Below are 56,160 nucleotides of genomic sequence, written 5' to 3'. Positions count from 1 at the left end.
CCCACGGCCGTGCTGCCCGTCGTCGGGCCGGCGACGGACCGCACCGACGCCGTCGGGCCGGCGACGGACCGCACCGACGCCGTCGGGCCGGCGACGGACCGCACCGACGCCGTCGGGCCGGCGACAGACCGCACTGCGGCCGACGTCGAGACCGAGGTCCTCCCCAGCCTGTCGGACGACGCCGCCCGCGAGCCCGCCGTCGCGGGGGACGCGACCGCCCGCTCGGCGACGCCGTCAGAGGTACCGGACACCCCCCCGCCTGCCGGACCCCCGCCTGCCGGACCCCCGCCTGCCGGACCCCCGCCTGCCGGACCCCCGCCCGCCGGACCCCCGCCCGCCGGGCCCACACCCGAGGAGCCGGCGCCGACCGGACCCGGGGGCGACAGCGGTCCGCCCTGGCGCCGCATCGCCCTCGTCGCCGGTGGAGTGTTCGCCGTGCTCGCGGCCCTCTATGTCGGTGACCTCGTCGTCTCCTCGGGGAACGTTCCGCGCGGCGTCACCGTTGCCGGCATCGAGATCGGCGGACGGTCGGTTCCGGAAGCCGAGCAGATCCTGCGGGCCGAACTCGGCCCGCGCACAGACGAGCCCGTCACCGTCACCGCGGGCGACGTGACCGCGCAGATCGTGCCGGCGCAGGCCGGTCTGGACGTCGACTGGGAGCACACCCTCGACCGCATCGGATCGCAGCCGCTCGATCCGATAACCCGCGTGACGTCGTTCTTCGGTGGCGGTGACGAGATCGGTGTCGTGTCCACCCGCGACGACGCCGCGCTGTCGGCCGCGATCGGCGGCGTGCGTGCGGTCGCCGACCGTGCACCCCGCGAGGGCAACCTCGTGTTCGACGGCGCAACGCCGGTGCCGGTGGCGCCGCTGCCCGGGCAGACCCTCGATGCGGAGGCCTCCGCAGACCTGTTCGCCGAGCGGTGGGCGTTCGGCGACGTCGAGTTCCCGGTCGAGACGGTCGACGTGACGGTCACGCCCGAGGGACTCGAGCGCGCACTGCGGGAGGTCGCGGACCCGGCCGTCGCCGGCGACGTGACGGTGCGCGGACGGGACGGGGCCGTCGCGACCCTGCCCAGCGACCGGATCGGCGCTGTGCTGACCTTCGTGCCGGACGGCAACGGGGGCCTGTCCCCGCAGTACGGGATCGAGGCCGCGACCGAGATCCTCCGGCCGCAACTGGCGGCGACCGAGGTCGAGCCGAAGGACGCCCGGATCGTGCTCGAAGGCGGCGGCCCGACGGTGATCCCGTCGGTCGCCGGCGAGCTCGTCGACTGGCCGGTGAGTCTCGAGTCGCTGCCGCAGCTGCTGGCCGCGCCGGGCGAGCGGGTGACCGACGCCGTGTACAAGCCGGCCGAGCCGGCGCTGACCACGGAGGCCGCCGAGAAGCTGGGCATCCGCGAGGTGATCGGTGAGTTCACCACCGGGGGCTTCGAGTACGCGTCGGGTGTGAACATCCGCCTGGCGGCGTCGGAGATCAACGGTGCGCTGGTGAAGCCGGGGGAGACGTTCTCGCTCAACGGCTACACGGGCCCGCGCGGCGCGGCGCAGGGGTATGTCGAGTCCGGGATCATCAACAACGGGCGCCCGTCCAAGGCCGTGGGCGGCGGCATCAGCCAGCTCGCGACCACCCTGTACAACGCGACGTACTTCGCCGGTATGGAGGACGTCGAACACACCGAGCACAGCTATTACATCTCGCGGTACCCGGCGGCCCGGGAGGCGACGGTCTACGAGGGCGCGATCGACCTGAAGTTCCGCAATCCCTTCGACACCGGAGTGCTGATCCAGGCGATCGGCACGTCGTCGGACATCACGGTGCGGATCTGGGGCACCAAGACCGTCGACGTCGAGTCCGTGACCGGTTCCCGCACCAACTTCACGGCACCGAACACGATCACCCTGCCGGCCGGGCCGGGATGCATCCCGTCGAGCGGTGCGCAGGGGTTCACGGTGAGCGACACCCGCATCATCACCGACGCGGCCACCGGCCGGCAGATCTCGAGCACCACCCGCACGGTCCGCTACGACCCGGTGCCCGTGGTGCGCTGCGTCAGCGCCGAGCCGGAGCCCGAGCGGGAGTCGGCGCCGGCCGCACCGTCGCAGCCGGCACCCGGTGAGGCGGAGACGCCCGGCGGTGGCGCGGAGGAACCTGCCGGCGCGCGCCCGGCCGTGACGACGACCCCGCAGCCTGCGCCGAGCGGCGCGGACGAGGCGGAGGAAGTTCCTGCCGCGGCGCCCGCGGCGGCATCGCCGACTGCGGCCGATACGGAGTAGCCGCGGCAGTCCCTGCACACAGCACTGTGCCCTCCCGTCGTGCGACGGGAGGGCACAGTGCTTTCTGTCTGCGTACTCGGTTCCGCCCGAGAGCCGGCTCAGAAGGCCGCTTCGTCGAGCTCCATGATGTCGAGGTCGACGTTGGCGACGATGCTGCGCACGGCGGTCAGCTCGGGCAGGACGTTCTTGGCGAAGAAGCCGGCGACGGCGACCTTGCCTTCGTAGAACGCCTTGTCCTTGGAATCCGGGCCGGCGTCGAGGGCCGCGAGGGCGATCTCGGCCTGCTCGAGCAGCCGCCAGCCGATGAGCAGGTCACCGACGGCCAGCAGGAACCGCACCGAGCCCAGGCCCACCTTGTACAGCTCGGTGGGCTGTTCCTGAGCACCCATGAGGAAGCCGGTCAGGGTGGCGGTCATGGCCTGGACGTCCTCGAGCGCGGTGGCCAGCAGGGCCCGCTCCGACTTGAGGCGCTCGTCGGCGCTGTCGGAGGCGAGGAACTTCTGGATCTGGCCGGTCACGTGTGCCAGGGCGACGCCGCGGTCACGGGCGATCTTGCGGAAGAAGAAGTCCTGCGCCTGGATCGCGGTGGTGCCCTCGTAGAGGGAGTCGATCTTCGCGTCGCGGATGTACTGCTCGATCGGGTAGTCCTGCAGGAAGCCCGAGCCGCCGAACGTCTGCAGCGAGTCCGTGAGGTACTGGTAGGCGCGCTCGGAGCCCACACCCTTGACGATCGGCAGCAGCAGATCGTTGACGCGGTGCGCCAGCTCGTGGTCGGCACCGGAGATCTGCTCGGCGACGACGTCGTCCTGATGCGCGGCGGTGTAGAGGTAGACCGCGCGCAGACCCTCGGCGTAGGCCTTCTGCATGGCCAGCGAGCGTCGCACGTCCGGGTGGTGGGTGATGGTGACCCGGGGGGCGGTCTTGTCGGTCATCTGGGTCAGGTCGGCGCCCTGCACGCGCTCCTTGGCGTAGGCCAGGGCGTTGAGGTAACCGGTCGACAGCGTCGCGATGGCCTTGGTGCCCACCATCATGCGGGCGTGCTCGATGACGTCGAACATCTGGGCGATGCCGTTGTGGACCTCGCCGACGAGCCAGCCCTTGGCCGGGACGCCGTGGCCGCCGAAGGTGAGCTCGCAGGTGGCGGACGCCTTCAGGCCCATCTTGTGCTCGACGTTGGTGACGAACACGCCGTTGCGCTCACCCATCTCGTTCTTCTCGAAGTCGAAGTGGAACTTCGGGACGAAGAAGAGCGACAGGCCCTTGGTGCCGGGGCCGGCGCCTTCCGGGCGGGCGAGGACGAGGTGGAAGATGTTCTCGAACAGGTCGTCGGAGTCGGCCGAGGTGATGAACCGCTTGACGCCCTCGATGTGCCAGGTGCCGTCGTCCTGCTTGATCGCCTTGGTGCGGCCGGCGCCGACATCGGAGCCGGCGTCGGGCTCGGTCAGCACCATGGTGGCGCCCCAGCCGCGTTCGACGATGGTCGCGGCCCACTGCTTCTGCTCGTCGGTGCCGTTGGCGTGGAGCACACCGGCGAAGGAGGGGCCGGCGGCATACATGAAGGCGGCCGGCTGGGCGCCGAGCATCATCTCGTTGACGGCCCAGCTCAGGGCGCGCGGTGCGGGCGTTCCGCCGATCTCCTCCTCGAGGCCCATGGACCAGTAGCCGGCCTCGTACCAGGAGTTGAACGCCTTCTTGAAGCCCTCGGGCAGCGAGACCGAGTGGGTCTCGGGGTCGAAGACCGGGGGGGTGCGGTCGGTCTCGGCGAAGGACTCCGCCGCCGGGCCCTCGGTGAGGGTCTTCACCTCGGCCAGGATGCCACGAGAGGTCTCCTCGTCGAGGTCGCCGAACTTCCCGGCCTCGAGGAGCGTCTGAATCCTCAGCACCTCGAAGAGGTTGAACTCCAGATCCCGGAGGTTGCTCTTGTAATGGCCCATGTCTGCGCTACTCCCAGTGAGATGGTGCGGTCAAGCTGTGTTCGAGTACCGCCCAAGTTATTACTCGTCGGTAACATCCGCCTATGTTACCCGTCGGGCAACTAACTGCCAAGAGTTGGTTTGCGGGCCACCACCAACGCATCGATCGCCATTCCGGCGTCCGTTTCCCGCATTCTTCGTTCGGCGGTCCGGATTTGCAGTCGGCCATCGATTTCCGCGACGACATCTGCTGGGGTGTAGAGGATTTCGGGATCCCGGGGACCGCCGGCACCCTCGGTGGGATTGAGCGAATCGTGGCCCAGAAATATGAGGATTCCATCAGGTTTCAGGGCCGCGATCGCATTGTCGATCAATGCCTGTCGCTGTGGTGGAGGGAAATGGAGATAGGCCGAGAGGACGAGATCATATCGAGCCTCGAAAGTGGCCCCGGTCACGTCGGCGCACTCGTACGTCAGGCGTTCGCGCACCCGCCGTGGCGCCTGCGCCGCGATCGCCCGGGCCTTGTCCACCGCCACGCGGGAGAAGTCGAGTCCGGTCACCTCCCAGCCGCGCGTGGCCAGCCAGAGCGAGTGCCGGCCCTCGCCGCAGCCCAGATCCAGAGCCCGGCCGTGCGGCAGCGACGTCGCGAACTCGACGAGCACCGGGTTCGGCGGCACCCCCCACACCGTCTCGCTCTTCGCGTACCGCGCATCCCACTCCTGTGCGTCCATGGACGCACGGTAGCCCGGACGCCGCGCGGGTCAGGGGTGGAGCGTGGTGCGCAGCAGGAGCACGTTGTAGTTCTGGTGCACGGTCGTGAGGAAGTACAGGTCCGGGCCCGACGACCACGGGTGGATGTACGCGCCGTACGCCGTCGGCAGTTCGCGGGTGTCGAGGACGACCTCCGGCGCGCTCCACGGCCCTGTCGGCGACGGTGCCCGGCGCAGCACGACGGAGTTGTGCGCGTCGGTGGTCAGCAGGACGAACTGCCCGAGGTGGTCGTTCCACTGCACCGACAGTTCCGCCGCACCACCCGTCATCACCGGGCGCGCCGCGTTCACGTCGCGGACCCACGCGCCGCCGTCCCAGTACTCGTACGCCGCGAGGTCGAGGATCTGCTGTTCCGGTACCCGTGCCAGGTGCACCGGCCCGCCACGACCGGGCGGGGTTCCGTACTGATAGACGAACCCGCCGTGCCGGACGAAGGCGCCCATCTGGAAGTTCCGGTTCCCGTCGGCGTTCGGCCGCTCGGTCTGCGGCGCCACCGTCCAGTTCTCCCCGTTGTCGTGGGAGAAGGCCAGGCCGGAGAAGTTGGTCTCCCACGAACCGGCCGGCCCCCAGTTCTTCACCGACATCAGGCTCAGGAACTGGGTGTCGCCGACGGCGATCCCCGCGGTGGGGATCCGGCTGATCTCCACGAACGGGATCTTCGGGCTCGGGACGAGTTCCTTGGCCTGGCCGAAGAAGTCGCGGGCCGCGCTGTCGAACGTCATCCCGTCGGCGAGGTGGCGGTCCGAGCTGCGGAACAGGGAACTGCTGCGCCAGGCCCAGATGCTGCCCGACAGCAGATTGGGCACGCCGAGGCCCGCGGTGTCACCGAACGCGGTCAGCACCTGGCCGCGCCCGTTGTCCCACATCACGCCCAGGTCGGTGCCCAGGACGTTCAGATCCTGGGTGCGGTTGGTGCTGAGCATCCCGGTCTGCTGTGCCACCACCTGGGTGCGGCCGCGCAACTCCGGCAGGCCGTTGACCCCGTTGAGGCCCGGGATGGGATTGATCGCGTTCGGGTTCGCCGCGGAGGTGCCCGCGAACGGGACCAGGGCGACGACCGCACAGGTCAGTGCGGTGACCCCGACTCGGAACGAGGCACGTCGGTAACCCCCATTACGTGTGTGCACGGCCACAGACGGTAACAGCGAGTGACAACCGTCACACGTCCTTCGGTGTCCGTCGGCGTGTCCTGGCGGTACTCGCACGAGGCCCGGGCCGACGGGTGGGCTCCGCTACGATTCGCGCGCGCGTTACCGTGTCAGGGACGCGATGCACTGACGAGCAGTGCACGAAGCAGAGGAGATTCGCCTGATGGGTGCACAGATCGCCGGTCCCGCCCCGCTGCGGAACACCGCACTGCTCGGGCTGGGCGTGCACCGCCCCGAGCGGGTCGTGACCAACGACGAGATCTGCCAGCAGATCGACTCGAGCGACGAGTGGATCCAGTCGCGGTCCGGCATCAAGGAACGGCGCTTCGCGAAGCCGCACCCCGAGGAGTCGGTGGTGGACATGGCGATCGCGTCGGCCCGCAAGGCGCTCGAGGCCGCCGACATCACCGGTGATCGTGTCGGTGCCGTCATCGTGGCCACCTCGACCTACCCGAATCAGACGCCGCAGTCCGCGGCGCTGGTCGCGCACGCCCTGGGCACCGGGGGCGCGGCCGCTCTCGACATCTCGGCCGGGTGCGCCGGGTTCTGCTACGCGCTCGGCGTGGCGTCCGACATGGTGCGCACCGGGACCGAGGACTACGTGGTCGTCGTCGGCGTCGAGCGCATGAGCGACACCACCGAACCCACCGACCGCTCGGTGCGGTTCATCTTCGGCGACGGCGCCGGTGCCGTGGTCGTCGGCCCGTCCGACGAGGTGGGTATCGGTCCCACCGTGTGGGGGTCGGACGGCTCCCAGGCCGACGCCATCCGCCAGGAACCGGACTGGGTGAGCTTCGCGGACAACCCCGATCAGAAGCGGCCCTGGATCATCATGGAGGGCACCGCGGTGTTCCGCTGGGCTGCCTTCGAGATGGGGAAGATCGCCCGCCAGGTCGCCGACAAGGCCGGTGTCGAACTCGCCGCCCTCGACGCGTTCGTGCCGCACCAGGCCAACCTGCGCATCAACGACGTCATCGTCCGGCAGCTCGACCTGCCGGAGACGGTGGCCGTCGCCGACGACATCATCGAAACGGGCAACACCTCCGCCGCGTCCATCCCCCTCGCGATGGAGAAGATGCTGCGCACCGGCCAGGTCCGGCCCGGCGGGCTCGCCCTGCTGCTCGCCTTCGGCGCCGGACTGTCCTACGCGGGGCAGGTCGTGAAGATGCCGCAGCTCGCGCAGTAGTGGCCGCGGCGAACTCGACCGGTCGTCGTCGCTGGTTGTGGTTGCTCGCCTACGTGCTCGCCTTCGTCGCCTTCGTCGTCCTCCAGCAGACGTACGGCGGCGACGAGGCGGGTCCCGGCGGGTCCACGTCGGCGCCCGTCCCGGCCCCGTCGTCGGCCGCCGCCGCCGAGGCGGTCGAACTGCTGAAGAGCCTCGCCGTGCGGGAACCGGACCCCTCCGGCGGGTACGACCGTGCGCTGTTCGGGCCGGCGTGGACCGACGACGTGACCGTCGCGGGCGGGCGCAACGGCTGCGACACCCGCAACGACGTCCTGAAGCGGGATCTGGTGAACATCAAGCTGGCACCGGTGACGAAGGAGTGCACCGTCGAGGCGGGAACCCTGTACGACCCGTACACGGGCCGGGAGATCTACTTCCGGCGCGGGGTGGACACGTCGTCGGCGGTGCAGATCGATCACGTCGTCGCCCTGTCGGACGCGTGGGAGAAGGGTGCGCGCCTGCTCGACGCACAGGCCCGCAAGAATCTCGCGAACGATCCCCGGAACCTCCTTGCCGTCGACGGACCGACGAACCAGGGCAAGGGCGACAAGGACGCGGCGCAGTGGCTGCCCCCCAACCCCGAGTACCGCTGCACCTACGTCTCCCGGCAGATCGAGGTGAAGGCCGAGTACGGACTGTGGATCACGCCGGACGAGAAGGATGCGATGGCCGGCGTCCTGGCCACCTGCTGACCGGTCTCAGGCGCGGCGGTGCGCGACGTGCTTGCGGACCGCCGTCACCACCCCGACCGCCGAGGCGACGATCACCACGATGCACACGATGCCGACGGCGAGGTTCAGCTGAGCCGTCAGGTCCGAGCCCGCGCGCTCGCGCAGGTCGGACAGGAACTGCGGGGAGAAGTACGGCCGGTGCACGAGCACGGCCGTGGCCACCGCGACAGCGAGCAGGTCGGAGACCACCGACAGTGCGGTGACGACCGTCGTCCAGCTGCGCACGGCCAGCGCGACGCTCGCCGAGACCACCCACAGCACCGCGACGGCCACCATCGCGGGCACCAGCCGGTCGGTGAAACTGGGGTCGAGCGCCTCGTACCCGGCACCGAAGAACGACGGCGCCAGCGACGGGGACAGACCGGCCACCCCGATCAGCACGACCACCGCGAACACCAGTTCCGCGACCGCCTCCCCGACCGGGATCTCCCGGCCGTGCGGCACCGCGGGCAGATCGTCCGGATCCCACCGCCCGAGATCCGTGCCGGCGGGCGCGGTGCGTTCGATCACCGCGAACACGACGGTCACCCAGAAGGCGGCGTACACACCGCCGGTCAGGGCCGCATCGATCGCGTCCCACACGACGTCGGCGCCGTCGAGGGGCGCGGCCGCGGGGTCGGTGGCCTCGGTCAGGGCGGCGAGCAGGGTCAGACCGCCGAGCACCGCCGCCACCACGCCGACGACGGGCCACAGCACCCGCAGATAGGTGTCGTAGAACCTCGGGCCGATCAGGTGCCGCGGCGCGCCCCGGTAGGTGCGGGCGAGATCCTCCGGGGACCCCAGGTCGGCGAGCACCGCACGCGTCTCGTGCTCGGCACCGGCGTCCTCGAGGCGACGGCGCAGGTCGGCGGCCACCTCGGCGCGCCGGGACCGGGGCAGGTGGACGAGGACGGCGTGCAGGTACCGCTCGACGAGTTCCCCGTCGGTGAGGCGGGTGGACATCCCGGTGTTCCTTTCGTTCGGTGCCGGCCCGCGAGCGGCCGGCGCGACGACCCGCGCCGCCCGGGGCCGGGCGGTACTGTGCCGGTACACAGTATTGGGCAGGACCTGCGAGGGTGTGGGGCAGCGCGATGACGGCCGAGCCGCTCGACGAGTACTTCACCGCCACCGTCCGCGGCTGGAGCGCCGGGGCCGGGCAGGCGTCGAACGAACCGGTGCTGCGGTACTTCGACGCGCAACTGCAGTCCCGTCACCTCGACTTCGCGGCCCGCGAGATGCAGCGACGCGGTGCCGGGTTCTACACCATCGGTTCGTCCGGCCACGAGGCGAACGCCGCGCTGGGACTGCTGTCGCGGGTCACCGATCCGGCGCTGCTGCATTACCGGTCGGGTGCCTTCTACGCCGCGCGGGCGGCCCAGGTGCCGGGCACGACGCCGGTGCGGGACGTGCTCGCCGGGTGCGCCGCCTCGACGCTCGATCCGATCTCCGGCGGCCGGCACAAGGTGTTCGGCAACGCCGAGTTGAACATCCTCCCGCAGACCTCGACGATCGCGTCCCATCTGCCGCGCGCGGTGGGGGCGGCGTTCGCCCTCGCCCGCGCGTCCCGGTTGGGCCTGCAGTGCCCGTGGCCCGCGGATTCGGTGGTGCTGTGCAGCTTCGGGGACGCCTCCGCCAACCATTCCACCGCGGTCGGTGCGCTCAATGCGGCTGCCTACTGCGCGTACCGGGGCCTGCCGCTGCCGCTGCTGTTCGTGTGCGAGGACAACGGGCTCGGCATCAGTGTCCGCACGCCGGAGGGCTGGACGGAACGGGCCCTCTCGTCGTACCCGGGGGTGAGCTACCGCGCGGCCGACGGCGCGGACCCGGTCGGGGTGCTCGCGGCCGTCGCGGACCTGCTCGTCGCCGTCCGGACCGCACGCGCACCGGCCGTGCTGCATCTGAGGGCGGTACGGTTCCTCGGCCACGCCGGCTCCGACGCCGAGACCGCGTACCGCAGCCGCGAGGAGATCGCCGCCGACTACGCCCAGGATCCGTTGCTGGCCACCGCACGTGTCCTCGTCGACCACGGAACGCTCACCCCCGCACAGGTGCTCGAACGATACGAGGCGGTGCGCGCCGTCGTCGCCGCGGAGGTGGACGCCGTCGCGGATGCCCCCCGGCTGGGGTCGGCCGCCGAGGTGATGCGGCCGCTGCACATGCACGGCCGGCGCCGGGTTCCGGACGGGCCGGAGCCCGCGACGACGGAGCCCTGCACGCTCGCCCAGGCCGTGAACGGCGCGCTCGCCGGAATTCTCGACGAGATCCCGGAATCGTTCGTGTTCGGGGAGGACGTGGCCGAGAAGGGCGGGGTGTACGGCCTCACGCGTGGCCTGCTCCGCCGATTCGGGCCGCGGCGCGTCTTCGATACCGTCCTCGACGAGCAGACGATCCTCGGCACGGCACTGGGATTCGCGGTGACGGGCCTGCTGCCGATTCCGGAGATCCAGTACCTGGCCTACCTGCACAACGCCGAGGACCAGTTGCGCGGCGAGGCGGCGAGCCTGATGTTCTTCTCCGACGGCCGCTTCCGCAACCCGATGGTGGTGCGCATCGCCGGCCTCGCCTACCAACGGGGGTTCGGTGGGCACTTCCACAACGACAACTCCGTCGCGGTGCTGCGCGACATCCCCGGTCTGGTGCTCGCGGTGCCGAGCCGCCCGTCGGTCGCCGGGGCACTGCTGCGCAGTTGCGTGCACCTCGCGCGCAGCGAGGGCCGGGTGTGCGTGTTTCTCGAGCCGATCGCGCTGTACCACGAACGCGACCTGTACGACGAGGGCGACGGGCTGTGGCGTGAGCCGCCCGATTCCGTTGCGGTACAGCCCGGTTCGGTGCGGGTGTACGGCACGGGCGAGGACGTGCTGCTCGTGACGTTCGGCAACGGCGTCCGGATGAGCCTGCGTGCGGCTCGTCGGCTGTCGGCGCGCGGTGTGCAGGCCGCGGTGCTGGACCTGCAGTGGCTGGCCCCGCTGCCGCTGGCGGAACTCCTCGCGTGCGCACAGTCCTTCCCGCGCGTGCTGGTGGTGGACGAGACGCGGCGCAGCGGCGGGGTGTCGGAGGCGGTGGTCACCGCGCTGGTGGACGCGGGCTACCGGGGCCGGATCTCGCGGGTCACCAGCCGGGACAGTTTCGTGCCGCTCGGCCCGGCGGCGGCCGAGGTGCTGCTGTCCGAGGACGACGTCGTCAGCGCGGCCGCCGAGTAGCGGCGCCCAATCGGTGGGCCCCGGTCGGTGGGCCCCGGTCGGTGGACCCCGGTCGGTGGGCCCCGGTCGGTGGGCCGTGGTCCGCCCGGCCGGGACGAAGGTCCCGGAAAGCAGGGACCTTCGCCGGGCGGAAATACCCGCCGGGGTACTTGAAGAGCCGACGCCGCGCGCCTACAGTCGTCGTTGAATACCCCACCGGGTATCTAGGGGCGTGGAGGCCCAGCCCGCGTCCGCGCCTGCGTCACGGACGGAAAGGACTGTTCACATGTCGCTCCATTCAGGCAACGGTGCCGCGCGACATCGAGTACTCGTCGTCGGAGGTGGCACGGCCGGAATCGCGACCGCTGCGCGCCTGCGCCGGGCCGGCGTCACCGACATCGCGGTGATCGAGCCCTCCGACGAGCACTGGTACCAGCCGCTGTGGACACTCGTCGGCGGAGGCCAGGCGTCGCTGGACGAGACCCGCCGCGCCGAGGAGAAGCTGATCCCCAAGGGCGTCCGGTGGATCCGGGCCGCCGCGACCGCCGTCGACCCCGACGCGCAGACCGTCACGACCGACCGCGGGACCGTCGTCGGCTACGACTACCTGGTGCTCGCCACCGGACTGCACCTCGACTGGGACGGTGTGCCGGGCCTCGCCGACGCCGTCGGGCACGGTGCCGTCTCGAGCAACTACTCCCCGCGGTACGCCCCCTACACGTGGGAGCTGATCCGCAACATGCGCTCCGGCACGGCGATCTTCACGCAGCCGGCGGGACCGATCAAGTGCGCCGGCGCGCCGCAGAAGATCGCCTACATCGCCTCCGACTACTGGCGGCGGCAGGGCCTGCTGGACGGGATCCGCGTCATCCTCGTCCTGCCCGGTGACTCGATGTTCGGCATCCCGTCCTGGCGGCGGACCCTCGAGGGGGTCGCCGCGCGGTACGGCATCGAGGTGCGCCTGAGCTCGGAGATGACCGCGCTCGACGGGGCGTCGCGCAAGGCGACGATCGTGAACAACGCCACCGGAGACGAGGAGATCGTCGGGTTCGACATGCTCCACGCCGTGCCTCCGCAGCGCGCGCCCGGCTGGGTCGCGGCGAGCCCGCTCGCCAACCCGGCGAGCCCCTTCGGGTACGTCGAGGTCGACAAGCACACGCTTCAGCACCGCCGGTACCCCAACGTGTTCGCGCTCGGCGACGTCGCGGACCTGCCGACGTCGAAGACCGGCGCCGCCGTCCGCAAGCAGGCGCCCGTCCTCGTCGCCAACCTGGTCGCCGAGATGCGCGGGGTCGGCAAGCGCAAGAGCTACGACGGGTACTCGTCCTGCCCGTTCGTCACCGCCCGGGACAAGATGATGCTCGCGGAGTTCGACTACGAGCTCGAGCCGTCCCCGAGCATTCCGGTCATCGACACCACCAAGGATCGCCGCGACATGTGGCTGCTCAAGCGCTACGGCCTGCCGGCGATGTACTGGCACGGAATGGTCAAGGGCCGCGTCTGACCCCCGCAGTCTGCGTCACCGCAGGCGGCGCAGCGTGATCGGCTGCCCGTCGGACGGGTACGGCAGCGACGTGAAGTTCAGTGGGGCAACGTAATCGGACGGCACATGCCAGCTGTACCCGAGCAGCAGGTGGTGCAGCACCGTCTTGATCTCGGCGCCGGAGAAGTACATGCCCAGGCAACGGTGCTCTCCGGCGCCGAACGGCGTCCACGCGAACTTGTGCACTCGGTCCTCGCGGCGTTCCGGGGAGAAGCGGCCGGGATCGAACTTCTCCGGCTCCGGCCACAACTCGGCCATGTGGTGGCTGTAGTGCAGCCCGACGTTGATCAGGGTGCCGCGCGGCACGAAGTGGCCGAGGATGTCGGTGTCGGCGGTGGTGTACCGGACGATGCCGGGCACCGGCGTCACGAGCCGCTGGCATTCCTTGATCACCAGGTCCAGGCTGGTGAGCGATTCGAGGTCCGTCAGGGTCGGGGTCGTCGTGCCGAGCGCCTGCGACTCCTCCCGGCACAGTTGCTGCCACTGGGGGAACTGACCGAGGTATTGCAGCACGGTGGACAGCGTGATCGTCGAGGTGTCGTGCGCGGCCATCATCAGGAAGATCATGTGGTTGACGACGTCCTCGTCCGAGAACCGTTCGCCGTCCTCCGATTCCACGTGACACAGTGCGGTGAACAGGTCGTCGCCGTCGCCGGCGCGACGCGCCGGCAGGTAGCGCCGGAAGAACTCCTCGAGCCGGCGACGGCCCACCACGCCACGGCGCCAGCGGGTTCCGGGCAGGGGGTAGCGCACGATCGCGGTGGCCGCCTGCACGCACCCGATGAAGGCCTTGTTCACCTCGGCCATCTCCGTGGCCGACGAGCCCTCGGCGCCGCCCATGAAGATCGAGGTGGCGAGCCCGAGCGTGAGTTCCTTGAGCGCCGGGTAGGCGCGGAAGTCCTCGCTCGGCGTCCACGAGTCGAGGGCCCGGGCGATCGCGGGCTGCATCGAGTCCGTGTACCGGGCGAGGCGGTCCCGGGTGAAGGCCTGTTGCATGATCCGGCGGTGCGTGCGGTGCTCGTCGCCGTCGAGCAGCATCAGGCCGCGATCGAAGAACGGGCCGATGAGGGTGCGCCAGCCCGGACCGTTCGCGAGTGCCCGGTCGCGGTTCTGCAGCGCGGCGCCGCAGGCGTCGGGGCCGAGCAGCACCACCCAGGGCCGGCCCGCGAACCGGAACCAGGACACCGGCCCGTGTTCGCGGTAGCGCCGGTCGTAGGCCCTCAGCGGGTTGCGCATGTAGTCGAGGGCGTACCCGACGTACGGCAGGCCGGCGTCCCCGGGAACGGCGGTCAGACCGGGCGGGGAGGGTGCGAGCACTTTCGTCATGGGGTCTCCGATTCGTCGGACCGTATCTGACATGAAGCTCTGTCAATTGACTGTAGCGTGGATCACAGGCCGTGATCTGTCAAGATTCGACTATGGACCGGCCCAGTCGTCAGTACCGCGGAAAGAGCGCCGAGCAGCGCACCGCCGACCGCCGCGAGCAGTTGCTCGAGGCCGGTCTGACGGTGTTCGGCCGCGACGGTGGCGACCGTGCCACCATGACCGCGATCTGCCAGGAGGCCGGGCTCACCGAACGGTACTTCTACGAGAGTTTCTCCGGCCGGGACGAGCTGCTCGTGTGCGTCGTCGAGCGGATCGCCGACGAGATCCGGGAGCGCGCGCTGGCCGCACTCGCCGAATCCGAGCGCGGACCGGAGGAGCGGGCCCGCGCCGCCATCGCCGCGTTCGTCGCGGTCCTGACCGACGATCCCCGCAAGGGCCGGGTCGCCGTCGTCGAGTCCACCGGGTCCGAGCCCGTGCGCGTCCGCCGCCGGGAACTGCTGCGCCAGTTCGCCGGCCTCGTCGCCGTGGAATCCCGCGAACTGTGGGGCGACCGCGCTCTGCAGCCGCCCCACGATCAGATCGCCGCGCTCCTGTTCGTCGGGGGTCTCGCCGAGCTCACGACCGCCTGGCTCGGCGGGGAGATCGACGTGACCCCCGATCAGATCGTCGAGTCCGCGACCCGCCAGTACGTGTTCACCGCTCACCGCTGAGGCTGTCGTCGCGCTCGGTCCGCTCCGCGCGCCGCCGGGCACCCGGCAGCCGCCACACGGGCTCGAGCGCCGCGGTCTCCTCGGCCGTGGCCACCCGGAACGGCGGCGTCGTGGGCGCTTCGAGGCCGCGACGGCCCTGGCCGCGCGTGGCGCGCAGGCTGGCGACGATCGACACGGTCAGGATCGTGGCGACGACGGCCAGCGAGATCGGCGTCGGAATGTAGAACACGTCGATCTTGAGCAGCATCTTGATGCCCACCCACACCAGCACCAGAGCCAGCCCGATCTTCAGGTACACGAAGCGGTGGATCAGGTCTGCGAGCAGGAAGTACATCGCCCGCAGTCCGAGCACCGCGAATGCGTTGGCGGTGAAGACGAGGAACGGTTCGTCCGTGACGGCGAAGATCGCGGGGATCGAGTCGACCGCGAAGACGATGTCGGTGATCTCGATGAGGACGAGTACCGCAAGCAGTGGGGTGGCCAGCAGCGCACCCCCGCGACGGACGAGGAACTTCTGTCCGTGGTAGGCGTCGGTCATCGGCACGTGGCGGCGGAACAGCCGCAGCGCCCGGGACTTCTCGGGATCGAGGTGCTCGTCGCGCTGCCGGATCATCCGGTAGCCGGTGTAGAGCAGGAACGCCGCGAACAGGTAGAGAATCCAGCCGAAGCTCGCGATCAGCACCGATCCCGCCGCGATGAACAGACCCCGGAACACCAGGGCGCCGAGCACGCCGAGGAACAGGACCCGGTGCTGGTACTCGCGCGGCACGGCGAAGTACGTCAGGATGATCGCCCAGACGAAGACGTTGTCGACGGCGAGCGACTTCTCGATCAGGTAGCCGGAGAAGTACTGCTGGCCGAACTCCGAGCCGTACTGCCACCAGATCAGCGCGCCGAATCCGACGCCGGTACCGACCCAGAACACCGACCAGCCTGCGGCCTCGCGCACACCGATCACGTGAGCACGCCGGTGCGCGAACAGATCCACGGCCAGCATCGCCACGATCGCGGCGAGTACCGCCGCCCACAACCACAACGGAACGGTCATCAGGACCACCTTTCAGCCTCGAACGGCCGAAAGTCTTTCCCGGCTCCGGTGAGCCCGCTCCGCCGGAGAGCCGGCGGACGGCTCCCGAGTTGACGACGAAGCGCGGAGGGATACTCCCTTTCGCGAACTTAGATTAGTGAAGAGTATTTCCGGTTAATTGTCAAGGGGGCAGGACACGGAAGTGAAGAGCAATACCGGAAACCGTGGTGCCCTATGGTGTGCAGGTGACCTCCTCCGCCCGCTCGTCATCCGTCGCCGGCGAGGACCGCGCCCGGGGCTGGACGTTCCTGACCAACCATGCGCACGTGCTGCTGTGTGTCGCGCGGGGCGGACAACCCACCGTCCGCGAACTCGCGCAACGGATCGGGATCACCGAGCGCTCCGTGCAGACGATCCTCGCGGATCTGGTCGACGGCGGGTACCTCACCCGCACCCGGGTGGGCCGCCGCAACACCTACTCGCTGAATCCGGAGGGGCGGCTGCGGCATCCGCTCGAATCCGCGCACACCGTCGGCGAACTGATCGACGCGCTGCGCTGAGCGGCCGGGAAGATGTCCGGCACGCGCCGTCACGGACACCTGCCTCGTGTGGCCGCCGTCACGTGGCATGCTGGCGCTCATGATCGACGTCGAACGTCCCAAGCTGGAAGGCACCGTCGCGGTCGGGGGCAGCCGCCGGATCGGCTTCGCCGAGTTCGGATCGGCCCAGGGCCGGGCAGTGTTCTGGCTGCACGGCACCCCCGGGGCACGCCGGCAGATCCCCGTCGAGGCTCGCCGCTACGCCGAGCGTGAGCACGTCCGGCTCATCGGCCTCGACCGCCCCGGCATCGGCTCGTCGAGCCCGCACCGCTACGAGAACGTCCTCGCCTTCGCGGACGACCTGCGGATCGTCGCAGACACCCTGGGGGTGGACCGGATGGCGGTCGTCGGGCTCTCCGGCGGCGGGCCCTACACCCTCGCCGCGGCGCACGCGATGCCCGAGCGGGTCATGGCCGCCGGGGTACTCGGGGGTGTCGCACCCGTCGTCGGCCCCGACGCGATCAGCAGCGGCCTGATGCGGCTCGGCACAATGGTCGCGCCGCTGCTCGCCGTCGCGGGCGTCCCCATCGGCATGGGCGTGACCTCGATCATCCGGGTCGTGCGCCCGTTCGCGTCGCCGATCATCGACCTGTACGGCCGGCTCTCGCCCGAGGCCGACCGGCAGTTGCTGGCCCGCCCCGAGTTCAAGGCGATGTTCCTCGACGATCTGCTCAACGGCAGCCGCAAGCAGATGGCCGCCCCCTTCGCCGACGTCGTGGTGTTCACCCGGGACTGGGGCTTCCGCCTCGAGGACGTCAAGGTGCCGGTCCGGTGGTGGCACGGCGACACCGACCACATCGTCCCCATGGAACACGGCCTCCACGTGGTGGGCCGGCTCCCCGACGCCCAGTTCCACCACCTGCCGGGAGAGAGCCACCTCGGCGGTCTCGGCGTGTCCGAGGACATCCTCTCGACCGTCCTGCGGATCTGGGACGACGCCGACCGCTGAGCTGCTGCCGTGGCGACCGAATGTCACACCCGTTCGATCACATCGAACGCGTGTCACATTCGGTCGCCACCGCGAGCGGGTGCGCACGGCGGGTGCGGATCCCGCGTGCCGATCACAGCCACCGGCGGGGTGGCTTCTTCACCCACATGATCTTCTCATCCGTGGCGGTGGGGGAGGCCGCGGGATGGTCGGGATGCTGCGCGGCCCATGCCGACTTCTCGTCGAGCAGCCGCGCGACCAGCGTCCACGTCTCCATCGTGCGCGGCGGATGCGCCCCCGCCGCCCGTGCCAGCTTCCGGCGCACGTCCTCGCTCAGGGCCAGCAACTCCTCCGCGGTGATCCCGCGATCCCAGGCGAACCGGGCGAGGACGATCGCCTTCTCCCGACGGTTGCGGGCCGCCTCGTCGGTGTGCGCGAAGTCCTCGTCGGTGGCCATGCCCTACAGGATTGGCCGCCGGCCGTGCCGTTGACAACCCACCCCGCGCGGCTCACGCTCGGAGCAGGCGCAGCTGCGGCCCGGGGAGGACGACATGCCGGTGACTCCGATGGATCTCCCGGACGGCACGCCCGAGGACGTGCGGGTGCGCGCGGCGTCCGCCCCCCGGGTGCCGGTGTCGGATCCCGCGCTCGGACGGGACGTGCAGGTCGACGCCCGTGGTGTCCCACCGCACCGGCTCGTCGCGATCGGGGATTCGGTGCTGCAGGGGTTCCAGAGCGGCGCCGTCTTCCACACCGACGTCTCGGTGCCCGCGATCGTCGCCTACGAACTCGGCTGGCTGCGCCGGTTCCGCTACCCCCGCTACGCCGGTCCGGGCGGGTTGCCGCTCAACATCGAACTGCTTCTGCGCGACCTGGAGCGACGCTTCGGGTCCTCGGTGAACGTGTGGGAGACGCCCCTCGCGCTGTTCGCCGTGCGTGCGCTGATGGACGAGGTGGAGGACTACTGGGAGCGCGGGCCCGGTCGGGACGCGCCGCTGCCCGCGACGTATCGGCACAACCTGTCCTGCTTCGGCTGGGACCTGCGCGACGCCCTGAGCAAGACCGCCGCGACGTGCGAGGCGGCGATCGCCACGCCGAAGGACGACCTGCTCGACCAGATCGTGCAGAACAACGGCGAGCGGGCCGCGTTGCGGGTGTATCCGCGCTGGAGCGACGAGGCGAAGTCGATGACGGTGTTCGACGCGGCCGCGGCCCTGGGCGACGACCACGACGACACGACGGAAGCCGGGATCGAGACGCTGGTCGTGTTCCTCGGCTCCAACAACGCGCTCGGAACGGTCACGGACCTGCGTATCTCCTGGAGCGGCCCGGACTTCCGCGACCTCACCGCGAAGGACGCCTACACCATCTGGCGGCCCGAGCATTTCGCGGCCGAGTTCGCGGAGGTGGTCGATCGGGTGGCGGCGATCCGGGCGCGGCACGTCGTGTGGTGCACGATTCCCCACGTCACCATCGCCCCGATCGCCAAGGGGCTCGGCCACAAGATGGAACCGGGTTCGCCCTACTTCCCCTACTACACCCGGCCGTGGATCGAGGAGTCCCGGTTCGACCCGGCCCAGGACGAGCACATCACGGGTGCCGGCGCGTACGCGGTGGACGTCGCGATCGATCTCTACAACGAGCACATCGAGCAGGCGGTCGCCGACGCCCGCGCCGGTGCGCACGGCCCGGCACGGGACTGGTATCTGCTGGACGTGGCCGTTCTGCTCGAGCGCCTCGCGTCCCGGCGCTTCGTCACGGATGTCGGTGCCCGTCCGGCGTGGTGGACCCCCTACCCGCTCCCGCCCGCGCTCGCCGCGCTCGACCCCGTGCCCGATTCGCGGTTCCTGACGGCCGACGGCCGGGGCGGCCGGGCCGCGGGCGGGCTGTTCTCCCTCGACGGTGTGCACCCGACGACGGTGGCGAACGGGATCCTCGCGCAGGAACTGGTCAACGTGATGCGTCGCGCGGGGGTGCGGTTCCACCATGCCAACGGTGGCGTGCGCCCCGATCCGGTGACGGTGGACTTCGAGCGGTTGATCCGCAGGGACACCCTCGTGCGGACGCCACCGGGGAACATCGACTCGACGCTCGGCATTCTCGCGTGGGCGGACGAGGTCGGTGACCTCGTCCGTCGCACGCTCAGCTTCCGCCTCCGGTGATCAGTTCTCGACGGTGGTGGCACTCCGGTCGATCAGCGCACCCCACAGGTCGGTCGCGACGGTGTGGGCGCGCCGGTGTGCCGGGACGGTGTCGGAGGTGGTGGTCAGGTCGGTGAGGGCTTCGCACAGGTCGACGATGTCGACGTGGAAGCGCATCGAGGCGTCGAGCAGTTCGTCGAACGCCTGGTCTTCGCTGTAGGAGCGGCCCCGTGCGGAGCGGAGAAGGGTCTGCGCGGTGTCGAGTGCCGTCAGGCGTCGTACCGCGGGGATGTCACGGTGTGCTTCGATCGTCAATTGTCCGCCTCTGAGGTGTCGCCACTGGGCGTGTGTCAACTCGTTGTAGTGCGGGTACCCCGCCGGTTCGGCAGCTACCCGGTCTTGTGTCCTCCGTCACAGTACGAGGACTGTGCCGTCGTGTCTACCGTACCCGTGTTTGCCCAGCACAGCCCGGTGAGGCGACGCCGCGTCCGCGGGTGTTCCGTCTTCGATGTCCGAATTCGTCGCAGCTGCACAGGTTTCCGACACCATGTATGTTGCGCGCCGGTCAGGCCGGAGGGTGGTGGTCGAGGAACCAGTCCCGCGCCTGCTGCGCCACGACCTCGAGCGTGCCGGGTTCCTCGAACAGGTGCGTCGCCCCGCGCACGATCCGCAGGTCGTGTTCGCACCGCAGGGCCGCGGCAGCCTGCCGGTTCAGTTCGATCACCGTGCGGTCCAGGCCGCCGACGAGCATGAGCGTGGGGGCACGGACCCGGCCGAGCCGAGGCATCGCGAGATCCGGCCGTCCGCCGCGGGAGACGACGGCGGCGATCTCCCGGTCCGGGTCCGCGGCGGCCCACAGCGCCGCGGCAGCACCCGTGCTGGCCCCGAAGTAACCGATCCACGCGGCCTCCGTGCGGACGAGGTCGGTCACCTCGCCGAGCCGGCCCGCGAGCAGCTCGATGTCGAAGACGAGGGTGCGGTCGCCCTCCTCCCCGGCCGTCAGCAGGTCGAACAGCAGCGTGCCCAGACCGGCGGCGTTCAGTTCCCCGGCGACGTACCGGTTGCGCGGGCTGAACCGGCTGCTGCCGCTGCCGTGCACGAAGATCACCAGGCCGTCCGAACCGGCGGGGACGGTCAGGGTGCCGGCCAGGGCCACGTCGCGGAGCTCGAGCTCGACGTCTCGCGCGCTGTCGGCGGTGCTCATCGGGTTCGGCTCAGGCCAGGGTGACCGTGCGGGTGTGCGAGCGGACCGCGTCCTGCAGGTCCTGGCGCGACAGGGTGTGCGGGCCGCACGCGCAGCGCGCGGGCACGTCGTCGTCCTCGAACTGCGTCGTCTCGAGAGTGTCGACGAACTCGGAGCCGAGGGAGCCGCCGTGATGTGCGGTCTCGGAGCGGTCGCGATTGCCGTGTGCCGTCGGCCCACCGCCGGCGACGAGCACCGGCCCCTCCGGCGTGCGGTAGACGGTGGCGACGTTGTGGCTGGCGGGGCACTTCACGCGGACGAGGGCGTGGTCACTGCGCTGGGTACCCAGCGAATCCACGGCAGCACGAGCCATCCGGCGGCGGTCTGTGGGAAGGAGGTCGGGGATGTTCATGGGACCTATTGCACACCCGATCGCGGCCGGATCGAGGGCTTTCGCGGGCAACGGGCCCGATTCGCCCGTTGCGCTACCAGTGCTTCGGCGTGGTCACTGTGGCGGGCAGCCGGGTGCGGCCGTCGCCCCGCGCGGAGTCGAGCTGGGACTGGACGAGGAACAGGCTGCCGGTGAGATCGGCGCCGCGCAGATCCGCATCGCGCAGGTCGGCGCCGATGAGGTCGGCGCGGCGCAGGTCGGCCTCGCGCAGATCCGCGGCGACGAGGAGGGCGCCCCGCAGGCTGGCGCCCCGCAGGTTCGCCTGGCGGAGTTTCGCGCCGACCAGGTCCGCACCGCGACGGTCCTTCCTGCGACCGGGCACGGTGGCCCGGGCGAGTTCGCTCGCATGCAACAACAGGGTGTTGATCTGCTGCCGGTGTGCCGCGACGTCGAGGCGGGCGAGCGCGCCGGCGTCGCCGTTGCTCAGCCGGTCGGTCGCGGCCCGCGCAGCGCGCAGGTCCGTGCGGATCGGCCCGGAGGTGGGCAGGGCGGCCGCCTCGTCGAGATACCACAGCAGCTCGTGCAGTTGGCGCACGACGGGGAAGACGTCGAACATCTGCCGGGCGAGCTGCGGCGAGCGCTGCCAGTCCTCCCCGCCGAAGGTGAGCTGTGAAACCTTCTGGCCCGCACCGAAGCAGTCGTAGACGGTGCACCCGGTGAAGCCCCGGCTCCGCAGGTCCCGATGGATGCCGCAGCGGAAGTCGTCCTGCAGGTTCGGGCAGGGCCGGCCCGCGTCCTTGTCGATCGCGAAGTCCGACGACGCGGCGAACGGCAGAGCCACGCAACACAATCCGAAGCAGTCGGCGCAGTCGGCCAGTAGTTCCGGGCGGGGAGTGGGGTGGTCGGGCAAGGAAGGCGTGCCTTTCTGGGCGGGCGGACTGTGGTCGGGGCGCCCGCCGAGCCTAGTCCGGACCGTCGCGCGGGGTCGGCTCCCGGCGGTCGTGGGGCGGACGCCACGACGGGTCGCGTCCGCTGAGCCCGATCAGGCGGTCGAGATCCGGGGCGTCGTCGGGAACCGCGACGGCCGGCCCGAAGAGCCCGCCGGCTGCGCGTTCCTCGTCGGTGGTCGCGGCGACGAACGTCAGGCACGCGGCCAGCGCGGCGGGATCGCAGGAGAACTTCCGGCCGCAGGCGGTCGCGATGTCCCAGCCGTGGATCACGAGTTCGTCGAGCGCCACGACTCCCGCGACGTACCCGGGCAGGTCGACGCCGCCGGCCCGGGTGGTTCCGGTCCATGCGCCGGGGTCGTGCCACGCTTCGGCGAGGGCGAGGACCTGGCCGGGGATCCTGGTGCGCCAGTCGTCACCGAGCCGGGAGGCATCCGCCGACGGTCTGTGATCGCCGACGGCTCTACCCGCGGCGGCGGTGAACGCCAGGGACAGCCCGCCCACGTGATCCACGAGGTCCCCGACGGTCGTGCCCGCGCACGGGGTGGGACGGGCCAGTTGCTCGTCTGTGAGCGCGCCGACGAGCCGTGCCATCTCGTGGGCGGCCGGTGCCAGGTCGAGGATCTCGGGCATGAGCGTTCCTTCCGGCGGCGGTGCGCTCATGGTGCCGCACCGGTCCGACAGGATCGAAGGGCGGCCTCGCGGCAGCCGAAAGAAACTGCAGTCGCAACAGTAGACTTTCGATAGCGAGGTCGATAATATCGAGGGCGTCAACGCGAAGGATCCGGAAGAGGGGCAACCGACGGGTTGCCGGCGAAGTTGAAGTTGCAGAGGGGTGGAGCCGCACTCGGTTCTGCGGCTCCACCCCGACGGCGCGACGGGGCGGACTCTGGGAGGCCGACCGCGTCGCCACCGGAGAACAGAGCGAGAGGCTGGTGATGCGTATCCATCGGGATTGCGAACTCGTGTATGTCATTTCCTCGTGCCGGTCGAGGCCGGCATTGTCATAACCGTCACGAACCCCGGCGCTGCACGTGCCGGGGTTCCCTCTCGTAGCAACGAAGGGCACGTGGATCCGACCGACGACCGCACTCCCGCGGTCACCAACGAACTCGACAACGACGACTACCCTGCCTTCAGCATGGGCCGCGCCGCTGCGGCACTCGGCGTCACCCCCGCCTTCCTCCGCAGTCTCGATGCCCCCGGCCTCGTGGTTCCGCACCGTTCCGAGGGAGGCCACCGCCGCTACTCCCGCAACCAGCTCCGGATCGTCGCGCGGGTGCGGGAACTGGTCGACAGCGGCACGGCGGTGGACGCGGCGTGCCGCATCGTCTGCCTCGAGGATCAGCTCGCCGAAGCGCGGAGCCGGATTCCGAGTAATTAGAGCACCCGGGGCAACTGGAGCACCGGGTTCCGGCCGGGCGGGTACAGGCTCGATGCGGGGGGGGGGGGGGGGGGGGGGGGGGGGGGGCAGACACGCCTCCGCGCCGCTGGGACTACCCCTCGTATAGTCCCGGCGACGCGGAGGTGCCGTGATCTCGGGTCGATCGGAAACACCCCTCCGCGTGCTCCACGGCCGACCCTTTTTGTTTCCCGACTGCACTACACGTTAGCATAAACCGGTCGATCGGTTTGTGGAGTTCGAAGAATTCATCCGAGCGATCGACGGGGGACGGAAACCGTTCCCCACGAGGGTGCCGGCTACCGGACGCGAGCGTCTCCCGATTCGTCCCGGTCGTCTATAGTCCCTCGATAAAAGCAGTCCGGCCGGTTTGCAATGAAAGAAGCGACAATGACCGTGGATGCGGACGCAGTGCCCCGGAACAGTCCCGTCCTCGGTTTCGAGTCGACGGTGCCCAGGCGGTACGTCCATCGGCAATCGGTGTCGGAGGTGTTCCTGACGGACTGCACGTCCGTCGGCGTCGCCCACCGATTCCTTCTGGGTGCCCAATGGCCACGGCTGCACGGTTTCTACCGGACCGAAACCGGCCGCTACGACGCCATGCTGATCGCCGAGACTCTGCGCCAGACGGCGATCTACTTGGGGCATACGCAGTATCGTGTGCCGCTCGGCCATCCGTTCGTCATGCAGACCCTGCGGGTGGACGCGGCGGTGGACGCGCTGGCCATCGGGGCCGGAGCCGCAGAGGTCGTGCTCGACGCCTCCCTCGACGACCCGGTCTATCGCGGCGGGTTGCTCTCCCAGTTCGACCTCACGGTGGTGTTCGCGATCGACGGACAGCGGGTGGGCACGGGAGAGGGGGTGGCCAACGTCCTCACCCCGGACGCCTACCAGCGGCTGCGCTGGAACGGCGCCGGCCCCCGCCGGATCGGGGATCCCGTCTGCCCCCCGCCGATTTCCCCCGTCGTCGTCGGCCAGTCCCGGCCCGTGGACGTCGTCCTCGGACCGCAGTACGCCGAGAACCGCTGGCGTCTGCGGGTCGACGATCGGCACCCCGTCCTGTTCGACCATCCCAGCGACCACGTGCCCGGAATGCTCCTCCTCGAAGCGTTCCGCCAGAGCGCCCGCGCCGCGTGCGGGTGTCCGGACGCGGATATCGCGCTCATCGAGGCCACCTATCACCGGTTCGTGGAACTGGACGAGCCCGCGAACGTGGTGGCGCGAATCGATGCGCACGATCCGTGGATCGTGCGCACCACCGTCGAGCAGTGGGGCGAGGTCCTGGCGAGCGGCGTCGTGCGGCTCGCGCCGGACCGGTCGCGATGCTGACCGCCGGCGACGTTCGTTCAGTCGCCGGACGGCGGCGTCCAGCGGGCCGCGCGGATCCGCGGCATCTCACCGTGGCGATCGGCGGGCATCACGGCGGGCAGCAGCAGGATCCACATCTCGTCGAGGCGCTGCTCGAGATCCTGCCGGTGGGTGAGCACGTTGGACACGAGCTGGACACCGTTGTAGGCGGAGATCACGAACCGGGCCAGCATGGCCGCGTCGATCGTGTCGAGGATGTCGCCCTGGGCGATCGCCTGCTCGGTGAGCTTCTCGCAGGCGGCAATCCAGTCCAGGTACGGACCGGTGGGCCCGTCGGTGGCACTGAGTTCGAGGGTCAGACGGATTCCGGCCCGCACGATCGGCTCGTCGATCATCTGGCGCGCCATCTCGTGCGAGAGCATCACGATCTGTTCCAGCGCGGGAATGTCGAGGTTCGCGATGGCCTCGACCGCGGCGATCGAGATGCGATGCTGCTCCTCGATCACGACCTGCGCGAGCTCGTCCTTCGACCGGAAGTGGAAGTAGAGAGCACCCTTGGTGATACCCGAGCTCTCGACGATCGCCCCGAGGCTCGCGCCCTCGTAGCCCGATCGTTCGAAGTTCTCTGCCGCGCCCAGGACGATCTGCTGCCTGGTAGCCACCGCCCGCGCTTGCTGAGCCATCCGTCCTCACTCCGTTCCCACCCTGTGTTCCGACGAGGTGCATCGTGACGAACCCCATCGGGTTTCCCCCACCCGGCCGAATCGTACCCGCCGCCCCGGAATGCCGCCGCGACGAACCTTCGGCGCAGCACCCGCGAATCGCGGTGATCGGCGCGACCGGCTTCGTCGGCGGCGCCGTGCTGGCCGGGCTCACGGAGGCGGGTGTGCCCTGCACGGCCGTCGCGCGACGACCCGACGACGTGCCCGCCGCGGCGACGCGACGGATCGCGGCGGACCTGACCGAACCGCCGTCCCTGGGCACCGTGATCGCCGCCGCCGACGTGATCGTGCATGCGGCCTCGTACACCGGATCGGACCCGCAGACGTGCGACGAGGTGAACCGTGCCGGGACCGAGAACCTGCTGGCGGCAGCGAACCGGCAGCACCGGCCCCACGTGATCTACGTCAGCACGATCGGAGTCTACGGACCGGGCCCGCACCGCGGCGTCGCCGAGGACGCCGTCGTGCCGAACCCGGTCTCGGTGCTCAGTGCGAGCCGGCTCGCGGCCGAGCTGGCCGTGCGGGACTACGGGGGCACGGTGGTGCGCGCCGCCTTCGTCCACGGACCCGGAGACCGCTGGTTCGTGCCCGGAATCGCGCAGATCCTCACTCGTCTCGGTGCGTGGGTCGAGGACGGACGCCCGTTGCTGTCGGTGATCTCGGTCGGTGATCTCGGCCGCCTGATCGCGGCACTCGCGGTTCGCGGCACCCGTCCCGGGGCCGGCGGCGCTGTCCTGCATGCCGCCCACCCGGAGCCGGTGAGTGTGCGCGCACTCGCCTCGGCCGTCGCGCGCGACGCCGGATTCGACCTGCCCAGCACCAGTCTCGGGTACGACGAGGCCGTGGCCCTCGCGGCGGAGCGGGGACTGACGGAGCGGCACATCGATCTCGCCGGTCACGACCACTACTACGACGCGACGCGCATCTGGCGGGAGACCGGGCTGCGCGTGCCACCCCCGGCCTTCGCTCCGTAAGGGGTGGGCACGGCGCCGTTCCCGGCCACCGGGAAACCGCCGGATGCCGCCGGGGCGGGACGGCTACCGTCGCGACGGTGACCACCGTGCCGAGCTCGAACACTCCGTCGCATCCACTGCTGTCCGGACGGACCGCGGTCGTCACCGGAGGAGCGAACGGCATCGGCGCGGCCGTCGTGCGGTTGTTCGCCGAGCACGGTGCCCGCGTCGTCCTCGTCGACACCGATCGCCGGGCGGCCGAGCAGCTCGCCGCCGAAGTGCCCGCCGCGGTTCCGATCGTCGGTGACGCAGCGGACCCGGCGGTCGCGACGGAGGCCGCCGCCCATGACCCGGACGTGCTCGTCAACAACGTCGGCGACTTCCTCCGCGCCGCGACGCCCTTCGCGGAGGCCGACGAATCCGAGTGGGAAGCCCTCGCCCGCGTCAACCTCGACCACGCCCTGCGGATGACCCGCGCCGTCCTTCCCGGCATGATCGACCGGGGGAGGGGCGGTTCCGTCGTCAACGTCACCACGGTCGAGGCGCACCGGGGCATTCCCGGGCACGTCGTGTACGGCACGTACAAGGCCGGGCTGCGGCACTTCACCCGCAGTCTCGCCCTCGAGGTCGGCCGGCACGGCATCCGGGTGAACGCGATCGCACCCGACCTGATCGAGACGCCGCAGGTGCCGTACGAGCGGCTCGTGCCCGAGGCGGACCGGCACCGCTGGCCGGGCTGGGCGCCGCTCGGCGGTCCGGGCCGGCCCGAGGACGTCGCCGGGCCGGCTCTGTTCCTCGCCTCCGACCTCTCCCGCTACGTGACGGGGTCCACGGTGCACGTCGACGGTGGCAGCTACGCGGCCGGCGGCTGGTTCGCCCGCGCCGACGGATCGTGGACCAATCGTCCCCTCGCGCCCTGATCCCTACCACCGAAGGACCTTTCGCGTGAATCCTCCCACCCTGAGCGTCAACCTCCCCAACTTCGGCGACGTGCTGGCCCGCGACAACTACGCCCACCTCGTGGACGTCGCGGTCCGGGCGGAGGAGAGCGGGGTGGACCGGGTCGACGTCACCGACCACGTCGTGATGGGGTCCGACACCTCCGGTTACGCGTGGGGACCGTTCGCCACCGAACCCGATGCGATGTGGCTCGAACCCATGACCGTGCTGGCGGTGATCGCCGGCCGGACCCGCACGATCCGCCTCGGCACCGGCGTGATCATCGCGGCGTTGCGGGGCGCGGCCGTGCTCGCCAAGACCGCGGCCACCCTGGACCACCTGTCCGGCGGGCGGCTCGACCTGGGCGTCGGAACCGGCTGGCAGGAGAAGGAATACGAGGCGGCCGGGTTGAGCTTCCGCGAGCGCGGGCCGCTGCTCGACGACACGCTCGCCGCCTGCCGGGCCCTGTGGGAGCACGCCCCGGCCTCGGTGCAGCGGCCCAGCGTGGCCTTCACCGAGGTGTACTGCTCGCCGCGCCCCGGAGACCGGCGGATCCCGGTCTGGGTCTCGGGATCGTTGTCGAAACCGGTGATCCGCCGGCTCGCCCGATGGGGCGACGGGTGGATCCCGATCATGGGTGCCGGACCGGACGAGCTGCAACGGGGCCGCGACCTGCTCCGTGCCGCGCTCGAGCGGGAGGAACGCGACCCCGACCACCTGCAGATCCGCGGGCGGCTGCAGGTGGTGCACGAGGCGAGCGGCGAGATCGCCGTGCCGGAGACCGCTCGGGCGGTGAAAGAGCTCCTTGCCGTCGGCGTCACCGATGTGATGGTCCCGCTGACCATGGTGCATCCCGATCCGGACCGGGCCGCGGACCGGCTCGCGACGCTCGTCACGGTGCTGCGGGAGGCGGCAGCCTAGAGCGACGGTCCCACCACGACCTGCGGTGCGGTGGCATCATGCCGGGGTGGAACGTGCATGGATGCAGCCGCTCGCCGAACTCGGCGCGGGCACTGTCACCGCGCTGGTCCCCGACACCCTCGTCGACCTGCTCGGCCGCGGTCTCGCCCTCCGGTACGCCGGCCGTCCGGTCGAGACGACCGTGCAGGGAGCGCCGCTGCGTGCCGTCGTCGACGGCGTCCGGATCCGTCGTGACCGCGCGCATCTGCGCGCCCGCGTGCGGCTGAGCCGACTCGACTGGGACGACCGGCGCATCGACAGCCTGACGGTGACCGCACACGGGCTGCGGATCGTGCCGGGCTTGTCCACCCGGATCAGCGCGGCGCGTCTCGACGTGCAGGGCGTCGCACCGATCACCGTCGTGCTGGACTGGTTCAACTCCCTCGACACGCCGTGGCGGCTGAGTCACGGGGACGACATCCGCGCCGATCACCGTCGGCTGAACGTCAGCGCCGTCGTGGACGGGGCGGTCGTCGACGACGTCGCCTACGTGGAGTTGCTGCGCCTGCGCTGCTACGGCCTGCTCGTACCGGTCGTCGCGGCTCGGCGGGTTCCGTTGCCGCCGTTGCCGGCCGGGATTCGCAAGGTGTACGCCGCCCGACGAGGCGACGACGTGCGGTTCGGTTTCGAGATCGCGGACGTCGACGGTGTGCTGCCCTTCGGGGACAGGCCACGCAGGTAGTCGCGCACTGTTCGCCCTCCGAAGCGGACGGTGTCGGGTCAGGGCCGCCGGGCGGCCCACGCCGTGCGGACGCTGCGGACCGTCAGATCCGGTCGCCGCGCCAGGTTTTCGGGGCTGCCGGGCGACAGCAGGCGATCGAGCCGGTCGAGGTCGTCCCTGTCCAGTCGATCGTCGAGCGCGTCGCGGATGCGGGCCAGGTAGGTCGATGCGTACCTCACCGTGTTCGATTGTGCCGCAGTGGCTTCCGTCGAGAACCGTTGCCGGTCGACGACCTCGAACCCGGCGCGCTCGAGGTGGGCGTGCCAATCGGGGTGGGCGTTCCACCCTGCCTCCGTGAGCGCCCGAAGGCAGCGCTCCTCGAGGCCGGGCCGGTCCTGTCCGGTGTCGTCGGGCAGGAAGCGCGGCAGCTCGTCCATCTCGACGACGACGAGCAACCCGCCGGGCGTCAGGCCGGCGTGGAGGTCGCGCAGCACCCGATCCGGGTCGGCGACCTCGTGCAGCGACGAGGCCGCCCACGCGAGGTCGACCTCGTCGACCGGAAGCCGGGTGGTGTCCAGGTCGGCGAGGACGGTCCGGATGCGTTCGGCGAGGCCGTGTTCGCGGGCGGTGGCGCGGACGCGGTCGAGCATCGATGCCGACCGGTCGACCGCGACGATCTCCGCGTCGGGGAATCGGCGGGCGAGAGCCACGCTGCCGGTTCCGGTTCCCGCCCCCACATCGGCGATCACCCGGGGACGGACCGGGGCGTACGGTTCGGCCCACGCCGTCACCTCGTCCAGATACGCGCCGAGCACCTCGGCGTCGAGGTCGAGGAGGTCCGCCAGGCCGGCCTCGTGATGCGTGTGCGGGTGGCCCGGAGAGTGGGTGTGGTGCGTCATGTCGCTCACGGTAGCGGCCGTGGTGCCCATGACGCATACCATCTTGCGTATGACGCAAGATCTGGACGCCGTGATCCGCCGCCGCATCCGCAGCCTGCGCCTGGCCCGCGGCTGGTCGCTCGATTCGCTGGCGGCCCGCTGCCGGCTCAGCCCGTCGACGCTGAGCCGCATCGAGACCGGCAACCGCCGGATCGCTCTCGATCAACTGGTGCCGATCGCCCGGGCCCTGGGCACCACGCTCGATCAGCTCGTCGAATCCGCCGAGGACGAGGACGTGGTGATCCGGCCGCAGCCCGAGCACATGCCCGGGGTGACGACGTGGCTGCTGTCCCGGGAGCGGGCCCTGCACGGCGTGACGGTGGCCAAGATGCGCATCACCCCCGACCGGCCCACCGGAACCGGTGCGGCGGCGGTGCATCCGGGCCGGGAGTGGTTCACCGTGCTCGCCGGCACGGCCCGGCTGCAATTGGGCGAGCGGACGGTGCTGGTGCGGACCGGCGAGGCCGCCGCGTTCTCGACGATGGTCCCGCACGTCATCGGTGCCCACGACGGTCCGGTGGAAATTCTCACGATCTTCGACCACGACGGCGAGCGTGCCCACCTCCACGGTGAGCACGGCTCGTCGCGGCCGTGACGCCGGCGCTACCGCGACATCACCGACGGCCCCTCGGCCCCGACATGCATCGTGTCGTCACCGAGATGTGATCCGTGAGAGACACGTTCAGTCGGGGGGTAGGTCGCGTACGTATCGGCCGGGGGCGGCCTCGAGTGGGGGATGCCGGGCACTGCCGGGCGCGCTCGGCGCGGGCATCTCCTCCCCGCTGTGGGCGAGCACCCAGTCGGCCCAGGCCTGCCACCAGCTGCCCTGCTGCCGCTCGGCGCCCTTCAGCCAGGCATCGGGGTCCGGGCCCGGTGTGCCACCGGTCCAGTAGTGCGCCTTCGGGTTGCCGGGCGGGTTGACCAGGCTGGCGATGTGCCCGGAGAAGCTGAGCACGAACTCGGTGTCGCCGCCGAGCAACTCGGTGGTGCGGTAGCAGTTGCGCCACGCGGTCAGGTGATCGGCGATCGCGCCCGAGACGAAGGTGGGTACGGTGATCGACGTCAGGTCGAGGGGCGTGCCCAGCACGGTGAACGCGCCGGGTTCGACGAGCAGGTTGTCCCGGAAGAGGTCGAGGAACTGCCCGTGCAGGGCGCCGGGCAGGTTGGTGCCGTCGGAGTTCCAGGCGAGGATGTCGAAGGCCGGCGGGGTGCGCCCCATGAGGTAGTTGTTGACCACGTCGTTGAACACCAGATCGTTCGGGCGCATCCAGGTGAACGCCGAGCCCATGTCCCGGGCGCTGATGAGGCCCTTGCGGCGGGACCGGCCCTTGGCGAACCGGATCAGGGCAGGCCGGGCGAACGCGCCGAGCAGTGCCGGATCGCCGAAGTCGAGCATCGTCACCGCATACGCCATGCTGTGCACCCGGTCGTCGCCCCGGGCGGCCAGATGGTTGAGCACCGTGGTGGCGAGGATCCCGCCGGCGCAGAAGCCGATCAGATTCACCTCGTCGCTGCCGGTGATCTCCCGTACCTCGTCGATCGCGCGCAGCACCCGCCCGGCGTAGGTGTCGAAGTCCCAGTCACCCTGCTCGGCGGTGGGATTGCGCCACGACAGCAGGAAGGTCTGCCGGCCCCGGCCGACGCTGTACTCGACGAAGCTGCGTCCCGGGCGCAGGTCCAGGAAGTAGTACCGGCCGATGGGCGGGGGCACCACGAGCACCGGCCGGCGGCGGACCGTCGCCGTGGTCGGGGTGTACTGCAGCACCTCGGCGACCTCGTCGCGGGAGATCACCGCCTCCGGGGTCACCGCCAGGTCGGTGCCGACGGTGAAGGCGCCGCGTCGGACCATCGACGGCATGCCCCGGTTCTCGACCACATCGGAGACGAAGTGCTTCGTGCCGCGCACCAGGCTGAGGCCGGCGGTGTCGAACGCCTCCTTCAGCGCGGCGGGGTTGGTCCACAGGTAGTTCGTCGGCGCCAGGGCGGCGGTGAGGATGTCGGCGGCGAATTTGGCCTCGGCGGCCCGGCGTGGGTCGATGCCGCGGCCGACGTCGGCGACGACGCCGTCGACGGCGTCGGTGGCGGCCAGGTAGGTCTGCTCGAGCCGGCGGTAGGCCGGGTGCGTGCTCCACGCCGGATCGGCGAACCGGCGGTCCCCCTCGGCGGGGGCCACCGTGGATCGACCGGCGGCGATCTTCGCCAGTTCCTTGCCGAACGCCGCACCGTGCCGGGCCACGGTCCGGCCGTGACCGAACACGTCGGCCAGGGCACCGACGGCCGCCCCGAGCCGCGGCGGCGCGACGTCCTCGCCGCCGCCGATCGACTCCTCGACGCTGTCCCCGATCACCGATCGTGTCTGGGTCATCTCGCGCCTCCCTTCGACACCTGGATTGTCGCACCGGATCGGTGTCCCAGCGGCCGGGTATTGCGTAGGCGACAGGTGCAGTCGTCGGAACCGGGCCACTCGGGCCGGTACCGGCCGTGCCGGGCCCCCGTCCGGTGATCGTGACAAGCGTCCAGTTCGCAATCACGTCCACGTGTTACGAGCCGGTCGGCGGGGCGCCACCGCCACTCGGGGCGGAGTCGTTGTTGCATGTGCGGTGGCAAGTGATGCCCGCATCGGGCGGCGTGTGCGCATCACTTGCTCGGTATGAGGGGCAGCTATCGGACGAGTCGGACCGCGACCAGAGGGGCGTGCGGGAAGATCTTCTCCGTACCGTCGGGCATGAACCCGTTACGGCGATAGAAGCTGTGGGCGCGGGGATTGTCCTCGGCAACCCACAGTTGAGCGGGTTCTCCGACGAGAACGGCATCGAGAAGTAGTTGCCCGGCACCGCTTCCGTGGTGTTCGGGGAGGAGATAGAGGGTGTAGAGCTGGAGGTCTCGGACGGGGTCGTCGTCCTCGATCGGTGGGCCGGCAGCAGCGAACCCGACGATGTCTCCGTGTGTTTCGGCGACGCGGAGTCGTGGCGGACGGTGCAGCCCGTTCAGTACGGAGCGCCACATGGCTGTGCGCTGCTCGAGCGCGGTGGCGTCGAAGTACGAGCTGGGGAGGAGGCTGCCGTAGGTTGCCTGCCAGGTGGCGACCTGCACTCGAGCGATCGCCTCGGCATCGGCGGGCTCCGGTTCCCGCACGTGAAACCTCGCAGCCTCCTGCACGGTTCGAGACTACCGTTCGTCCCGAACATGACGGCGCAGACGTGCATCGCTCCGTCTACGGACGTCCGGAACTGTCTGGCGCTCACCGTGGGGCCCGACGCTCGAGGGCACCGGCCGCGGCGACAGCGACCACCCTTCGGCCGCGGGGCGTGAGTTCGAGTTCGGCACCCCGATCGGGGAGCCGGCGATCACCACGGATCTGTTGCTGCACCGGCGTGGTGCAGTGTATGTCACTGTGTGCGAACGGGATTGCGGCCGACCGGCCGTCGAACAGTCGATGGTCCGTTCGGCCGTCCCGGACCACTGTGCCGCCCGACCCAGGGTGACGAAAGGGGTGGTGCTATGGATGTATTCGGATTCGAGTGGGGCCCGGAAATCACTGGAACAGTATTGTATCGAAAACGCGTACGTTCTAGAATCGGGGTATGGCCACGGTCGAGTACGACTCGACGGCCGGCGGCTCCGGAACTCGCCGGTACCGCTCTTCGCTGCGCCGGATGCAGGCAGCCCAGACGCGGAGGGTCGTGCTCGAGGCCGCCACCCGCTTGTTCGCCGAGCGCGGCTGGGTCGGCACCGGGATGCGCGAGGTCGCGCGGACCGCCGGGGTGTCCGTCGAAACCGTCTACGCAACGTTCGGATCCAAGGCGGATCTGTTGAAGTCGGCGCTGGACGTCGCCGTCGTCGGCGACGACGCGCCGGTGCCACTGGCCGCCCGGCCCGCCTACACGGAGATCGGTTCCGGACGAACGACCGGCGAGCGCATCGAGATCACCGCGCGCATGATTGCCCTGATCAACGCGCGCCTCCATCGCCTGGCCGCGGCACTGCGCCAGGGGGCGACGGTCGATCCCGCGCTCGCCGCGGTGGTTGCCGATCTGGAGCGGCAACGCAGGCTCTCGATCGCCGACGTCGCCGGCGTGATTCTGGGCCGCCACCCGGATCCCGGTCAGGTCGACGAATTGTGGGTTCAGGCCGGGGACCAGGTCTACGCCCTTTTCATCGAAGGATGCGGCTGGAGTCGGGTCCGCTACGAGGCGTGGCTCATCGACCGCATCGAAGAAATTCTCGATCGCCCGGGGTGAGACTCGGGTGCCCATGGCTGGAGACGAACATGACAACCGACACTCTGCCCCCTGCCGACACGCGGATCATGCGTGTCGTGCACAGCGCGCTGCGCCGCGATCTGACGCGCGCCGCCCAGGTACTGCGTACCGCGCCTGCGCCCGAACGGACCCAGCGGGTCGCCCTGGCCGATCATCTGGTGTGGATGATGCAGTTCCTGCACCTGCACCACAGCGGCGAGGATCAGGGACTGTGGCCCCTGGTGCGCGCCGTGAACCCGGCCGCCGAGGCCCTGCTCGACGAGATGGACGCCGACCATGCGCGGATCGGCCCCGAGATCGAACGGGTGACCGCTGCGGCCACCGACTACCGTGCCGATCCCGCGGCCCGAGAAGATCTGGTGCATGCCCTCACCGCACTCGAACAGGTACTGCTGCCGCATCTGCAGCGCGAAGAGGACGAGATGATGCCGGTCGTCGCCCGGACCCTGACCCGTCGTCAGTGGGACGAGGTGGAGCAGAAGGTGTTCATTGCCTCGAAGACGAAGCGGGAGTTGGGGATCGAAGCTCACTGGGTGGTCGACGGGGTCGATCGGGAAGACTACGACGTCGCCGTCGGCAAGGTCGGCCCCGCTACTCGGTTCCTGCTGCGGCATGCGTTCGCACGACCGTATCGGCGGGCATGCGCCGCTCGGTGGGGCGCCGACGTCGATGTCGGCCCGCGGCTGCACCGGCCGCCCCGCACCGAGGGGTCGGTGGAACTGCGGATCGACACCCCGGCCCGGCAGCTGTACGACGCGGTCGCCGACGTCACGCGCATCGGGGAGCGCAGCCCCGAGTGCCGCAGCTGCGAGTGGCTGCCGGGACGATCGCCGGGGACGGTGGGGGCCCGCTTCCGCGGACGCAACCGCGCCCATCACACCCGCTGGTCCCGGGTCTGCGAGGTGACCGCCGCCGATCCTGGCGAGAGGTTCGAATTCCACACCGTCTCGGACCGGCGCAACCCGCTCTACCACGACTCGACCACCTGGTCCTACGTGTTCCGGACCGACGGTGACGGGACCCGGGTGACGCACTCGTACCGGATCGACGTACTGCCGTACCGCCCCCTGCTCGCGCTCTACTCCCGCCTGCATCCGCAGCACCAGGACATGCGGCCACAGATGCGACAGAACCTGGAGACGCTGCGGCGGCAGGCCCGCGCCGGCACGCCTACAGGGCCGACTCCTGCCTCATACACCTGACGCGCATGCCACGCCGATCTGTCCGAAGGGTGCTACGAGGGCTCGGTGCCCTGATCCTGCCGGTGCGACATTTTCGACGTGCACTCCACGAAGGCGCCGACCGCGTCCGCGGTCTGCTCCCGATGGTGTTCGCGGCCGGCCCGGCGAACCGGTCGGACGGCTTCCTCGAGCTGAACCTGCTCGCGTGCGAGGGGTGCATCGATCCCGACGACGAGGAGATCGGCGCGGTGTGGGCCGCCGTGGACCGAGCCGACCGGAAGCTCGCTCCCCGGCAGCATCTGGCGTGACCCCCGGTTCGTCCCGACCGGTGCCGCGATCGAGGCGCTCCCGCGTGGCATCCCCCATGTCGTGCCATGTTCGACGGCCCGGTGCGAGTGGGGATCCGCCTGCGCTGCAGAGGTGGAATAGAAACGGGATTGAAGTGGAAATATTGCGTTATATGGTCGCAGTCGAGACTATATATGAGTGAAGGAGATGTCCGTAGCGGCCGCAGCTGTCGAACTGGGAGTCAGCAGGCGACAGGTCGCCCGCTTGGCTCGCGCCGGCGAAGTGGTGGTAGCGCGTGAGATCGGTGACATGCTGCTCCTGGATGCCGGCTCGGTGCACCGTCGTGCACAGTTGCGCCCGGTCCGCGGGCGGCCCTGGAACGAAGACGTCGCCTGGGCGGCGTTGACGCTGCTGTCCGGGGAGGACGTGGACTGGATACCGGCGGCGCAGATGGCCCGGCTCAAGCACCGGCTCCGGCGATCCAGCGCGCAGGAAGTCGCATTTCTCGCGCGTCGCCGTGCGGCGGTTCATCGCATGCGTGGATGGGCCGGCAGCGCGGCGAACCTCTCCGAGTATCTGGTGCTGACCGGCGCAAGCGCGCTGATACGACGCCGCGTCGCGAGCAAGTTCGGTTTGGCTGCGAGCCGGAGAGGAATCGACGGATATGTACTGGCGGAGGAGTACGACGGTCTTGTCGATCACTTCGGTTTGACCGTCGACGGGGATGGTGACATCACTGTGCGGGCGGTGACGATCGCGGATGCCTTTCGTGGGGGAGAGGTGCCGCTGGCAGCTGTCGCAGTGGATCTGATGGACTCTCTCGACACTCGCGAGCGTAGCGCCGGCACGCGGGTGCTACAGAATTTGCTCGATGACGTCCGGTGACCGGCCGAGATGGGAAGTGCCGGCTCCTGTCGGCGGGTGGACGCCGCCGTGGCCCCAGGTAGCGGAACTGTCCCGGACGATCTCGCGCCCCGTCATCGACCGAAGGTGGCCGGCCGTGAGGTATTCGCCGTGCCTGCAGGAACTTCGGCTCTCCGCAAGACCGTCGACTGCATCGTCGAGTACGACGACGGATCGATCCGGCTGAGCGTTCCTGACGTCCTCGGTGCGCTGGTGCTGAAAGGTGCTGCCTACAAGGAGGACGCACGGGACCGAGCGCGGCACCTCGACGACGCGGTGGTGTCGGCGTGTGCGATGAACGATCCGTTGGGCGACAGCCTACGCATGGAAGGCAGTGATCGTGGACGGGTCCGGGTCTTGGCCGACGCATTGGCCGCAGAGTCGCATCCGTCCTGGTTGCAGGTTCCCGAACAGTTCCGAAGTCAGGGGTGCCACGCACTTCTTCGAGTGGTCGAAGAGCCGAAGCCTGTTCCGCCGCAGCGGAGACTGGGGAGGTAGGGGCGAGCGCAATGTGCTCGGTGGCAGCAATTCCGTTGCTCTGGGACGATTTCCGCCAGAGACGTCACGAAGACGTTCCACGTGCGCTGCCCTCGGCTCCGCAAGAGAATTGCTGAGCCATCCGTGGCGTGTCGACGAGGACCGAGAGCCGGTGAACCGACGAGACGCGTTACCGCGAAAAGCGCTCCGTCACCATCTCGATCCCCGAGACGGCAACCGACGAAGTCCTACCGGAGCGGCTTCAGAAAGTCGAAGAACCCGGGTGTGTGCACCTGCCGCAGCCGGGTGAGCTTGCGGTAGCTGATCAACCACACGCCGTCGACCTTCCGGTACTCCTCGTGGTAGTGGCCCCAGCCGTGCAGGTGTTCCTCGACCGACCCGTTCGTCCACCACAGTTCGTCCTCCATCGCCCAGATCCCGGTCGCGGTGGTGTCGCCGGTGAGGGTGATCTCGGGAGTGTGACCGTGGTGCGCACTGGTGACCGGAGTGCCTCCGTCGAGCAGGTTCTCGATGGCGCGCCGCAACGGTTCGCGGCCCACGACCCGATTGGACCGTCCACCGGTGCGCGGCTGGGTGTCCTCGGGCAGGCCGCCCCAGGTCTCGCTCACCACGTCCTCGGTGTGCAGGGTGGGGTACAGATCCCACTGCTTGGTGTCCATCACCCGCAGCCGTGCGGCGAAGAGCCGCTTGATCTCCTCGACGGCCAGCAGTTGTTCCGCGGCGCTCGGTGTCAGGCCCGCGTCGGTCTGTGTCACGAAGGTTTTCCCCTCACTCGGATCGGAGCAACGTCACTTCACGGTCGGCGGTGAGATCGACGACCAGTTCCCGGCGCGAGATGCGCCAGCCTTCCGGCTCGCGCCGGTACTCGTCCCGATAGCGGACGGACACCGTGTAGTCCCGGTAGCCGTCGCCGCTCGGGTACACGTGGTGCGCCTCGCAGTACAGCTCGCCCCGGGCGCGGTCGCCGTCGAGGTCGATCACGTGCTGGCCGAGGACGTGGCGTGTGGAGTGCAGGTGCGCGACCGCGGCGAGCACCCCGTCGGCGATCGGTCCGGCACCGGTGAGCACCGGGTCGTGTCCGCGACGGACCAGCCCGGGCGGCTGCACGAACTCGGCGTCGTCGGTGAAGAGCGAACGCAGCACGGCCGGCTCGCGGCGGTCGACGGCACGGGCGTACCGTGCGACGACGTCCGTGAGCGCGAGGCGATCCTCGAGTGGGCTGCTCATGCGGGCATTCTCCATCGCTCGACGTCCGGCGCGCGCTCGTCGTCCCACTGATCGGTCGGCGACGAGGCCGCTCCGGGGCGGGTGAAGCGCAGGACCGGGCAGCTGCCCGGGTGGTCGGCGACGGTCACGACGAGACCGGGGTGGTCGGTGACGGCGGGCAGCAGCGCGGCGTACGTCGTCGCAAGCGCGTCGGCGAACGTGCGCCGGTGCGGACTCACCGGTCCCGCAGCGCCGGGGCGCAGCACGGACGTCGTCGCGGTCCCGCCGGGCGGCGACGCGTGGTGCTCGCCGGTGACCACGACGTGGTCGAAGCGGTCGGCGGTGATCTGATCGTCGTGGTTCTCGATCCCGACGAGCACCGCGATGTGGGCGGGGTCGAGGAGGGACTCGGCGGCGTCCGCCAGCACTCGCACCGTGCGCGGCAGCCCGTGGGCCGGCATCAGCACGGCGCGGTGGCCGGTGCCGATCGCGCTGACCCACGGTCCCAGCAGCGAGAACAGGGGTGCGGTGCGGCTTCCCACGATGGCCACCGTCCCGGCGTCGTGGTGCGGGCCGCAGTGCCACAGCGCCCCCGACGGCCCGGGTATCCGGTAGGTGGGCCGACCGGCGCTACCCCAGCCTTCCAACGACTCCCGCACCCGGTGCAGTGCCGTCAGGGACGTGAGGATGTCGTCCATGACCACGTGGGTCGGCAGTTGTCCGTCGAAGTCGGCGTGGACCGCCTCGGTGAGCGGCTTGTGGTGCTGCACGAGCAGATCGATCATGGCGCGGACGGGCCGGACCCGGTGGCCCGGATCGGTGGCCGACGCCGTGGACGGCGTCCGGCGCTGCCGATCGAGCACAGCGGAAAGTTGCTCGGGGAACGAGGATCCCATGGAGGCCTCCTGTCGTCACCGCCGCGCACCCGCCCCGTTCGGGTCAGGTCAGCGACGCTTCGTGGATCGCGCGGTCGAATTCGGGCAGCGGCCCCCCGGCTTGCAGGGTGGTCGCGAGGGCCGGGTCGGCCAGGTGCAGGCGGCCGACGGCGATCAGGTCGAATTCGCCGCTGTCGATCCGTCGTTCCACCTCGTGGACGTTGTCGTCGATCGGTGCCGAGCCGCTGATCCGGCTCTCCCGCAGCGACTTGCCGATGCCGACGCTGCCGACGGCCATGGTGGTCACGCCCGTCAGCTGCTTGGCCCAGCCGGCGAGCGAGAGGTCGCTGCCCTCGAAGGCGGGGGTGTCGAAACGGCGGATGCTCGCGTCGAGGATGTCGACGCCGGCCTCGACGAGAGCGCCGAGGATCACCTTCAGCTCGTCGGGCGTCTCGGCGATGCGCGCGGTGTAGTTCTGCTGCTTGTGCTGCGAGAAGCGGAACACGATGGGCAGATCGTCGCCGATCTCGGCGCGGATGGCCGCCACGACGGCCGCGGGGAATCGGGTGCGCCGCTCGAGGTCACCGCCCCACGCGTCGGTCCGGGTGTTGGTGCCCTCCCACAGGAACGAGTCCAGCAGGTAGCCGTGCCCGCCGTGCAGCGCGATGCCGTCGAATCCGGCCTCGGCGGCTGCGGCGGCGGCGCGAGCGTAGGCCGCGATCACGTCGGCGATGTCCTGCTCGGTCATCGCCTCCGTCGGCCGGGTGGCCCACGCGACGTAGTCCTCCGGGTACGAGGTGATGCCCAGGGCGCCCCAGCTGCCCGACGGACGCATCGGCTTCAGTGCGGGATCGACCGCGCTCATCGCGCCCCACAACGGTCCGACGTGCCACAACTGCGGGACGATCCGGCCCCCGGCGTCGTGTACTTCGTCGACGACCCGGCGCCACCCCGCGAGTGCCTCGGTGCCGTGCATGCGCGGAACACGCGGATTGTCCACGGCCGTCGGGTGATCGATGGCGACACCCTCGGTGACGATCAGGCCCGTCCCACCCGCGGCCCGCCGCCGGTAGTAGGCGGCGACGTCCTCACCCGGCACACCGTCGATCGAGTACGACCGCGTCATCGGTGACATCACGATGCGGTTCGCCAACTCGAGCGAACGCACACGGAGCGGGCGGAAGAGCGGGGAGGAGGAAGCCATGCGGTCGAAACCCTCTCTCGGACGGTACGGACGTGGCTGCCGTGCGGCAGACCGGATATGGATGCGGCCCGCCGGCCGGGTACGACACCGGCCGGCGGGCCTGTAGGACGCAGATTTCCACGCGGCACCGCCCCTGTCGATCGGGTGTCCCACTCAGTGCGATGGAACCCGGCGCGAGGGAACCCCGCTCACCGCAGCTTGATGCTGCCCCCGTCGGCCATCAGCGTCTGCCCCGTCATGTACTTCGAGTCGTCGGAGGCGAGGAACACCACCACCGGCGCGATGTCCGTCTCCGGGTCGCCGATGCGCTGCAACGGCACCTTCGCCGCCGCGGCGGCCGCCCGGTCGGGGAACGCCTGCTGCCAGGCCTGCACGCCTTCGGTCGCGGCGAACGGGCACACGACGTTGACGCGGATGCCGTCGGCGGCCCATTCGTTCGCGGCCACCCGGCTGACCGCCCGGATCGCCTCCTTCGCCGCCGCGTACGACGTCTGCGTCGGCATGCCGTCGAGGGCGGACCCGGAGCCGAAGTTGACGACGGAACCCCGGGCCTGCTTGAGCTGCGGGTAGCAGGCCTGCATGAGGTGCACGGTGGGGTAGAACCCCGTGCCGAACGACAGCTCGAACATCTCCGGGGTGTGCTCGACCAGCAGTGCCTGGCGCGACGCGTGCGCGTTGTTGACCAGGATGTCGATGCCGCCGAACGCCGCGACGGCGGCGTCGCGGATCTGGTCCGCGCTCTCGCGCCGGGAGATGTCGGCCTGCAGGAACTTCGCCTCACCGCCGGCCCCGGTCAGCTCGGACTCGAGCGCGCGCCCCCGATCGTCGTCGACGTCGACGAACAGCACGCGGGCGCCCTCGCGGACGAACACGCGGGTCACCGCGCGGCCGATCCCGCCCGCACCGCCGGTGACGACGGCGGTCTTCCCGCGCAGTTTCACGGCCACGTCCCTTCCACTCATGCGCCGACGGGGTCGCCCGTGGCGAGCGCGACCTTCTCCAGTTCGGCCACACTGTAGGCGGCGTAGGTCTCGTACGGGCCGCGACCGGAGAAGTAGGACGAGAGCTGGTCACCGAGTTCGTCGACGGTGAACGCGGAGCCCGCGGCGTCGAAGCGGTGCTCGACCTTGGGGGCCTCCATGAGCGCGACCATCTTGCCGTACACGACGAAGACCTGACCGTTGACCTCGTCGGAGGCGGGGGAGGCGAGGTACCGGACCAGGGTGGCCACTCGCTCGGGCGCGAGCGGGTCCAGACCCGACGCGCCGGTGTTGTTCTCGCCGAATGCGTCCGCAGTCATGGCCGTGCGGGCGCGCGGGCAGATGGCGTTGGCCCGCACCCCGTACCGCGACAGGCCCTGGGCGGTCGACAGGGTCAGGGCGGTGATGCCGGCCTTGGCGGCCGAGTAGTTGGGCTGCCCGGCCGAGCCGAACAGGAACGCCTCGGAGGAGGTGTTGATCACGCGGCCGTAGACGGGGCCGTTCGCGTCCTTCGACGCCTGCCGCCAGTGCACGGCCGCGGCGCGCGACGTCGCAGCGTGGCCCTTGAGGTGCACCCGGATCACGTCGTCCCAGTCCGACTCGGACAGGTTGAAGATCATCTTGTCGCGCAGGATGCCGGCGTTGTTGACCAGGATGTCCATCGATCCGAACTCGGTGACCGCGGTGCGGACGAGTTCCTCGCCGAGCGCCCAGTCCGAGACGTCGCCGGTGACGGCGACGGCGCGGCCTCCGGCGGCGCGGATCTCGTCGACGACGTCGTGGGCGGCGGCGCCCATGTCGTTGACGACGACGGCGGCCCCGGCGTCGGCGAGGGCGAGGGCTTCGGCACGGCCGAGGCCGGCGCCTGCTCCGGTGACGACGGCGGCGCGGCCGTCGAGGGTCAGGTTCTGGGTCATGATGGGCTCCTTGGGTCCGTGCGGGAGTGCAGAACGGTGACTGAAAACTAGTATTCATTCTAGTACCTGCACAAGGGTGTTCTCCGGCCGCACTCTCGCGAGCCGAGGGTGTTCCCGTAAGTCCGCAGGCAACCGTGGGGCCTGGCCTTCGCGTCATCATCCGGCCGTTGATCCCGGAACAGGAATATGTTCTACTGAATTTGCTGTGATCCGCGGCACACCCGCGACGATCGCGTGGTCGTGCGCGTCCTGCCCCACCCACGAACCCCGGAAGGACCCGCGATGTCTCTGAACCTGGCCGATCTCACCGAGGCCGTCGTCGATGCGATACCCGACCGGACGGCCCTGATCTGCGGGGACGAGTCCCGGACGTACGCCGAGTTCGACGCGCGCGCCAATCGGGCCGCGCACCACCTCGCGGCCGTCGGAGTGACGGCAGGTGATCATGTGGGCCTGCACATGCGCAACAGCCTCGAGTTCCTGGAGGTCATGTTGGGCTGCTTGAAGATTCGCGCGGTGCCCGTGAACGTCAACTTCCGCTACGTGGGTGCCGAGCTCGTGCACCTCTACACCGATGCGGACCTCGTGGCACTCGTGGTCGACGACGAGTTCGCCGACGTCGCGGCGCAGGCCGTGCCGCACACCTCACGGCTGCGGCACATCACCGTCGTCGGAAGCGCCGAGACGGCGGCGCTCGAGCAGGCCGCGGCAGCTGTGGACGCGACCGTGGCGCGGTACGCGGAGGCGGTGGAGAGCGCCTCGGGGGAGAGGGATTTCGGTGCGCGGAACGGCGACGACCGGTACATCCTCTACACCGGCGGCACGACGGGCATGCCCAAGGGCGTGATGTGGCGGCACGAGGACTTCTACTTCGCGGCGCTGGCCGGCGGCAACCCCTACGGCGAACCGCACCGCAGCCCTGCCGATCTCGCCGCGGCCGCCGCGGCCAACGAGCACCCGATGTCCTATCTCGTCACGGCGCCGCTCATGCACGGGGCCGCGATGTACTCGGTGCTGATGGGGCTGTTCACGGGTGCGAAGCAGGTGCTGATGCGGTCGTTCGATCCGATCGAGGCGCTGCGCCTGATCGACCGGCACCGGATCGCGATCGTGATGGTGGTCGGCGACGCCATCAGCCGGCCGCTGGCCGACGCGGTCGCCGCCCGCGGCACGGAGTTCGATCTGAGCTCTCTGCTGGTCATCGGCTCCGGCGGGGCGCTGTGGTCGGCGAGTGTGCGCGCACACCTGGCGGAGCTGCTGCCGAACGTCTACCTGCGCAACTCCTTCGGCTCGTCGGAGGCGGGCGCGACCGGCACCCTCGACGCCGGCTCCGACGGCCGTGCGCGGATCTCCCCGTCGCCGACGCTGCGGGTGGTCGACACGGATCTGGCCGAGGTCGAGCCCGGCTCGGAGACCATCGGTTACCTCGCCCGCATCGGCCACGTCCCCCTCGGCTACTACAACGACCCGGACAAGTCCGCGGCGACGTTCCCCGAGCGTGACGGTGTGCGCATGTGCCTGCTCGGGGACCTGGCCACCGTGGAGCCGGACGGTGCGATCGTCGTGCTCGGCCGCGGGTCGGCCTGCATCAACACCGGCGGCGAGAAGGTCTACGCGGAGGAGGTCGAGGAAGCCGTCAAGAGCCATCCGGCCGTCCTCGACGCCGTGGTGGCGGGGATCCCGGATCCGCTTCTGGGCGAGCGGGTCTCGGTGGCCGTCCAGTTCCGTCCCGGTGTGGACGCGCCCACGGCCACGGAACTGGCCGACCACTGCCGGACCCTGATCGCCGGGTACAAGATCCCGAAGACGATCGTGCCGGTTCCCGAGGTGCTGCGTTCGCCCGCCGGGAAGGCGGACTACCGGTGGGCGAGGGCGACGCTCGAGAACGCGACCGTCGACGCCTGACGTCGTCGGACGAGGAACGGCCGGCCCCACATTCGGTGCCGGCCGTTCCCGGTGTCCGGGGCGGGTCAGCGACCGGCGCGGGCGAGCAGCTCGCGCGACTCGTCGCGGCCGTCGAGCACCCGGGCGGTGCGTCTGCGGATCCGCCACCGGCCGTCGTTCTTGACGAGTTCGAAGCGGTTGGCCGTCACGCGCCAGACCCGGAAGCCGTTCTCGTCGTGGCGCAGCAACTGCGAATGGCAGGTGGCCACGGCCGTGTCACCCTCGACCCGGATGTGCACGGGATCGAGGAGGTGTCCGCATCCTTCGTGGATGTAGTCCTGGTGCGGCCGTGTGCGCACCATCTCCATGATCTCCTTGCGGCCGTTCATGGTGCGCATGTCGACGTCGTAGACGGCGTCCTCGGTCCACAGTTCGCCCACCGCGTCGGCGTCGCCGGCATCGACGGCCGGGCCGTAGGCGGTGACGATCTCCTGGACGGCGATCTTGTCCTCGAGGAGCTGGACGCGGGCGAGGAGGGACCGGACGAGTTCTGCGGTGTCGGTCTCTGCGGTGTCGGTCTCTGCGGTGTCGGTCATGGGGTCTCCTGTTCGGATGGTTCGGCCGGGGCGAAGTCCAGCCCCAGATCGGTGCCGAGTGCCCGCAGGCACTCGAGTTGTTCGCAGTAGTGTTCGACGCCGGTCGCGGCGACGGTCGCTCCGACCACGGTGGCGCCGGCCTCGCGACGGCGATCCAGCGACCGGGCGGTGCGCTCGCGCGCGCCCAGCGGGTCGAGGGGCGCACCGGTGTCGAGGACGACGTCGAAGCCCTCCGGGCGGTCCACCCGGCCGAGCATCGCGGTCAGGTCGGGCAGGGGCAGGCCGAACGGCACCCAGCCGTCGCCGTGGGCGACGGCGCGGCGCAGCGAGCGCAGCGTGCGGCCCCCGATCCACAGCGGGACGCGGGGTTGGACGGCGTGCGGCTCGACGAGCAGGTTCTGGAATTCGTAATAGGACCCGTGGTACTCCGGCAGTCGTCGGGACAGTGCGGCGCGCAACGCGGCCAGGGCGTCGTCGGCGCGGGCGCCCCGGTCCTCGAACGGTGCGTCGAGGAGGTCGAACTCCTCGCGCAGGCTGCCCACCCCGAGGCCGAGCGTCAGCCGGCCGCCGCTGAGGACGTCGAGGGTGCCGTAGCGCTTGGCGATCTCGAGCGGGTGGTGGTAACCCAGGACGAGCACCTGAGTGGCGAGCCGGATGCGTTGCGTCCGGGCAGCGAGATAGCTGAGCGTGGCGAGGGGGTCCCAGTAGGTGCCCCCGCGGGTGGCCGCCACGTCCACCGGGACGGCGACGTGTTCGCTGCAGGTCAGATGGTGGAAGCCAAGGAGATCGGCGGTTCGGGCCACCCGGGCGAGGTCGTCGATGCCGGCGGTGCGTTCCCACGGTGAGTGCACGCCGGGGTGCTGGACCACGACGGGGCTGACGATTCCGATGCGCATGCGAGCCTCACCGCTGCCGGGACTGGGAGGGTGTCGGTCCGTTGTACCGGACGGCATCGTTTCGTCGCGGCCGACGTTCCGATCAGCGGGATCCGCGTCGACCGCGGACGCGAGGCGCGTCAGGGTCGCAGGGGGAGATTCGCGCCGCCGATCACTACTGGCGGCGAGAGTGAGCTGATACACTTTCAGAATTCATTTCAGTTTTCCCGCTCCCATCCGGGGCAGAAGTATCGGGAGGCCGCAGATGGCAGTCGTCGAAGCAACGGAACCGACAGCTACCACCGCCCCGCGGCGCGACGTGCCGCCGTCGATGGTCGAACGGATGACGCTCATCCTCGACGCGTTCGAGGGCAGGTCCTCGCGCCTGACGCTGGAGGAGGTGGCCTGCCGCACCCGGCTGCCCCGCTCGACCGTGCACCGCATCCTCGATCAGCTCGTGAAGCTGAACTGGGTCGACCACGCATCCTTCGGCTACTGCCTCGGCCGGCGGGCGCTCGGTCTCGGCGGCGGGGACGGTGGCCACGGGGAGATCCGGGCGTCGGCGGCGCCGCTCCTGCACGAGCTGCACATGCAGACCGGCATGGTGGTCCACCTCGCCGTCCTCGACGGCGCCGAGAGCGTCTACCTCGACAAGGTCGGCGGCCGCTTCGCCGCGGCGCTGCCCTCGCGGGTCGGCGGCCGGGCCCCGGCGTACACCACCGCCGGTGGCAAGGCGATGCTGGCCTGGCTCGAACCCGAGCGCGTCGACGACCTGTACGAGCGGCGCCTGGCCCGCCGCACCGAGCACACCATCGGTGACCTCGCGACCCTGCACCAGGAACTCAGCCGGATCCGGCAGAGGCGCGGTCTGTCGTTCGAGCGCAGCGAGTCCGTGCGCGGCGTCGCGTGCGTCGCCGTCGCTGTGCGCGGGCACGACGGTCCGGTCGCCGCGATCTCGCTGTGCGGCGACGCCCGCACCGCGCAGCTCGAGCGGGTCGCACCCCTCGTGGTGGACGCCGCCCGAGAGGTCTCCCGCAGCCTCTACCCCGAACTCGGCGCCCCGCGCCGGGGCCGCCGGGCGCCCGAACCGCCCGAGAGCACGTGGTCCCCGGACGCGATGGACCGGCTGCTGTCGGTCCAGAGCGGTCAGTGGCTCTGAGGGACTTGTTCGAGGCCTCATGCCGCGAGCTGGCTGCGGTGGTGGGCTTCGTGCCGGTCTCGTCCTGAGGGTCCCGCTTCGACGCGTGCCGCGTCGGTGCCCTACGGACCCCTCGCTCCGTCCCGGCCCGCGAACAGTGCCCGAGGTGAGTGCTTGAGTCGGGTGTCCGCCCCCGGTCGCGGTGGGATACTGGACGAGGGGTGACGGTTCCCGACGGAGGAGTTCTGCGATGACCGAGACCGACCACCGCGAGCATGCAGGCCACGACCACACCCATGGCGAGGGTTGCGGGCATGTGGCCGTTCCGCACGGCGACCACATGGACTACATCCACGAGGGGCACCGGCACGCCGCGCACGAGGGGCACTACGACGACCACTGACCGGCAGGACTCGCCCCGGGGCGCAACCGACCCGCGCATCCGGGAGTTCTGTGAGCGCAATCTGCACTGGAGATGGGTGCTGCCGGGCGGGATCTGCAGCATCGGGGCACTGCTGGGGGTCACACCGATCCGTGTCGCGGTGGTCGGCGCCTGGCTGATCCTGCTGGGTATCGCGGTGTTCTCTTTGCTCCACCGGCCGATCGGAGCATCGGTGGCCTCGTTCGGCCTCGGAGTGCTGACACCGGCCGCCGTTCCGACGGCGCTGGATCTGCTCGACTCGCTGTGAGTTCCATTCATGGTCTGGGAACCACGGCACCGGCCCACTCCGGGGAGGGCGACAGCGGCCGCCGCCGAACTCGGGGTCGACGAATCGCAGGGCGAGGTCCGAGGCCACGCTCGACGTCGCACACCGACTCCCACGGGGTGCGTGGTGGCGATGGTCGGGACGGGACCGACGATGCCCCCGGCCCTGGCCGTCGCCGGCGGCCCGGTCGCACGGATGGTGATCGAGATCGCCGATGTCGCTATCTGCGCGTGCACCTCTTCTTCACGCAACAGGCGGCAGCCGTCGCGTTGCGCCGCGCTCTGGGCCCGTCGGCTGCGGACCGGCTCGTCGAGTTCGACGCCTTCGTGCCGCACCTGCGCTCGGCCGCGGACGTCACCGCTACCGACGCGCTGTTGCAGTGCCGCGGGGACGCCGGCGCGCCGCACGTGATCTCCGAATTCGTCTCTGCCCGCGACGAACATCCCCGGGGCCTCGCCCTCGCCTCGGTCGTCACTACCGTCGACGCCCTGACATTGTGGGATATGTTGGTTGCCCCTGCCCTGTACCGGAGGCGAAACCCGGGGGCGTCGCTCGTGGCGACCGCGACGCAGATCGAGCACGCCACCGTCGTGGTGTTCACCGCATGGACATCGCTGGCAGTGGACGATCTCCATCTGCTCGTGGCGCTGGTCGGGCACCTGAACCCGGCGGCGACGGTGGTGCTGCTCGGAGCCGACGCCCCCTTGGCGCTCGATCGGCACGGATTCGACGACGCCGAGGCGAGCCTCAACCGCGCGGGTTGGATGCACGTGCTCAGCGACACCTTCGCCCCGCGCAGTGTCCACGCACGGGTGTCCACCTTCCGGTATCAGAATCTTCGCCCGTTTCATCCCGGCCGTCTGGCTGCGTTGTTCGATGCAGGTCCGGACTCGCCTGTCGGGGCGAATGTGGTACGGGCGGTGGGCTTCTGCCAGCTTGCATCGCGCCCCCACACGGTGGTGCTGTGGGATCAATGTGCCACCGCGTTGCAGTTCACGGCCATGCACACCGACACCGACGCCTGCGCGGAGGAATCGCTCGCCTTCGGCCAGGACATCGCATTCTTCGGCGTCGACCTCGATCCTGCCCGGCTGCAGGACGTGCTGGATGCGTGCATCCTCGATGACGACGAGTTTCTTGCCGGGCCTGCAGGCTGGACGGCTCTGCCGGATCCGCTGCCGCGGCGGGAGACGTAGATCCCGTGCCCGCGCCGGGGCCCGGCGCTGGTGCGGTCCCGGGCTGGTCCGGGAGCAGACTCGGGTGACCGTGGGCCGGTCGGGTAGCAGCGGTGTTCACCGCATCGGCGGAAACACCAGATTCTCGCTGCTGCGGCCGTCGCTACGCGCCGGGTGGCCATCGAACGCTGAGTTCGTCAGGAAAACCGTGGTATTCACCAGGGACATCACCGAATCGGGCAAACCGGCACATCGGCGCCATCGGCGATGTCGTCGTCGCAGGGACCCTGTCGGGGCCTCGGATCGATCCGTCCCCTTTCCCGGGTGCTCTCCCGCTTTTCCATGGGCGGTATCCAGCCCGCGCGCGTTCCGTGCGGCGACCGACCCGGCTGCGACCGCGAGTGTTCGTGCCGGGCCCGGGCTGCAATCCGCCGCAACGTTGAGCGGGCTCGCTCCCTCTCCCTACATTCGTGACCCGGGTTACACGGCGTGAGACGAGGACCGTCCCGAAGTCTCGTCACGCTCGGGGCTCGGCCCTGTGCGGCAGGCCCTCAGGCAGAAAGTAGAGGAGAGCAATGGCGCTGAACAAGAGTGCATTACTGAGCGCGTATCGGAAGATGTCGGAGATCCGCGAGTTCGAGGACCGGTTGCACGAGGAGAACGCGACCGGCGACATCCCGGGGTTCATCCATCTGTACTCGGGGCAGGAAGCGATCGCCGTCGGTGTGTGCGAGAACCTGCACGACACCGACTACATCGGCTCCACCCACCGCGGGCACGGCCACTGCATTGCCAAGGGGTGTGACCTCGACGGGATGATGGCCGAGATCTTCGGCAAGAACGACGGATTGTGCCACGGCAAGGGCGGATCGATGCACATCGCCGACCTGTCGGTGGGCATGCTCGGCGCGAACGCGATCGTCGGCGGTGCCCCGTCGCTGGCGATCGGCGCTGCGCTGAGCGCCAAGACCCTGGGGAACGGCGGTGTCGCGGCCTCGTTCACCGGCGACGGCGGATCCAATCAGGGCACCGTGTTCGAGGCCATGAACATGGCGGTCGTGCTCGAGTTGCCGATCGTCTTCGTCATCGAGAACAACGGATTCGGTGAGGCCACCGGCCGCGACTATGCGGTCGGCACACCGAGTATCGCTGCGCGCGCCGCGTCGTTCGGGATGCCCGCCACCACCGTCGACGGTACCGACTTCTTCGAGGTCCACGAGGCGGCGCGCGAGGCGGTCGAGCGCGCCCGCAGGGGAGGCGGTCCTTCCACCATCGAGGCGGTGGCACACCGCTGGCACGGCCACTTCGAGGGCGACGCCCAGCTGTACCGCACCGCGGACCAGGTCGCCGAACTCCGAAGAACCCACGATCCGCTGGTGAAGTTCCGCGCGAAGGTCGACGGCAAGAAGGTCACCGCGAAGGAACTCGATGCGATCGACGCCGAGGCTCGTGAACGGGTCGAGGTCGCCGTCACGAAGGCGCGCGCTGCCGAATACCCGCCGCTGACGAACCTGCTGACCGACGTCTACGTGTCGTACTGAGAGAGAGAACGAAAATGACCACGTCGAAGACGACATATCGCGAAGCGATCAAAGCCGCACTCGCACAGGAGATGCAGCGGGACGCGACGGTCGTGCAGATCGGTGAGGACCTGCGCGGCGGTCACGCCGGCACCAATCCGGAGCTCGAGTCCGGGAAGGTGGAGGCGTTCGGCGGTGTGCTGGGGGTGACGAAGGGTCTGTGGACCGAGTTCGGTTCCGACCGTGTCATCGACACCCCGATCACCGAGTCCGCGATCATCGGCATGGCAGCCGGCGCTGCTCTGACCGGGCTGCGACCGGTGGCCGAGTTGATGTTCATGGACTTCTTCGGAGTCTGCTACGACGCGCTCTACAACCAGGCCGCGAAGTTCCGGTACATGTTCGGCGGCAAGGCCCGTACCCCGATGGTGGTGCGGGGCATGATCGGCGCCGGATTCTCCGCTGCCGCCCAGCACTCGCAGTCACCGTACAACGTGTTCGCCGCCGTTCCCGGCCTCAAAGTCGTCGCCCCGTCGAACGCCTACGACGCCAAAGGCCTGCTGATCCAGTCGATTCGCGACGATGATCCGGTCGTGTTCTGCGAACACAAGACACTCTACGACGTCAAGGGCGAGGTTCCGGACGAGCCGTACACGATCCCGTTCGGTGTCGCCAACTACACCCGTGAGGGCACGGACGTCACGATCATCGCGCTGTCGGCGATGGTGAACGCCGCCAACACCGCCGCGGACAAGCTGGCAGCCGAGGGGATCTCCGTCGAGGTCGTCGACCCCCGCACGGTGTCGCCCCTCGACGAGGAGGGCATCCTCGAATCCGTCGCCTCCACCGGCCGGGTAGTGATCGCCGACGAGTCCGCGGCGCGCTGCGGGTTCGGTCACGACGTCGCCGCGCTGATCGCGACGCGTGCGTTCGGGTCACTGAAGGCGCCGATCGAACTGGTCACCCCGCCGCACACTCCGGTGCCGTTCTCCCCGGTCCTCGAGCAGGCGTGGCTGCCGAACGCCGCTCGGATCGAGGCCGCCGTCCGCAAGGTTGTGAGTGCCTGACATGAGTGAGATCAAACTGATCGAAGTTCCCAAGTGGGGCCTGTCCATGGAGGAAGGCACCGTGGCGGAGTGGCTGGTCGAGGAGGGAGCGTCCTTCTCGAAGGGCGACCTGATCTGCGAGATCGAGACCAGCAAGATCGCCAACCAGTTGGAGGCGCCGTTCGACGGGGTGCTCCGACGGGTCGTCGCCAAGGCGGGGGAGACGTTGCCGGTCGGTGCGGTGCTGGCGGTGTCGGCCGAGGCCGCGGTCTCGGACGCCGAAATCGAGGAATTCCTCGCCGGCATCGGGGCAGATCAGGTGCCGGCACCGGCCGAGTCGGGGCGGTCACCGGGCGGGCAGCCCACCGTCGCGCCGTCGGATCTCGAGAGCAGCCCACCGGCGCCGGCGGCCCACGAATCGGTACCGGTGACCGGGGCGGCCACCGGGTCCCGTCAGCGTCCCGGTGCGACGATCGTTCCCGATGCCCTGCGCGGACGGACGAACGGTGACGTGTTTGCGACCCCGCACGCCCACCGCCTGGCAGACGAGTTGTCGATCGACCTGGCCCGTGTGACAGGGACCGGCCGGGGCGGCCGGATCTCCGTTGCCGACATCCACGACACGATCCGGGCGGGCGGTGGAACCGTCGCACCACAGCCGTCGCCGACGCCGTCAGGTATTCCGGGACGTTCCTTCGAGGACGACACCGCCGTCCCGGCCACCCCCGTGGCCCGACGTCTGGCCGCATCCCTCGGGATCAATCTGCACGACTGCCGCGCCACCGGCTCACGCGGCCGGGTGTGTGAGGCCGACGTTCGCGAGGCCGAGCGCCGGTTCCGGCTGCAACCGGAAGTCGTCCCAGCGCCCGAACCCGTCGCGGAGGCGGAGTTCGAGACGATTCCGTTCACGGCGATGCGCAAGGCGATCGGGCAGCGGTTGCAGGAGTCGAAGCGCAGCGCCCCGCACTTCCGGCTCACCGCGGACCTGCAGATCGACGACCTTCTCGCCTTGCGGACGAAGATCAATGCGACCGTGCCCGCCGTCAAACTGTCGGTCAACGACTTCGTCGTCAAGGCGTGTGCCGCGGCGCTGCGGAAGGTGCCCGATGTCAACGTTCAGTTCGACGAGGCGACACAGTCGGTGCTGCGCTATGCAAGTGCCGACATCTCGGTGGCTGTCGCACTGCCGTCGGGTCTGATCACCCCGATCGTGCGCGGGGCCGATGGCAAGACTCTCGCCGAGATCTCCGGGGAGGTGCAGTCGCTGGTGACCAAGGCCAAGACCGGGAAACTGACGGCCGACGAGTTTCAGGGCGGCACTTTCACGGTGTCCAATCTCGGCATGTTCGGTGTGCGGGAATTCGACGCGATCATCAACCCACCGCAGGGCGCCATCCTCGCAGTCGGTGCCGGACAGGAGCGTCCCGTCGTCGTCGACGGTCAGGTCGTTGCGCGCACGATGCTCACCGTCACGCTCTCGTGCGACCACCGGGTGATCGACGGCGCGCTCGGCGCCACCTTCCTGCGAGAACTCCGGCGTTTCGTCGAGTCACCCGCGCTGATGCTCGTCTGAGAGGTACACCATGACAGAGAAGTACGACGTCATCGTCGTCGGGAGCGGGCCGGGTGGCTATGTCGCCGCCATCCGTGCCGCGCAGCACGGTCTGCGCACCGCCGTCGTCGAGCGGGACCGGCTCGGGGGGATCTGCCTGAACTGGGGGTGCATCCCTACCAAGGCGTTGCTGCACGGTGCCGATGTCGCCCACACGCTGGCGAACCTTCGGCCGCTCGGGTTCAGTGCCAGCGGTGTGGAATTCGACATGGCACGCCTCGTCGAGTTCAGCCGGTCGGTGTCGGGGCGACTGTCCGACGGCATCGGCTACCTGATGAAGAAGAACGGCATCGACGTCGTCAGGGGGTCGGCGCGGCTGCTCGACAAGGGAGTCGTCGCCGTGACGGCCGCGGACGAGTCGGTGTCCGAGTACCGGGCCGACCATGTCATCCTGGCCACCGGGGCCCGGCCCCGTTCGGTTCCCGGTGTCGTGCCCGACGGCGACCGGGTCTGGACATACTTCGAGGCTCTGGTCCCGTCGGAGCTTCCGAAGTCCTTGCTGGTCATCGGCTCCGGCGCCATCGGCGTCGAATTCGCGAGTCTGTACAACGATCTCGGCACCGACGTCACCCTCGTCGAGGTGGCTCCGCAGATCATGCCGGTCGAGGATGCCGCCGTCGCGGGCCACGTACGGCGGCAGTTCGAGAAGCGAGGCATCAGGATTCACACCGGCGCCTCGGTGTCCGAACTGACGGTCGGCACGAACGCCGTCACCGTGGCCGTCCGGTCGGCCGACGGAACGATCGACGAGTCGACCGTGGACAGGGTTCTCGTTGCGGCCGGAATCCAGGGCAACGTCGAGGACCTCGGCCTCGAGGAACTCGGCGTCGAGGTCGATCGCGGATTCGTCACCACCGACCAGTGGTGTCGCACCAGCGCATTCGGCGTGTACGCGATCGGTGACGTGGCGGGCGCACCCTGCCTCGCCCACAAGGCAAGCCACGAGGCCGTGCTGTGTGTGGACAGGCTCGCCGGTGCGGATCACGTCCGGCCGTTGGACCGCGACTACGTTCCGGGCTGTACCTATGCGAGGCCGCAGGTCGCCAGCCTCGGTCTCACCGAAGAACGAGCGCGTGCGACCGGCCGCCGCCTCCAGATCGGGCAGTTCGACCTGCAGGCGTCCGGGAAGGCGCTCGCGATCGGCGAAGCCGACGGCTTCGTGAAGACGATCTTCGACGCCGACAGCGGTGAACTCCTCGGTGCCCACATGGTCGGTCCGGATGTCACCGAGCAGATCCAGGGATTCGGTATCGCTCGATCCGTGGAGGCGACCGCCGACGATCTCGCCGAGGTCGTCTTCGCGCACCCGACATTGTCGGAGGCGATGCACGAATCGGTTCTGGCCGCACTCGGCCGCCCGATCAACATGTAGCAAGCCCCGCCGAACCGCGGACCCGCGTGGGACCGTGGTTCGGCGGGAACCCCACGCCCAGGAATCGAACGAAACGTGAATCCCACCCCTGGAACATCACCCGAGGCGCCGGCCCGGTCGGGTCGCACATTGCTTCGACTGGAGGTCCGCAACGCGCAGACCCCCATCGAACGCAAGCCGAACTGGATCAAGGCCCGCGTCAAGACGAGTCCTGCGTACGCCGAACTCGAGAGCCTGGTCGAACGCGAAGGACTGCACACGGTGTGTGCGGAAGCCGGCTGCCCCAACATCTTCGAATGCTGGGAAGACCGCGAAGCCACGTTCCTGATCGGCGGTCGGCAGTGCACGCGCCGCTGCGACTTCTGCCAGATCGACACCGGCAGACCCGCCGACCTCGACCGGGACGAGCCCCGCCGCGTCGCCGAGTCCGTGCACGCGATGGGACTTCGGTACTCCACCATCACCGGGGTCGCCCGCGACGACCTGCCCGACGGCGGGGCCTGGCTCTACGCCGAAACCGTCCGGCAGATCCATGCCCTCAACCCCGGCACCGGCGTCGAGAACCTCGTCCCCGACTTCAGTGGAAAGCCCGACCTACTGGCCGAGGTGTTCGACTCCCGGCCCGAGGTGCTCGCCCACAACCTCGAGACCGTGCCGCGGCTCTTCAAGCGGATCCGCCCCGCGTTTCGCTACGAACGCTCGCTCGGCGTGCTCGCCGCCGCCCGCGACTTCGGCCTGATCACCAAATCGAATCTGATCCTCGGCATGGGAGAGACCCCACAGGAAGTGCATCAGGCGATGACCGACCTGCACGATGCCGGCTGCGACATCCTCACCATCACCCAGTATCTGCGTCCCTCGCCGCGGCACCACCCGGTCGAGCGGTGGGTCGCGCCGGAAGAATTCGTCGAGCACTCGAAGGCCGCCGAGGAGATCGGTTTCGCCGGCGTCCTGGCGGGGCCGCTCGTGCGTTCCTCGTATCGCGCCGGCCGCCTCTACGCCGACGCCATGGCCCACCACCGCCGTCCACTCGCGGCTGCTCTCAGCCGTCTCGCCGCAGCGCACCCGCCAGGAGAGTGACCACATGAGTTCCGCCGTCGAAGACGACCGCATCGTCGAGTTCGCCCGCCGCTGGCTGCCCTACGGGGGCGGAAGTCCCGGAGACCTTCTCGTCGAATTCGGTATGACCCCCGCGGGTTATCTGACCCGGCTGGGTGAGATCCTCGACAGCCCCGCCGCCATACGGCTGCACCCCCGACTGCGCGCGGACCTGCGCAACTTCGTCGCTGCGCGCACCGTTGTCCCGCGCGCCGCCGAATCAGCGCCGACCCGGAGGGACGATGTTCCGAGAGAAGCCCGGTCCGCCCCGCTGTGAGTCCCGGGGAGCAGGGCGCGCGTGCCGCTCCTACCCGGATTCGTCGACGCGGAGACGGCGGGAGCTCCGAGCGAGATCTGCACAGGCGGATCTCACCTGACCACACGAACTTCGACACCGTCAGCGAACCGGTACGGCTGGGGCGTCAGCACGGGACCGAGGCTCTTACGCAGGCGGGAGACCTCGGCACGGACGGCAACGATGTGGTCCCGGTCGCCGAACAGGGCCTCGCTCAACGACGCGGCATCGATACCGGCCGACCGGGTACGTGCCAATACCCGCAGAATCTGCGCGTGCCGCGGTGACAGGGCGCGCGTCCATTCCGTCTCCCCCCGCACCGTCGCCCGCGGAGCCGCTCCCAGGTCGAGTTCGAGTTCGACGGCCGCCCGTTCCGCTCGGCGCCGCACCAGCCATGCGTCACCGAGCGGTTCGGGCACGCAGAGTCCGAGACCGGGCACGAGCAGCGGCCGGTCGCCGCCCGGCGGTGCCAGTCGTTCGGGAACGCCGATTCCGCTGGCTGCCACGACCCAGCCGTGACCGTCCACGACGACGGCAGGCCCACACGTCGCTGCGAGCACCGGTGCCGCATCGGCACGGAGCCTGTCGAGGTGGGCGGCATGCTCGCGCCAGAGCATCGACTCGGCC

Annotated in this window: 56 protein-coding genes and 1 pseudogene (2 of these 57 cut by a window edge); 32 read left to right on the top strand and 25 right to left on the bottom strand. The window is 70.1% G+C overall.

The genetic code is table 11. The features are described 5' to 3' along the window. Positions 1–2,277: the 3' portion of a VanW family protein gene (locus LZP97_RS16615; RefSeq protein WP_234574847.1), read on the top strand. Its footprint begins 237 nt before the window's first position; the window shows 2,277 of its 2,514 coding nt (coding positions 238–2,514); its start codon lies off the left edge, out of view; its stop codon occupies positions 2,275–2,277. A gap of 98 nt (positions 2,278–2,375) precedes the next feature. Here LZP97_RS16615 and LZP97_RS16610 read toward each other — a convergent pair whose 3' ends face one another. From LZP97_RS16610 to LZP97_RS16600, 3 genes are all read right to left on the bottom strand, one after another. Continuing rightward, entirely contained in the window at positions 2,376–4,211 is a 1,836-nt protein-coding gene (locus LZP97_RS16610) for an acyl-CoA dehydrogenase (protein ID WP_017679808.1), read from the bottom strand. A 101-nt stretch (positions 4,212–4,312) separates the two neighbouring features. Next, the gene (locus LZP97_RS16605) at positions 4,313–4,921 is read right to left on the bottom strand and encodes a class I SAM-dependent methyltransferase (RefSeq protein ID WP_040274972.1); all 609 of its coding nucleotides are present in this window, start codon (positions 4,919–4,921) and stop codon (positions 4,313–4,315) included. Positions 4,922–4,951: 30 nt separating this feature from the next. Beyond that, positions 4,952–6,010, bottom strand: a complete 1,059-nt coding sequence (locus LZP97_RS16600) for a DUF4185 domain-containing protein (RefSeq protein WP_225222666.1) — start codon at positions 6,008–6,010, stop codon at positions 4,952–4,954. A gap of 262 nt (positions 6,011–6,272) precedes the next feature. Between LZP97_RS16600 and LZP97_RS16595 the strand changes: the two genes are divergently transcribed. Further along, positions 6,273–7,295 (top strand): beta-ketoacyl-ACP synthase III, encoded by a 1,023-nt coding sequence (locus tag LZP97_RS16595; protein ID WP_010593505.1) that lies wholly within the window; start codon positions 6,273–6,275, stop codon positions 7,293–7,295. Continuing rightward, complete coding sequence (locus LZP97_RS16590; RefSeq protein ID WP_010593504.1) at positions 7,295–8,026, top strand: HNH endonuclease family protein; 732 nt, start codon at positions 7,295–7,297, stop codon at positions 8,024–8,026. Before LZP97_RS16595 ends, LZP97_RS16590 begins: the two co-directional genes overlap by 1 nt. 6 nt (positions 8,027–8,032) lie before the next feature. Here LZP97_RS16590 and LZP97_RS16585 read toward each other — a convergent pair whose 3' ends face one another. Beyond that, positions 8,033–9,007, bottom strand: a complete 975-nt coding sequence (locus LZP97_RS16585; RefSeq protein WP_010593503.1) for an HAAS signaling domain-containing protein — start codon at positions 9,005–9,007, stop codon at positions 8,033–8,035. Positions 9,008–9,135: 128 nt separating this feature from the next. Here LZP97_RS16585 and LZP97_RS16580 point away from each other — a divergent pair, with 128 nt between their 5' ends. Beyond that, entirely contained in the window at positions 9,136–11,244 is a 2,109-nt protein-coding gene (locus tag LZP97_RS16580; protein WP_029539959.1) for a thiamine pyrophosphate-dependent enzyme, read from the top strand. A gap of 265 nt (positions 11,245–11,509) precedes the next feature. Continuing rightward, positions 11,510–12,727, top strand: a complete 1,218-nt coding sequence (locus tag LZP97_RS16575; RefSeq protein WP_010593501.1) for an NAD(P)/FAD-dependent oxidoreductase — start codon at positions 11,510–11,512, stop codon at positions 12,725–12,727. A gap of 15 nt (positions 12,728–12,742) precedes the next feature. On the opposite strand, the gene LZP97_RS16570 is transcribed toward LZP97_RS16575, so the two are convergent. Continuing rightward, on the bottom strand, positions 12,743–14,092 hold the full coding sequence (locus LZP97_RS16570) for a cytochrome P450 (protein ID WP_017679813.1): 1,350 nt from the start codon (positions 14,090–14,092) through the stop codon (positions 12,743–12,745). A 92-nt stretch (positions 14,093–14,184) separates the two neighbouring features. Here LZP97_RS16570 and LZP97_RS16565 point away from each other — a divergent pair, with 92 nt between their 5' ends. Continuing rightward, on the top strand, positions 14,185–14,802 hold the full coding sequence (locus LZP97_RS16565; RefSeq protein ID WP_010593499.1) for a TetR/AcrR family transcriptional regulator: 618 nt from the start codon (positions 14,185–14,187) through the stop codon (positions 14,800–14,802). Here the strand turns inward: LZP97_RS16565 and LZP97_RS16560 are convergent. Next, positions 14,786–15,850, bottom strand: a complete 1,065-nt coding sequence (locus LZP97_RS16560) for a TerC family protein (RefSeq protein ID WP_040275015.1) — start codon at positions 15,848–15,850, stop codon at positions 14,786–14,788. The two genes, LZP97_RS16565 and LZP97_RS16560, sit on opposite strands and share 17 nt — an antisense overlap. Positions 15,851–16,068: 218 nt before the next feature. Here LZP97_RS16560 and LZP97_RS16555 point away from each other — a divergent pair, with 218 nt between their 5' ends. Continuing rightward, positions 16,069–16,389 carry a helix-turn-helix transcriptional regulator gene (locus LZP97_RS16555; protein ID WP_200903460.1) on the top strand — a complete coding sequence of 107 codons (321 nt, stop codon included), beginning with the start codon at positions 16,069–16,071 and terminating at the stop codon, positions 16,387–16,389. A gap of 79 nt (positions 16,390–16,468) precedes the next feature. Further along, the gene (locus LZP97_RS16550) at positions 16,469–17,377 is read left to right on the top strand and encodes an alpha/beta fold hydrolase (RefSeq protein WP_371851044.1); all 909 of its coding nucleotides are present in this window, start codon (positions 16,469–16,471) and stop codon (positions 17,375–17,377) included. Between the two features lie 112 nt (positions 17,378–17,489). On the opposite strand, the gene LZP97_RS16545 is transcribed toward LZP97_RS16550, so the two are convergent. Continuing rightward, complete coding sequence (locus LZP97_RS16545) at positions 17,490–17,813, bottom strand: hypothetical protein (protein ID WP_010593495.1); 324 nt, start codon at positions 17,811–17,813, stop codon at positions 17,490–17,492. Positions 17,814–17,907: 94 nt separating this feature from the next. Here LZP97_RS16545 and LZP97_RS16540 point away from each other — a divergent pair, with 94 nt between their 5' ends. Further along, positions 17,908–19,518, top strand: coding sequence for a hypothetical protein (locus tag LZP97_RS16540; protein ID WP_040274976.1), 1,611 nt, complete (start codon positions 17,908–17,910; stop codon positions 19,516–19,518). On the opposite strand, the gene LZP97_RS16535 is transcribed toward LZP97_RS16540, so the two are convergent. From LZP97_RS16535 to LZP97_RS16515, 5 genes are all read right to left on the bottom strand, one after another. Beyond that, positions 19,519–19,812 carry an ANTAR domain-containing protein gene (locus tag LZP97_RS16535; RefSeq protein WP_010593493.1) on the bottom strand — a complete coding sequence of 98 codons (294 nt, stop codon included), beginning with the start codon at positions 19,810–19,812 and terminating at the stop codon, positions 19,519–19,521. It abuts the gene before it with no gap. 250 nt (positions 19,813–20,062) lie between these two features. After that, on the bottom strand, positions 20,063–20,701 hold the full coding sequence (locus tag LZP97_RS16530) for a dienelactone hydrolase family protein (protein WP_010593492.1): 639 nt from the start codon (positions 20,699–20,701) through the stop codon (positions 20,063–20,065). 10 nt (positions 20,702–20,711) lie between these two features. Beyond that, positions 20,712–21,092, bottom strand: a complete 381-nt coding sequence (locus LZP97_RS16525) for a hypothetical protein (protein WP_003939188.1) — start codon at positions 21,090–21,092, stop codon at positions 20,712–20,714. A 73-nt stretch (positions 21,093–21,165) separates the two neighbouring features. Then, positions 21,166–21,912 carry a pentapeptide repeat-containing protein gene (locus tag LZP97_RS16520; RefSeq protein ID WP_040274979.1) on the bottom strand — a complete coding sequence of 249 codons (747 nt, stop codon included), beginning with the start codon at positions 21,910–21,912 and terminating at the stop codon, positions 21,166–21,168. A gap of 121 nt (positions 21,913–22,033) precedes the next feature. After that, positions 22,034–22,651: a TIGR03086 family metal-binding protein gene (locus LZP97_RS16515; protein WP_040274980.1), complete on the bottom strand. Its 618-nt coding sequence runs from the start codon at positions 22,649–22,651 to the stop codon at positions 22,034–22,036. Positions 22,652–23,087: 436 nt separating this feature from the next. Between LZP97_RS16515 and LZP97_RS16510 the strand changes: the two genes are divergently transcribed. Both LZP97_RS16510 and LZP97_RS16505 read left to right on the top strand, forming a co-directional pair. Continuing rightward, the gene (locus tag LZP97_RS16510) at positions 23,088–23,402 is read left to right on the top strand and encodes a helix-turn-helix domain-containing protein (protein ID WP_010593488.1); all 315 of its coding nucleotides are present in this window, start codon (positions 23,088–23,090) and stop codon (positions 23,400–23,402) included. A gap of 408 nt (positions 23,403–23,810) precedes the next feature. Beyond that, on the top strand, positions 23,811–24,749 hold the full coding sequence (locus LZP97_RS16505) for a ScbA/BarX family gamma-butyrolactone biosynthesis protein (protein ID WP_010593487.1): 939 nt from the start codon (positions 23,811–23,813) through the stop codon (positions 24,747–24,749). Between the two features lie 17 nt (positions 24,750–24,766). On the opposite strand, the gene LZP97_RS16500 is transcribed toward LZP97_RS16505, so the two are convergent. After that, positions 24,767–25,411, bottom strand: coding sequence for a ScbR family autoregulator-binding transcription factor (locus LZP97_RS16500; RefSeq protein WP_026137557.1), 645 nt, complete (start codon positions 25,409–25,411; stop codon positions 24,767–24,769). 44 nt (positions 25,412–25,455) lie between these two features. Here LZP97_RS16500 and LZP97_RS16495 point away from each other — a divergent pair, with 44 nt between their 5' ends. From LZP97_RS16495 to LZP97_RS16480, 4 genes are all read left to right on the top strand, one after another. Further along, positions 25,456–26,424 carry an NAD-dependent epimerase/dehydratase family protein gene (locus LZP97_RS16495; RefSeq protein WP_152693025.1) on the top strand — a complete coding sequence of 323 codons (969 nt, stop codon included), beginning with the start codon at positions 25,456–25,458 and terminating at the stop codon, positions 26,422–26,424. Between the two features lie 77 nt (positions 26,425–26,501). Then, the gene (locus LZP97_RS16490) at positions 26,502–27,323 is read left to right on the top strand and encodes an SDR family NAD(P)-dependent oxidoreductase (RefSeq protein WP_017679820.1); all 822 of its coding nucleotides are present in this window, start codon (positions 26,502–26,504) and stop codon (positions 27,321–27,323) included. Positions 27,324–27,348: 25 nt separating this feature from the next. Then, entirely contained in the window at positions 27,349–28,263 is a 915-nt protein-coding gene (locus LZP97_RS16485) for a TIGR03619 family F420-dependent LLM class oxidoreductase (RefSeq protein ID WP_040274984.1), read from the top strand. A 46-nt stretch (positions 28,264–28,309) separates the two neighbouring features. Further along, positions 28,310–28,984, top strand: a complete 675-nt coding sequence (locus LZP97_RS16480) for a hypothetical protein (RefSeq protein WP_230831743.1) — start codon at positions 28,310–28,312, stop codon at positions 28,982–28,984. Between the two features lie 38 nt (positions 28,985–29,022). On the opposite strand, the gene LZP97_RS16475 is transcribed toward LZP97_RS16480, so the two are convergent. Continuing rightward, complete coding sequence (locus tag LZP97_RS16475) at positions 29,023–29,862, bottom strand: class I SAM-dependent methyltransferase (protein ID WP_040275025.1); 840 nt, start codon at positions 29,860–29,862, stop codon at positions 29,023–29,025. Positions 29,863–29,911: 49 nt separating this feature from the next. Here LZP97_RS16475 and LZP97_RS16470 point away from each other — a divergent pair, with 49 nt between their 5' ends. After that, positions 29,912–30,496, top strand: a complete 585-nt coding sequence (locus LZP97_RS16470) for a helix-turn-helix domain-containing protein (RefSeq protein ID WP_010593480.1) — start codon at positions 29,912–29,914, stop codon at positions 30,494–30,496. Between the two features lie 87 nt (positions 30,497–30,583). Here LZP97_RS16470 and LZP97_RS16465 read toward each other — a convergent pair whose 3' ends face one another. Together LZP97_RS16465 and LZP97_RS16460 are read right to left on the bottom strand one after the other, a co-directional pair. Then, positions 30,584–32,266, bottom strand: coding sequence for a PHA/PHB synthase family protein (locus LZP97_RS16465; RefSeq protein WP_048773183.1), 1,683 nt, complete (start codon positions 32,264–32,266; stop codon positions 30,584–30,586). Between the two features lie 296 nt (positions 32,267–32,562). Continuing rightward, positions 32,563–33,060 carry a GNAT family N-acetyltransferase gene (locus tag LZP97_RS16460; protein WP_230831744.1) on the bottom strand — a complete coding sequence of 166 codons (498 nt, stop codon included), beginning with the start codon at positions 33,058–33,060 and terminating at the stop codon, positions 32,563–32,565. Positions 33,061–33,485: 425 nt separating this feature from the next. Between LZP97_RS16460 and LZP97_RS16455 the strand changes: the two genes are divergently transcribed. The 5 genes from LZP97_RS16455 to LZP97_RS16435 all read left to right on the top strand — a co-directional run bounded on the left by LZP97_RS16455 (position 33,486) and on the right by LZP97_RS16435 (position 37,033). Further along, a complete protein-coding gene (locus tag LZP97_RS16455) occupies positions 33,486–34,142 on the top strand; it encodes a TetR/AcrR family transcriptional regulator (protein WP_040274993.1) in 657 nt (218 codons plus the stop codon). 29 nt (positions 34,143–34,171) lie between these two features. Next, positions 34,172–35,365, top strand: coding sequence for a hemerythrin domain-containing protein (locus tag LZP97_RS16450; protein ID WP_017679827.1), 1,194 nt, complete (start codon positions 34,172–34,174; stop codon positions 35,363–35,365). Between the two features lie 122 nt (positions 35,366–35,487). Beyond that, positions 35,488–35,652, top strand: coding sequence for a hypothetical protein (locus LZP97_RS16445; protein WP_234574845.1), 165 nt, complete (start codon positions 35,488–35,490; stop codon positions 35,650–35,652). Between the two features lie 187 nt (positions 35,653–35,839). Then, positions 35,840–36,517 (top strand): hypothetical protein, encoded by a 678-nt coding sequence (locus LZP97_RS16440; protein ID WP_230831748.1) that lies wholly within the window; start codon positions 35,840–35,842, stop codon positions 36,515–36,517. A 129-nt stretch (positions 36,518–36,646) separates the two neighbouring features. Continuing rightward, positions 36,647–37,033, top strand: a complete 387-nt coding sequence (locus LZP97_RS16435; protein ID WP_234574843.1) for a hypothetical protein — start codon at positions 36,647–36,649, stop codon at positions 37,031–37,033. A 227-nt stretch (positions 37,034–37,260) separates the two neighbouring features. On the opposite strand, the gene LZP97_RS16430 is transcribed toward LZP97_RS16435, so the two are convergent. The 6 genes from LZP97_RS16430 to LZP97_RS16405 all read right to left on the bottom strand — a co-directional run bounded on the left by LZP97_RS16430 (position 37,261) and on the right by LZP97_RS16405 (position 42,215). Beyond that, entirely contained in the window at positions 37,261–37,788 is a 528-nt protein-coding gene (locus tag LZP97_RS16430; protein WP_040274998.1) for a nuclear transport factor 2 family protein, read from the bottom strand. Positions 37,789–37,801: 13 nt separating this feature from the next. After that, positions 37,802–38,260: a nuclear transport factor 2 family protein gene (locus LZP97_RS16425; RefSeq protein ID WP_017679830.1), complete on the bottom strand. Its 459-nt coding sequence runs from the start codon at positions 38,258–38,260 to the stop codon at positions 37,802–37,804. Then, a complete protein-coding gene (locus LZP97_RS16420) occupies positions 38,257–39,135 on the bottom strand; it encodes a coniferyl-aldehyde dehydrogenase (RefSeq protein ID WP_010593470.1) in 879 nt (292 codons plus the stop codon). The genes LZP97_RS16425 and LZP97_RS16420 overlap by 4 nt, the downstream gene beginning before the upstream one ends. Positions 39,136–39,178: 43 nt before the next feature. Further along, positions 39,179–40,318, bottom strand: a complete 1,140-nt coding sequence (locus LZP97_RS16415) for an oxidoreductase (RefSeq protein ID WP_040275000.1) — start codon at positions 40,316–40,318, stop codon at positions 39,179–39,181. Between the two features lie 188 nt (positions 40,319–40,506). Further along, positions 40,507–41,259 carry an SDR family NAD(P)-dependent oxidoreductase gene (locus tag LZP97_RS16410; protein ID WP_026137560.1) on the bottom strand — a complete coding sequence of 251 codons (753 nt, stop codon included), beginning with the start codon at positions 41,257–41,259 and terminating at the stop codon, positions 40,507–40,509. A gap of 17 nt (positions 41,260–41,276) precedes the next feature. Then, the gene (locus tag LZP97_RS16405) at positions 41,277–42,215 is read right to left on the bottom strand and encodes a 3-oxoacyl-ACP reductase (RefSeq protein WP_010593466.1); all 939 of its coding nucleotides are present in this window, start codon (positions 42,213–42,215) and stop codon (positions 41,277–41,279) included. 282 nt (positions 42,216–42,497) lie between these two features. On the opposite strand from LZP97_RS16405, the gene LZP97_RS16400 reads away from it, so the two are divergent. Beyond that, complete coding sequence (locus tag LZP97_RS16400) at positions 42,498–44,120, top strand: acyl-CoA synthetase (RefSeq protein WP_234574841.1); 1,623 nt, start codon at positions 42,498–42,500, stop codon at positions 44,118–44,120. Between the two features lie 65 nt (positions 44,121–44,185). Here LZP97_RS16400 and LZP97_RS16395 read toward each other — a convergent pair whose 3' ends face one another. Then, positions 44,186–44,695, bottom strand: a complete 510-nt coding sequence (locus tag LZP97_RS16395; protein WP_040275004.1) for a nuclear transport factor 2 family protein — start codon at positions 44,693–44,695, stop codon at positions 44,186–44,188. Further along, a complete protein-coding gene (locus LZP97_RS16390; protein WP_040275007.1) occupies positions 44,692–45,591 on the bottom strand; it encodes a TIGR03619 family F420-dependent LLM class oxidoreductase in 900 nt (299 codons plus the stop codon). The genes LZP97_RS16395 and LZP97_RS16390 overlap by 4 nt, the downstream gene beginning before the upstream one ends. A gap of 244 nt (positions 45,592–45,835) precedes the next feature. On the opposite strand from LZP97_RS16390, the gene LZP97_RS16385 reads away from it, so the two are divergent. The 10 genes and pseudogenes from LZP97_RS16385 (at position 45,836) to LZP97_RS16340 (ending at position 55,515) form a co-directional block, all read left to right on the top strand. Beyond that, the gene (locus LZP97_RS16385) at positions 45,836–46,729 is read left to right on the top strand and encodes an IclR family transcriptional regulator (protein ID WP_010593462.1); all 894 of its coding nucleotides are present in this window, start codon (positions 45,836–45,838) and stop codon (positions 46,727–46,729) included. Positions 46,730–46,982: 253 nt separating this feature from the next. Further along, positions 46,983–47,111 (top strand): annotated as a pseudogene (locus LZP97_RS16380) (zinc transporter permease); the annotation flags it as partial. Positions 47,112–47,187: 76 nt separating this feature from the next. Then, on the top strand, positions 47,188–47,397 hold the full coding sequence (locus LZP97_RS16375) for a hypothetical protein (RefSeq protein ID WP_010593460.1): 210 nt from the start codon (positions 47,188–47,190) through the stop codon (positions 47,395–47,397). Between the two features lie 248 nt (positions 47,398–47,645). After that, positions 47,646–48,611 carry a GTP-binding protein gene (locus tag LZP97_RS16370; RefSeq protein ID WP_230831745.1) on the top strand — a complete coding sequence of 322 codons (966 nt, stop codon included), beginning with the start codon at positions 47,646–47,648 and terminating at the stop codon, positions 48,609–48,611. A 554-nt stretch (positions 48,612–49,165) separates the two neighbouring features. Beyond that, positions 49,166–50,131: a thiamine pyrophosphate-dependent dehydrogenase E1 component subunit alpha gene (locus tag LZP97_RS16365; protein ID WP_010593458.1), complete on the top strand. Its 966-nt coding sequence runs from the start codon at positions 49,166–49,168 to the stop codon at positions 50,129–50,131. Between the two features lie 14 nt (positions 50,132–50,145). Next, entirely contained in the window at positions 50,146–51,177 is a 1,032-nt protein-coding gene (locus LZP97_RS16360) for an alpha-ketoacid dehydrogenase subunit beta (protein WP_010593457.1), read from the top strand. A gap of 1 nt (position 51,178) precedes the next feature. Further along, on the top strand, positions 51,179–52,729 hold the full coding sequence (locus tag LZP97_RS16355) for a 2-oxo acid dehydrogenase subunit E2 (protein WP_064065684.1): 1,551 nt from the start codon (positions 51,179–51,181) through the stop codon (positions 52,727–52,729). 10 nt (positions 52,730–52,739) lie between these two features. Beyond that, a complete protein-coding gene (lpdA, locus tag LZP97_RS16350) occupies positions 52,740–54,140 on the top strand; it encodes a dihydrolipoyl dehydrogenase (RefSeq protein WP_234574839.1) in 1,401 nt (466 codons plus the stop codon). A gap of 75 nt (positions 54,141–54,215) precedes the next feature. Then, entirely contained in the window at positions 54,216–55,220 is a 1,005-nt protein-coding gene (gene lipA, locus LZP97_RS16345) for a lipoyl synthase (protein WP_043804964.1), read from the top strand. 4 nt (positions 55,221–55,224) lie between these two features. Next, the gene (locus LZP97_RS16340; RefSeq protein WP_010593453.1) at positions 55,225–55,515 is read left to right on the top strand and encodes a DUF3263 domain-containing protein; all 291 of its coding nucleotides are present in this window, start codon (positions 55,225–55,227) and stop codon (positions 55,513–55,515) included. A 92-nt stretch (positions 55,516–55,607) separates the two neighbouring features. Here the strand turns inward: LZP97_RS16340 and LZP97_RS16335 are convergent, their stop codons facing one another. Next, positions 55,608–56,160: the 3' end of a GAF domain-containing protein gene (locus tag LZP97_RS16335; protein ID WP_010593452.1), read on the bottom strand. 575 nt of this gene lie beyond the right edge of the window; the window shows 553 of its 1,128 coding nt (coding positions 576–1,128); its start codon lies beyond the right edge, outside the window; the stop codon is at positions 55,608–55,610.

It is taken from the genome of Rhodococcus sp. DMF-1 (genome assembly GCF_021441945.1).
Taxonomy (GTDB): domain Bacteria; phylum Actinomycetota; class Actinomycetes; order Mycobacteriales; family Mycobacteriaceae; genus Rhodococcus; species Rhodococcus ruber.
Note: the sequence above shows the minus strand (reverse complement) of the source record. Positions and strands in the feature narration are given on the sequence as shown.

What these genes read in the sequence shown, in the direction of transcription:
- LZP97_RS16610 (WP_017679808.1), bottom strand. Translation starts at nt 4,211, where the DNA reads ATGGGCCATTACAAGAGCAACCTCCGGGATCTGGAGTTCAACCTCTTC.
- LZP97_RS16605 (WP_040274972.1), bottom strand. Translation starts at nt 4,921, where the DNA reads ATGGACGCACAGGAGTGGGATGCGCGGTACGCGAAGAGCGAGACGGTG.
- LZP97_RS16595 (WP_010593505.1), top strand. Translation starts at nt 6,273, where the DNA reads ATGGGTGCACAGATCGCCGGTCCCGCCCCGCTGCGGAACACCGCACTG.
- LZP97_RS16585 (WP_010593503.1), bottom strand. Translation starts at nt 9,007, where the DNA reads ATGTCCACCCGCCTCACCGACGGGGAACTCGTCGAGCGGTACCTGCAC.
- LZP97_RS16580 (WP_029539959.1), top strand. Translation starts at nt 9,136, where the DNA reads ATGACGGCCGAGCCGCTCGACGAGTACTTCACCGCCACCGTCCGCGGC.
- LZP97_RS16575 (WP_010593501.1), top strand. Translation starts at nt 11,510, where the DNA reads ATGTCGCTCCATTCAGGCAACGGTGCCGCGCGACATCGAGTACTCGTC.
- LZP97_RS16570 (WP_017679813.1), bottom strand. Translation starts at nt 14,092, where the DNA reads ATGACGAAAGTGCTCGCACCCTCCCCGCCCGGTCTGACCGCCGTTCCC.
- LZP97_RS16565 (WP_010593499.1), top strand. Translation starts at nt 14,185, where the DNA reads ATGGACCGGCCCAGTCGTCAGTACCGCGGAAAGAGCGCCGAGCAGCGC.
- LZP97_RS16560 (WP_040275015.1), bottom strand. Translation starts at nt 15,850, where the DNA reads ATGACCGTTCCGTTGTGGTTGTGGGCGGCGGTACTCGCCGCGATCGTG.
- LZP97_RS16550 (WP_371851044.1), top strand. Translation starts at nt 16,469, where the DNA reads ATGATCGACGTCGAACGTCCCAAGCTGGAAGGCACCGTCGCGGTCGGG.
- LZP97_RS16545 (WP_010593495.1), bottom strand. Translation starts at nt 17,813, where the DNA reads ATGGCCACCGACGAGGACTTCGCGCACACCGACGAGGCGGCCCGCAAC.
- LZP97_RS16540 (WP_040274976.1), top strand. Translation starts at nt 17,908, where the DNA reads ATGCCGGTGACTCCGATGGATCTCCCGGACGGCACGCCCGAGGACGTG.
- LZP97_RS16530 (WP_010593492.1), bottom strand. Translation starts at nt 20,701, where the DNA reads ATGAGCACCGCCGACAGCGCGCGAGACGTCGAGCTCGAGCTCCGCGAC.
- LZP97_RS16525 (WP_003939188.1), bottom strand. Translation starts at nt 21,092, where the DNA reads ATGAACATCCCCGACCTCCTTCCCACAGACCGCCGCCGGATGGCTCGT.
- LZP97_RS16515 (WP_040274980.1), bottom strand. Translation starts at nt 22,651, where the DNA reads ATGCCCGAGATCCTCGACCTGGCACCGGCCGCCCACGAGATGGCACGG.
- LZP97_RS16505 (WP_010593487.1), top strand. Translation starts at nt 23,811, where the DNA reads ATGACCGTGGATGCGGACGCAGTGCCCCGGAACAGTCCCGTCCTCGGT.
- LZP97_RS16500 (WP_026137557.1), bottom strand. Translation starts at nt 25,411, where the DNA reads ATGGCTCAGCAAGCGCGGGCGGTGGCTACCAGGCAGCAGATCGTCCTG.
- LZP97_RS16475 (WP_040275025.1), bottom strand. Translation starts at nt 29,862, where the DNA reads ATGACGCACCACACCCACTCTCCGGGCCACCCGCACACGCATCACGAG.
- LZP97_RS16470 (WP_010593480.1), top strand. Translation starts at nt 29,912, where the DNA reads ATGACGCAAGATCTGGACGCCGTGATCCGCCGCCGCATCCGCAGCCTG.
- LZP97_RS16465 (WP_048773183.1), bottom strand. Translation starts at nt 32,266, where the DNA reads ATGACCCAGACACGATCGGTGATCGGGGACAGCGTCGAGGAGTCGATC.
- LZP97_RS16455 (WP_040274993.1), top strand. Translation starts at nt 33,486, where the DNA reads ATGGCCACGGTCGAGTACGACTCGACGGCCGGCGGCTCCGGAACTCGC.
- LZP97_RS16450 (WP_017679827.1), top strand. Translation starts at nt 34,172, where the DNA reads ATGACAACCGACACTCTGCCCCCTGCCGACACGCGGATCATGCGTGTC.
- LZP97_RS16445 (WP_234574845.1), top strand. Translation starts at nt 35,488, where the DNA reads ATGGTGTTCGCGGCCGGCCCGGCGAACCGGTCGGACGGCTTCCTCGAG.
- LZP97_RS16440 (WP_230831748.1), top strand. Translation starts at nt 35,840, where the DNA reads ATGTCCGTAGCGGCCGCAGCTGTCGAACTGGGAGTCAGCAGGCGACAG.
- LZP97_RS16425 (WP_017679830.1), bottom strand. Translation starts at nt 38,260, where the DNA reads ATGAGCAGCCCACTCGAGGATCGCCTCGCGCTCACGGACGTCGTCGCA.
- LZP97_RS16420 (WP_010593470.1), bottom strand. Translation starts at nt 39,135, where the DNA reads ATGGGATCCTCGTTCCCCGAGCAACTTTCCGCTGTGCTCGATCGGCAG.
- LZP97_RS16415 (WP_040275000.1), bottom strand. Translation starts at nt 40,318, where the DNA reads ATGGCTTCCTCCTCCCCGCTCTTCCGCCCGCTCCGTGTGCGTTCGCTC.
- LZP97_RS16405 (WP_010593466.1), bottom strand. Translation starts at nt 42,215, where the DNA reads ATGACCCAGAACCTGACCCTCGACGGCCGCGCCGCCGTCGTCACCGGA.
- LZP97_RS16400 (WP_234574841.1), top strand. Translation starts at nt 42,498, where the DNA reads ATGTCTCTGAACCTGGCCGATCTCACCGAGGCCGTCGTCGATGCGATA.
- LZP97_RS16395 (WP_040275004.1), bottom strand. Translation starts at nt 44,695, where the DNA reads ATGACCGACACCGCAGAGACCGACACCGCAGAGACCGACACCGCAGAA.
- LZP97_RS16390 (WP_040275007.1), bottom strand. Translation starts at nt 45,591, where the DNA reads ATGCGCATCGGAATCGTCAGCCCCGTCGTGGTCCAGCACCCCGGCGTG.
- LZP97_RS16385 (WP_010593462.1), top strand. Translation starts at nt 45,836, where the DNA reads ATGGCAGTCGTCGAAGCAACGGAACCGACAGCTACCACCGCCCCGCGG.
- LZP97_RS16365 (WP_010593458.1), top strand. Translation starts at nt 49,166, where the DNA reads ATGGCGCTGAACAAGAGTGCATTACTGAGCGCGTATCGGAAGATGTCG.
- LZP97_RS16360 (WP_010593457.1), top strand. Translation starts at nt 50,146, where the DNA reads ATGACCACGTCGAAGACGACATATCGCGAAGCGATCAAAGCCGCACTC.
- LZP97_RS16355 (WP_064065684.1), top strand. Translation starts at nt 51,179, where the DNA reads ATGAGTGAGATCAAACTGATCGAAGTTCCCAAGTGGGGCCTGTCCATG.
- lpdA (WP_234574839.1), top strand. Translation starts at nt 52,740, where the DNA reads ATGACAGAGAAGTACGACGTCATCGTCGTCGGGAGCGGGCCGGGTGGC.
- LZP97_RS16340 (WP_010593453.1), top strand. Translation starts at nt 55,225, where the DNA reads ATGAGTTCCGCCGTCGAAGACGACCGCATCGTCGAGTTCGCCCGCCGC.